Below are 54506 nucleotides of genomic sequence, written 5' to 3' on the forward strand. Positions count from 1 at the left end.
CATCGGTACCGGCAGGAGATGCGCCTTGGTGCCACCGACATAACGGTACAGCGGCAGGCCGGCAGCATCGGCGGCCGCCTTGGCCACCGCCAGCGACACGCCGAGAATGGCGTTGGCGCCAAGCCGGCTCTTGTTGGGCGTGCCGTCAAGCTCGATCATGGTCTGGTCGATATGGATCTGGTTTTCGGCTTCCATGCCGCCAATCGCCTCGAACAGTTCGCCGTTCACCGCTTCGACGGCCCTGAGCACACCCTTGCCGAGATAGCGGGCACCGCCGTCGCGCAGTTCGACGGCCTCGTGGGCGCCGGTCGAAGCACCCGATGGCACCGCCGCGCGGCCCATTGAGCCATCTTCGAGAATGACATCGACCTCGACGGTCGGATTTCCACGGCTGTCCAGGATTTCACGCCCGACAATGTCGATGATGGCGGTCATTTGCGATGTCCTCGATTGATCTGAAGAATGCCGCACGTCTTAGCCAAAGTGCTGCAAAAGGCAATCGGCCGGCTGGCAATTATTGCCGCGGCATCAGCCTCCGAACGATTCACGAAGCGCAAATCGCTGTCATCATAAGTCATGTACGGCAGGCCGGCTTGTGGCTATGGTGCGGGGGCGCGGGGCGAAACAGGAGGAGTTTCGCCATGTCCCAGTTGAGTGGTATCGTGAGTCTGTTCCTGATCGCGGCGGCATTCCTGACGTCGTGCGACAATCAGCAGTCGCCGCCGAAGGCGATGGCCCCCTTATACGTCAGCGAATAAGCCAGAATCCAAAGCGGCCCCCCCACACGGGGGGGCCGCTTTGTGGTTGCTGTTAATGCCAGTAAGGCGTGACCTTGTAATAATTGTAGGATTCGTCGCGGGCCGCCTCACCATCCGCCCCGGTCAATTCGTTGATCGAATAGGCAGGTGCCGCCCTGAGTTGTTCCTTGGAAAACGGCACGACATACCCGCCTTTGTCCTCATCGTAGTCGAGGCTTGCCCACGGAATGGCGTGATATTTCTCGCCGATACCGAGGAAGCCGCCAAAACCGATGACCGCGAACATGATGCCGTTCGTCATCTTGTCAAGCATCACATCCTCGATGCTGCCGATGCTCGTGCCTTCGGTGTTGTAGACCGATGTGCCGATGACCCGCGAAGCGGCGATGGCTTGGGTGTGACCTGTCTGGGTTGCCATGATTGTGCTCCTCATTGTGGTTTCGAACCATACTTGGACAATGAGGGGCGCGGGCGAAGGTTCCCGACTTTTTCGGCGTCGACCGTTCACTCCGCGAGGATGAAGGTAACCTTCATATTGACGCGATAAGCAACAATCTTGCCGTCTTGGACGACGATCTTCTGGTCCTGGATCCAGGCGCCCTCGACGTTCTTCAGGGTTTTGGATGCGCGCGCAATTCCCTGTTCGATGGCGTCCTGAAAGCTCTTGTTCGACGAGGATGTGATTTCGGTGACGCGGGCGACGGACATGGCTTCCTCCTGCCAAAACGCTTATTTGCCAGCCAAGCGTATAGCCGGCTCGTGCCTTCCACAAGCGCCGGCAGTCGGCGGAGTATGCGTCCGCCCTTAGAGGCCCTTGGCGATGCGGTCGAATGCCATCAGCCGCTCGAGCAGGGCCGGCATGTCCTTCAACGGGAGCATGTTCGGGCCGTCGGAAGAGGTCGAGTTGTCGGGATCCTGATGGGTCTCGATGAACACGCCGGCAACGCCGACAGCGACTGCAGCGCGCGCCAGCGTCTCGACAAAGCGGCGCTCGCCGCCCGAGGAACCACCCTGCCCGCCCGGTTGCTGCACCGAATGCGTGGCATCGAAGATCACCGGCGCGCCGATCTCGGCCATGATGGGCAGAGCGCGCATGTCGGACACCAGCGTGTTGTAGCCGAAGGACGCGCCGCGCTCGGTGGTCAGCACATTGGCATTGCCGGATCCGGTGATCTTGGCGACGACGTTCTTCATGTCCCAGGGGGCGAGGAACTGCCCCTTCTTCACATTGATAACCTTGCCGGTCCTGGCGGCGGCGACCAGCATGTCCGTCTGGCGCGACAGGAAAGCCGGAATCTGCAGGACATCGACATGCGGCGCGACGATCGCGCACTGCTCCTCGGTATGGACATCGGTCAGCACGGGGAGCGAAAATTCCTTGCGCAACTCGTCGAAGACGGGAAGGGCTGCGTCCATACCGGCACCGCGCGTCGCCGACAGCGAGGTGCGGTTGGCCTTGTCGTAGCTGGTCTTGTAGACGAGCCCTATGCCGAGCCTGCCGGTCAGTTCCTTCAGCGCGCCGGCCATATCGAAGGCGTGCTGGCGTGATTCAAACTGACAAGGGCCGGCGATCAGCGACAGAGCCGCCTTGTTGTCGAAGACGACATTGCCGACGGTTACCGACGAATTGGGCGCCATTGAATTGGACGCTTGCGGCTTGCTCATGGGATCTCCCGGAAGATGAAGGCCGCGCCCTGTCCGGGTGCAGGCCGCACGACGATATCATTGCCCGCTATATCGTGTTGGACGGAATTGGCTGCAAGCAGCCTCGATGTCACATCGGCGTTCCCAACCGAAAAGACCACCGCTGCGAAGCGTAGATCTGTCGGCGCGCCGGCAGGCAGGCCGAAGCGCGCGGTGAAAGCCGGGCCGTCAAGCACGCTCAAATCTGCATTCGGCAAGGGAAACCTGCCGCCCTGCCTGTCGGCGGCCGGATCGTCCACCGCCACGGAAATAAGCCCATGCTGCTTTCCGGGCGCATCGCTGATCGCCAAGATCTCGACAATTCCGGTCGCGCCGTTGGCGTGGGCCTGCAAAGCCGTACGGTCAACATCAGGCGCGTTGACGCGCTCGCAGGCAAACAGGAAGGCGTCCGTGGCTTCGGCTCCGGCCGCGAAGGCGAGCTTGAACGATGCGATGTCGCTTTTGCCGGCCGGGTCGGTGAAGGCGCGCGAAAAACCCAGCATGTCTCCCGCCGAGATGCCGGCACCGACATAGCGTGCATGGTCGGCGTCGGCATTGCCCGTGCCTAGAACAATGGCGGAAAATCCCTCGTCGCCGTTGCTGTCGCGATAGGCGCGATCACGCGTGACGAAGACATTGCCGTCTGCGATAGCCTTTGTCGCCACCTGTTCGTCGCCGACCGCGAGCGGTTCGAGATACGTGCCGTCGGCCAGGAAAACACAGCAGTTTTCCGTTCCGAAGGGATGGATGCCGGTCGGGGCCACGACGAAGCCAAGCGCGGTGAGCCGGGCTCGCGCAACCTCAAGGCTCTGCGTCGGCAGCACCAGGTGATCGAGCGGATGAGTGCCTGCGGCTGCGGTTTGGGTCATGCAGGCGCGATGTGCATCATTCCGCAAATCGGTTCAAGACTTGATCGCAATCCCGGCCAGTTCGCCCACGTCAGTTCACCGGACTTCGAAAAAGGCACCACCTGGACAAGGCATCAGCTTCCGGCAACGACATCGGCGGAATAGCGCAGTTCGCGCATCGGTTTGACCTTGCTGGTGGTCTGCGCATAGAGCGGGTGCGCCTTGTAGGCGGCCAGCGCGGCGTCGTCGGCGAACTCCGCATAGACGACCACGTCGACCTCATCGGACAGTGGATCGACCTTGGTGTTCAAGGTGACCTCGAAAAGGCTGGAATGAGGAATGTCGCCGAGCGCCAGCAAGCCGGTGCGCACAGCCTCGACATCCTCTTTTCGCCGCGCGCTGAAGAAAACGATATGCCGGATCAACCCCGCCTCCTCGATCAAAGTGCTGGGGTCTTTTGTGACGGCAGGACGTTGGCGTCAATCGACAAGGATGTCGCGGCTGCAGCCGCCGGAGCTAAACCTTGCCGGTAGCATATCGCACAATGCGGCTAAGTTCTCTCACCGTGGTGTCGAGATACCGGCCCTGATTGTACATGCCGTCCCAGATCAGGAAAAACGCGATGGCGGCAATGACGATTACATAACGCATGGCTAAATCTATCGCACAAGGAATTCTGCGGCCATAGGCGTTTTTTAACGCGCTGCGCCTTGGCTGTGCAAAGGCACAGATGCCCGCCGGCGCGAGCAATCTGCTTGGCACAGCCCCGGTTGCAGCCTGCCCCTTGAAGTTTCCCCGCATGACGTGGAAGATTGTCGCACGGATTCACCGGGAAGCGCTGAAGCTCTGGTAGGGTGCGCGCACTTCATTCGAGCCCGCTCGCCGACGAACCGGTCGCGGCGGCGTTCGAAGCTGGCGAATGATCCAAGAGAACCGTGGCCCGGCAATTTGCGCCGACACCGCGGAAATCCAGGGGCATGAGATGGCGCAAAAGGAACATTTTGGCGTAGCATTGAGCGACGCGGTCAGGCTCGATGAATTCAATTTCGCGGAGATCGTGAAAGGTCTTCCAGCGAAAGCGCGCATGGTGCTGTCGGCGGCGATGAACCTGCCGCGCGGTTCGCTCAAGGTCAGGCTGCCGGACGGCCGTGCCGTCCTCGTCGGCGGCAAGGGACCTGGCCCAGATGCCGAACTGGTGCTGAAGAATTGGCGCTTGCCCGGCCGCGCCTTTTCCGGCGGCACGATCGGCGTTGCCGAATCCTATGTGGACGGCGATTGGGAAAGCCCCGACGTGACCAGCTTCCTGGAGCTGTTCGTGGTCAATTCGGTCATCGGCGAGCGTATCGCGGGCGGCACCAGTTGGCTGATCAACACCGTCCAGCGCGTCCGCCACTGGTTCAACCAGAACACGCGCACCGGTTCGAAACGCAATATCTCGGCGCATTACGACCTCGGCAACGCCTTCTACAAGGAATGGCTCGATCCGAGCATGACCTATTCTTCGGCGCTCTACACGACCGGTGCCAACGACCTGGAAGGCGCCCAGGCCGCCAAATATCGCGCTCTGGCGAAGGATACAGGGATCGGTCCGAAGGACCATGTGCTGGAAATCGGCTGCGGCTGGGGTGGCTTCGCCGAATTCGCGGCGCGCGAGATCGGCTGCCGGGTGACCGGGCTGACGATCAGCCGCGAGCAGCACGACTTCGCCACGGCGCGCATCGCCAAGGCCGGCCTTGCCGACAAGGTCGAAATCAAGCTGCAGGATTATCGCGACGAAACCGGCACCTACGACCGCATCGCCTCGATCGAGATGTTCGAGGCGGTCGGCGAGAAATACTGGCCGGTGTTCTTCAGCAAGATGAAGGCCTGCCTGAAGCCCGGCGGTACCGCCGGGCTTCAGATCATCACCATCAACGAAGCTTCTTACGACACCTATCGTGCAAGGCCGGATTTCATCCAGCGCTACGTTTTCCCCGGTGGCATGCTGCCGACGCCGTCTATCCTCAAGGCGCTCGGCAGGGATCATGGCCTTGCCCATCTGCGCGAGCGCGTATTTCCGGACGACTATGCTCGCACGCTCGCTGAATGGCGTCACCGGTTCTGGGCGTCATGGGAGAAGATCGTCCCGCTCGGCTTCGACGACCGCTTCAAGAAGCTCTGGGAGTTCTACCTGCACTATTGCGAGGCCGGGTTCCGGGCCAGCTACATCGACGTGCGCCAGGTAATCTACAAGGCGTAGTTCCACGCTGCGGTGACGGCGTGGAAAGAGCCCTTCGAACAGCGGTGATCACAGAAGGATGCGGTACTTCGCAAACCCTGCCTCGCCCTCGCCCGCCGGTTCGATCTTCAGCGATTTCACCTGCGCAATGAAATCTTTCGCCCTGGCGCCGGTTTCCAACACGGCGCTGGTTCCAGGCAATGGCGCGAATGACCAGTTGCCGTCCGCCGATGGGTTGATCGTGCCCTCGCTGACGATGTAGCGGACGATGACGTCGCGATTGGTGTCCGGCGCTTCGTAGATGATCTTCGAGGCATTGATGTCGGGGAAATTGCCGCCGCCGCCGGCCCGATAATTGTTGGTCGCAACGACGAATTTCTGTTTGGGATCAATTGGCTTCCCATCGAACATCAAGTCGGCAATACGATTGCCGCCAGCATTCGCCAGCCCGCCCTTGGCATCGTATTTCGGCGGCTGCGACAGGTCGATCTTGTAGGTGACGCCGTCGATGACGTCGAAATTGTAGGACGGAAAGTCGGTGTTGATGAGGGCCTGGTCGGCTTTGCCGGGCTCGATCCGGTTGAAGATGCCGGCCGACATTTCCAGCCATTCCTTGACTTCAGCACCGGTGATTTCAACCGCCCGCACGGTGTTCGGATAGAGGTAGAGGTCGGCAACGTTCTTGATGGCGATATCGCCGGCCGGCACGTCGGTATAGTAGTCGGCGCCATTGCGTCCACCCGCCTTGAAGGGTGCGGCGGCCGACAGCAGCGGCACATCCTTCCATTGCGTGTTCTTCAGAATATCCTTCAGGTACCAGGTCTGCGCCTGGCTGACGACCTGCACCGATGGATCGTCGGCGACCAGCGCGAAATAGGAATAGAGCGGCGCGGAGGTCTTGCCGACCGGACGCCGCACATAGGCCAAGGTCGCCTGATGGTCCTGCTCGAGGGCCGCAATGATCCGCTTGTCGTCCGGGACAGTCGGCTTGTTCTTGTTGTCGACGCGCTCGAAGATCGGCCGCGCCTCGGAGGTGGCTGAAACGACTTTCCATTTCGACCCGTCGCGCTCCAGCATCAGGTCGATCAGCCCCATATGCGAGCCCCAGAAGCCCCCCATGACGGCGGGTTTGCCCTGCAGCGTGCCTTTTTGCGTATCGACGCCGTCGAGCGACTGGAAATCCTTCTTGCCGGGGAACACCAGATGCTGGTGACCGGTGAACACCGCATCGATGCCGTCGACGCCGGCGACGAAGAACGAGGCGTTCTCCATCATGTCGCCCTGCTTCACGTCGATGCCGGAATGTGAGAGCGCAATGACGATGTCAGCGCCCTGCTCCTTCATCTGCGGCACCCAGGCCTTGGCCGCCTCGACGATGTCGCGCGTCTTGACGCTGCCCTCCAGATTTTTCAGATCCCAGACCATGATCTGTGGCGGCACGAAGCCGATGATGCCGATCCTGATCGGCTGCTCGGCGCCCGAACCGTCCTTGATCTTCTTGTCGAGGATGACATAGGGCTTGAGGTAGAGCTTGTCGTCGCGCGGGTTCGCGGCAAGCTCGGTGCCTCGAATCAAATTGGCGCAGACAAAGGGAAAATTGGCGCCGGCCAGCACCTTGTCCAGGAAAGACAGGCCGTAGTTGAACTCGTGGTTGCCCAGCGTCGAGCACTCATAGCCGAGCAGGTTCATGCCTTTCATGATCGGATGCAGGTCGCCGTCCTTCAGGCCCTTCTCGTAGGCGATGTAGTCGCCCATCGGATTGCCCTGCAGCAGGTCGCCATTGTCGATCAGCATCGAATTCACGGCTTCCTTGCGCACCGCGTCGATCAGGGAAGCCGTGCGCGACAGGCCCATCGTGTCGTTCGCTTTGTCGGCGTAGTAATCATAAGGCAGCACGTTCACATGGATATCGGTGGTCTCCATGATCCTCAGATGCGCCTGGTTACCTTGAGCGCGGGCGGAGAACGGATGCAGCATGATCAGCGCCCCTGTGGCGGCGGCACCCGCAAGCAGCGAGCGGCGGGAGACGGGATGGAGCAGTTGCGACATGTTTTCTCCTCAACGACGTGAAAGCCCAGCCCAGAACTGAACTTCGCGCTGAAACCCACCCGAGTCCATTCAACAAGTCGAGCGCATCAGCCCGCCACTCGATCAGCAACAGATGACGGGCGGATGAACGATCCGGGTGAAGAAATCAGCCCTTGTCGTCGTCGCCCTGGGTAATCAGTCGCGCGCTGCGCTGGCCCGTCGCGTAGATCCATAGCCAGCTCAACGAAACCGCAAGACGGTTGCGAAAGCCGATCAGGAAATAGATGTGGGCTACTCCCCACAGCCACCAGGCAGCCCAGCCGGTCAGCTTGATCCAGCCGAAGTCAATCACGGCGGCGCGCTTGCCGATTGTGGCGAGATCGCCGTCATGCCGGTAGCGGAACGGCCGCGGGCTGGTGTCGCCGGCAAGCCGCGCCTTCAACGTGGCGGCAACATGCCGGCCCTGCTGTTTGGCGGCAGGCGCCACGCCGGGAACGGGCCGTCCGTCCGGCCGCAGCACATGGGCGGCATCGCCGATGACGAAGATCTCGGGGCTGCCCGGCACGCTCAAGTCGGGCTCGACCAGCACCCTGCCCGCCCGATCCGCGGCCGCGCCGAGCCATTCGGCGGCCGGTGAAGCGGCAACGCCTGCCGCCCAAAGGATTGTCTTCGCCGCCAAATGCTTGTCGCCAAAGACGACGCCGTCAGCGTCGCAACGCGTAACGGCCCGGCCGAGTTCGATCGTCACGCCGAGCCGCTCGAGTGCCTTGCTGGCATAGTCGGAAAGCTTCGGTGCGAAATTGGCCAGAATACGGTCACCGGCCTCGATCAACACCACGCGTGTCTGCCGCGTGTCGATGTTACGGAACTCGCCGTGCAGCGTGTCATGCGCCAATTCGACGATGGTGCCGGCCAGCTCAACGCCGGTCGGGCCGCCACCGACGATCGCAATGGTCAGCAGTGCCTGGCGTTTGGCCGGATCGGTCTCCCGTTCGGCCTGTTCGAAGGCCAGGAGAATGCGGCGCCGAATGGTGGTGGCGTCCTCCAACGTCTTCAGGCCAGGTGCGAACGGTTCCCATTCGTCATGGCCGAAATAGGCGTGGCGGGCACCGGTGGCGAGCACCAGCGTGTCGTAGGCGACCGCGCTGCCGTCATCGAGCAGCACGCGCTTGCCGGCGCGGTCGACACCGGTGACATTGGCGAGCAGCGTCGTCACATCCTTGCGCTTGCGCAGGAGGTGGCGGATCGGCCAGGCAATCTCGGAAGTGGCCAGCGCCGTCGTCGCCACCTGGTAGAGCAGCGGCTGGAAGAGGTGATGGTTGCGCTTGTCGATCATGGTGATACGGACCGGCGCGCCAGCAAGTGCACGGGTGAACTCGAGGCCGCCGAAACCCGCGCCGACAACGACGACATGATGCCTAGCTTCGTTCATTTCGTTCACCCCGATAGCAAGATTGCCTGTCCTGGATGTAGGTATTTTTGTGCAATGCAACAACAGATGGACAGTGCCCGAGACTCGTCGTTGCATGTCGTGAATGCACATGTTGTATCGTATCGCGAGCTATAGCGTCATCGAACACGCGATGAGGTGAGGCATGGCCAACGATCGTGACGACGATGCTCCGGCGCAATATTCTTCGCCGCCCTGTTTCATGCACGAACTCGATCCGCAATTCCGTGCGCCTTCGAGCGACTGGACCGATGTGAGACGCTGGCGCAAAGCCGAGCGCGAACGCCTGATCGCCGCGCGTCTTGCTGTTTCGGCCGACGCCCGAACGGTAATGTCGCAAAGCATTGCGGAAAGCCTCGACGCGATGATCGGCGAGATCGCCGGGCGCATGGTCAGTCTCTATTGGCCGTTTCGTGGCGAGCCGGATTTGCGGCCTTGGATGGCGTCCATAAACGAACGCGGCGGCCGCACCGCCCTGCCCATCGTCATCGAGAAGGGGCAGCCGCTGATCTTCCGCGTCTACAAAGCGGGCGACCGGCTGGAGAAAGGTGTCTGGAACATCCCGATCCCGGCCGAGGGCGATCCGGTGCTGCCGGACATCGTCATCTCGCCGATCGTCGGCATCGATCCCCAGAACTACCGCCTGGGGTATGGCGGCGGTTTCTTCGACCGTACGCTGGCAGCGATGCCGTTCAAGCCGCTGGTCATCGGCGTCGGCTACGAATTGCAGCGCATCGCGACCATCTACCCGCAGCCGCACGATATCCCGATGGATCGGGTGGTAACGGCGGTCAGCTAGCCCAGGCCCCACAGGGTGGTTAGCGGCCTGTCAGCAGCCAGGTTGTCATGGTTCGTCTCGATGGATCGCAGAGGCATTCGGGATTGACCCAAGGCACCCACCTTCGTCATCCACGGGCGAAGCAGGAGCGAAGCTCCGTCGCGGAGACCCGAGGATACATGCCGTGACCTTGACCAAGGAATGCAGCCGAGCAGAACTCTGCACCGTAGTGACGCTTTGAAGTCGCGGCATGGATCCTCGGGTCTGCGCTGCGTCGCTACACTCCTTGCTCCGCCCGTGGATGACGAAGTGACGCCCGTTTCCGCAAATCGAAGGCAGGTGGTTTGTCTATGCAGCGACCCGTCAGAACTTCTGTGTCGAGGAACTAGGCCATCTCCGGCTTCATGCCCATGGCCGTACGGTCGACGATCTCACGCAAGGCGAACGACGAATTGATCTTGGTCACGTGCGGCATCGCCGACAGCCATTCCTTGTGGATGCGCTCATAGTCGACGAGATCCTTCGCCGCGATCCTCAGGATGTAGTCGTATTCGCCCGACATCAGATGGCAGGACAGCACGTTCGGGCAGCGCTTGATCGCCGCCTCGAAATCCGACAGCGTCTTCTCGAACTGTCCCGACAGCGATATGTGCACGATCGCCGTCATCTGGTGGCCAAGTGCTGCATTGGAAAGCCGGGCATGATAGCCACGGATGGTTCCGGATTTCTCCAGATTGTCGAGCCGGCGCGAACAGGCCGACTGCGATAGGCCGACCTTTTCGGCAAGTGCCGCGTTGGGTATCCTGCCATCCTTCTGCAATGCCTCGAGAATGGCGATATCAATCCTGTCGAGCGGCATTATTCGTGAATCCTGCGAATATCTTGTTATTTCGCGCAACGATTATCGAAACCGGCCGGTTGGCGCAAGCGCATTCGCAAACACCTGCGCAACGATTCGTGGTTCACTCCATCCATACAGGGAACGACCCCAAAGGGCCGGATCAGGAGAAGAAAATGCGCGTCGGCTGCCCCAAGGAAATCAAGAACCACGAATACCGCGTCGGCCTCACTCCCGGCTCGGTCCGCGAATATGTCGCCCATGGCCACGAAGTGCTGGTCGAGACCGGCGCCGGGGCCGGCATCGGCGCCGATGACAACGCCTATCGCGCCGCCGGCGCCACGATTGCCAAGACGGCCGCCGAGGTGTTCGCCAGGTCGGACATGATCGTCAAGGTCAAGGAACCGCAGCCCAGCGAATGGGCGCAGCTTCGCGAAGGCCAGATCCTGTACACCTACCTCCACCTGGCGCCGGATCCGGAGCAGACCAAGGGCCTGCTTGCGTCCGGCGTGACGGCAATCGCCTACGAGACTGTGACCGACGACCGTGGCGGCCTGCCGCTGCTGGCGCCGATGTCGGAAGTTGCCGGACGTCTGTCGATCCAGGCCGGTGCCACGGCGCTGCAGAAGGCCAATGGCGGCCGCGGTGTGCTGCTGGGTGGCGTGCCCGGCGTGCTGCCCGGCAAGGTCACCGTGCTCGGCGGTGGCGTCGTCGGCCTGCACGCGGCCAGGATGGCGGCCGGCCTTGGCGCCGACGTCACCATCATCGACCGCTCGATCCCGCGCCTGCGCCAGCTCGACGACCTCTTCGCCGGCCGCGTCCACACCCGTTACTCGACTGTCGAGGCGCTGGAGGAAGAATGCTTTTCGGCAGACATCGTCGTCGGCGCGGTGCTGATCCCGGGTGCCGCGGCGCCAAAACTGGTTTCGCGCGAAATGCTGTCGGGCATGAAGAAAGGCTCGGTGCTGGTCGACGTCGCCATCGACCAGGGCGGCTGCTTCGAGACTTCGCACGCCACCACTCATGCCGAGCCGACCTATGAGGTCGACGGCGTCATCCACTATTGCGTCGCCAACATGCCGGGTGCCGTGCCGGTCACTTCGGCCCACGCGCTCAACAACGCGACGCTGCACTATGGCCTGCAGCTTGCCGACAAGGGCCTCAAGGCGCTGGTCGACGATCATCATCTGCGCAACGGCCTCAATGTCCATAAAGGCAAGATCACCAACCGGGCAGTCGCGGAGGCGCTCGGCTACGAACTGGTCGAGCCGAAAGCCGTTCTCGCCGCCTGATTTTCGCGAAAACAGCCTCTTTCAATCCAACCCGCCGGTTCCATGCCGGCGGGTTTTTTCTTGCAAGCCTGTTTTTCAGGCAAAGCATGGCGTGGAAGGATGTGACGCAACGGCACTTTGCTCATCATTGTTGCATATTTGTCATTCCCGTACCGGCCGACTCCCTGCTAGAGACATTTCCGGGTTTATTCATTGGGGTACGGGCATATGTTCATTCGCACATCCGCGAAATCTTTTCTTCTTGGTGCTGTTTCTGCTGTAGCTTTGATGTCTGCTGCTCATGCAGCTGACGTCGTGCAACCGGTAGAAGAAGCTGCCGGCTTTAACTGGAGCGGCCTCTACGTTGGTTTTGGCGTCGGTGCCGGTGCCAACGTACACAAGCTCGGCAGCGATTTTATTCCAATCTCGCTGAACGGCATTGGTGGCGAAGGCGTCTATGGTGAGCTGACGGTTGGCTATGACTATATGGTCTCGCCCCGGTTCCTCATCGGAGGTCTGCTGGACGCTCACGTCGGCAACATCGGGACCACGCTGGACATTACGGGGTTCGACGCTTCGATCAAGGAAACCTACGGTTTCGACGCTGGCCTGCGTCTCGGCTACCTCTTGACGCCGAACACTCTGGGTTACGTGCTGGGTGGCTATTCCTGGCAGAAGTACAAGCTCGATACGAACGCCGGCTTCGACTTTGATTGGGATCAAAGCGGGTATTTTGTCGGAGGTGGCATCGAAACGGCCATCAACAGCAATTGGACGATCAAGACTGAGTATCGCTATACGCGCTTCGGGACCAAGGACGATCTTCTTTCCGACGCTGGCCTTGTCGGAGTTCCGGACGGTCTCCTCAATCTTGACACCTCGCGCCATACCTTCCAGATCGCAGCCAATTACCGTTTCGGTGCGCAGAACGGCGGCGGTGCTGCCTTCGAGACGCCAGCCTACAACTGGACCGGCTTCTACATCGGCGGCGCTGGTGGCGCCGGTGCATCCGTGCATCAGATCAACGTTCCGCCGCTCGGCGACCTGGAATTCAATGGTCTCGGTGGCGAAGGTGCCTTTGGTGAACTGAACGTCGGCTACGATCATGACTTCGGCAGCTGGGTCGCAGGCGTCATGGTCGATGCACGCTACTCCGGCATGACTTCCGAACTGGAGCTCGGCGGCGGATCGATCAACGTCGATACCGACTATGGGTTCGATGTGTTGGGCCGCGTCGGCATGAAGATGAACGAATCGACCCTTGCCTATGCGCTTGCCGGCTATAGCTGGCAGCATTTCGATCTGAACGCTTCCGATCCGATCGGCGACATTCTCGACTGGGGTTCCAGCGGTTTCTCGGTTGGTGGCGGCCTTGAAACGGCTCTGTCCAGCAACGTTACCGTCGGTCTCGAATATCGCTATTCGCAGTTCGCCAAGAAGGACTTTTCTTCGGAATTCGGCGCACCTGACGACACCCTTACCGCGACTTCCTCTTTCCACACCGTGGGTCTCGGCGCGAAGTACAAGTTCAACTAAAAGGCCCTCCAGCCAAACAGTTGCAGCCCGTCGGCCATGCCGGCGGGCTTTTTTGTTGCGCGGAATACCCCCGCGCAACAAAAAAGCGGAGCCAAAGCCCCGCTTCCTCGATGTCGAGATTTACCGCCGGTTCATCCGTGGTCGGCAAATCGATCGACAATGGCTTTCTATCGCGAATATGCGACGGGAGTACGACAACTGTTTCCAGGGGCTAATCTCAGCCTCAAGCGCGCTCGATGCGGCACTGGTAGCAATTGTTGCGCGCCGAACGGACATGGACGTAGGCGATCTCGTCGCGTTCGAACAGCGTCTCGGCCCGTGCAGCAATTGCCGTGGTCGGGATGACGCCGCCGCTGCCATAGACGATACGATCATCCCTGCCATAGCCGCGCACGATGTAGTCAGGGCTATCGAGAACCTCGGGCAGCGCCCCGCTCTCAGCGGCACCATCGCATTCCTCGGCATGCAGGAAGATCGGCCCGGTTTCGGCATAGGGCTGAAGCCCCGGGAATGGCCTGTATGCCAGAACAAGGTAGGCGTCGCCGGCTCCTATGTTCTTCAAGCAATGACGGCAAGGCATGCCGTCACCGTCGGAGATCTTTCGCTCGGGCATTTGGCCATAAGCATCGATGCCACCGCGCTGCAACGTCCTGACATCTTCGGTCGGCAAAGCTTTGAACTGGATGGTCATGGAAAAATCTCCGGTGTCGTGACTGGAAATTATGTCCTTGAACCCTCGCCGCCCACCCGATTCCTGCCAAATGTCGAAGAGCCGGTCGCCCCTCGGCGATCGGCTCTCATCAAGTCCCGTCGGAGCTGCGGCTCAACGGATGAAATCGTCGAAGCGGCGCAGCGTCACCCGGCGATTCTGCCAGTTTTCGGTCTGCGTCTGCACCAGCAAAAACTCCTCGCCATAGCCGACTGTCTCGAGAGCATGACCCGGCACGCCGAATTCGCGCACCAGCGTGCGCTTCAGCGAAGCGGCGCGCTGTTCGGACAGGGCCTGGTTCGACTGGAAGGAGCCGACGGCGTCGGTATGGCCCTCGATCAGCACGCGGGCGCCGCGATCGCGGCGCAGGATGCGCCGCAGCGCGTCGGCAATGGTCTCGATCTTGTCGTATTGCGAACTGGAAATGGCCGCCGAACCGAAGGCGAAGTTGATCGACTGGATATCGATCGAGCGGGCCATGCGGCGCAAATCCGGGCGCCGCTTGAATTCGCGGATGGTGACGCGCTCGTTCGGCCGCAATTTCACACGCGGCGCCGCCTCGAGCTTCCGCTCGATCGTCGCGGCCGAAGGCGTTGTCGCCTGGGCTGCGGCCAGGCTTGGCATGGCAATTGCCGCGATCAGCGCGGCGGCAAGTGTACGGCGGGTCAGCATGTCTTCGTCTCCTTCGGCCTTGGCCGCATTGATGGTGCCGGCAACATGCCAAAAACAGCCTGAAGGGCCGATGAACGACGGGTTCAGATTCGAGCTGGTATTAGCTTCCGGCTAGGGCCGCATGACGCTGGCCGCGCGCTCGGTGAAAGGCAGCGGATGGACGATTTCCCTCTTTTGCGCCACCGGTGCGAAGCCGAGCTTCTGGTAGAGCGGCAGAGCCGCCGGATGATCGAGCGTGCAGGTCTGCACCGTCACCCGCTTCGGCCCATGCGACCATGCGGCGGCGATCGCGGAGCCCAGGAACCAGCGGCCGATGCCTTGCCCGGTCGCATGTTCCATCATGCCGAAATAGGCGAGCTCGACTTCTTCCGGCAGATGCGGCTTGAGGTCAAAGAAGCCGGCGGGGGCGCCATCGAGGTAGAGCACCCTGATGTCGCGGTCCTCGCGATGGATGCCGGCCGAAAGCTCGTCGTCATCCAGTCTCAGCACATTGACCCAGTGCCATTTGCGCCCCACCCGGTCCATCAGATAGCGGTAGAAATGCAGCGGAATGTCCTTGGTCTTCAGCAGCGCGACCTGACGGTTATACGGCACAGGCGGCGAATAGGCCGGCGGCACATGCATCTCGAGGAACGTCACCGTGACGTCAATGTCTTCCAGCGTGCCGTTTTCCATCGTCTTCATTCCTTGCCGGTCACCACAGGCGTGTCGGAAAGCCCGCCCCACTCCGTCCAGGAGCCGTCGTAAAGCCTGTTGTTCGTATGGCCAAGCGTTTCCAGCGCCAGCGTCACCACCGCCGCGGTAATACCGGAGCCGCATGAAGTGACGACAGGTTTCGACAGATCGATGCCGGCCTCCTCGATCACCTTGCGCAGGCGGTCCTTCGACAACAGCTCGCCATTTTCCGACAGCGCCGAATAGGGCAGATTGCGCGCGCCAGGCATATGGCCGGAGCGGATACCCGCGCGCGGCTCAGGTTCAGTGCCGGTGAACCGGCCCGGCCCCCGGGCGTCGGCGATCTGGCTTGCCCTGGTGTCGACGATCCGGCGCATGTCGGCGAGGCTGGCGACGCGCCCGGGGTCGAAATCGGCATGAAACACGCTTGGCGCGATCTTGGTCGGCTCAGCCGTCACCGGCCTGCCGGCGGCTTTCCAGCCATCGAAGCCGCCATCCAGAATATAGGTCTGGAAGACGCCCATCACCCGGAACATCCACCACGCCCGGGGCGCCGAGAAGAAACCCGGACCATCATAGACGACGATGGTGTCATCGGCCGAAACACCCATGGCGCCGACATACTGGGCAAAATGCTGCGGCGACGGCAAGGTATGCGGCAGGGGCGAATCCGGGTCCGAAACGGCATCCTGATCGAGAAATCGTGCGCCCGGGATGTGGGCCGACTCATACTCGCCGCGCGCATCGCGCTTCTGCGCCGGGAGATACCAGGATGCGTCGATGATCGTCAGGCCCGGCTCGCCGAGACGTTGCTGCAGCCAGTCTGCGTCGACGGTGAAGGGGCTGTCCTCGGCCATTTTGTTCTCCTGCTCGCTTTTTTGGCGATCACTGTCCTGTTCAGTTTGCCGACATCGGCCCAAAGCGGATGCGGAAGCGCCGGTTCTCGCGGCCCTTCTTCTCGATCTTGCCGATGTGGATTTCGCCGACTTCGCCGGTGCTCTTTACATGGGTGCCGCCGCAGGGCTGGCTGTCCACCGAGGCGTTGTCGCCGATACAGACCAGGCGGATCTTGCCGGTGCCGACCGGCGGCCGAACGTTCTTGGATTTCACTAGGCCGGGATTGGCAGCCAGATCCTCGTCACTGATCAGCCTGACAAAGATCGGATGATCGGCCCGCACCAGGTCCATCAGCCCGGCAGTGACGTCCTCCTTGGTGAAGCCGGCATCCGGAGCGTCGAAATCGACACGGCTGTCGTCCTCGGAAACCGAGGCACCGGTGATCGGGAACGGGCAGACGACGGTGAGCAGGTGGCAAGCCGCGTGCATGCGCATCAAGAGATGCCGCCGCTCCCAGTCGATGGCCAGCCTCACCGCCTCGCCGGGCTGCGGAACCGCCTGCTCCGGCGCCGGCACATGGATGATCTCGTCCTTGGTCTCACCGGTGAGGGTGGCGGCAATGGCGATGCGGCTACCATCGCCGCGTTCGAGATATCCGGTGTCACCCGGCTGGCCACCCGAAGTGGCGTAGAAGATCGTCCGGTCGAGGATGATACCGCCGCGATCGTTCACAGCAACGACTGTCGCGTCCGCCGTCCGCAGATAGGCATCGTCGCGAAACAGGGCGTCCGTCCTGTTTGCCATCACGCGACCTTTTCGAACGGCACCGGAATTGTGCTCTTCAGCTCCATCCAGCCTGGCACCGGCAGCTGCTTCTCGCGCAGGAATTCCGGGTTGAACAGTTTTGATTGATAGCGCGTGCCATAATCACAAAGAATGGTCACGATGGTGTGGCCGGGACCCAATTCCCTGGCCAGACGGATCGCGCCGGCTATGTTGATGCCGGTCGAGCCGCCGACGCAAAGGCCCTCTTCCTGGATCAGGTCGAAGACGATCGGCAGCGCATCCTCATCGGGGATCTGGAATGAAAAATCCGGCGTGAACCCTTCGAGGTTGGCGGTGATGCGCCCCTGCCCGATGCCTTCGGTGATCGAGCTGCCTTCGGACTTCAGCTCGCCGCTGGTGTAGAAAGAATAGAGCGCGGCCCCCAGCGGATCGGCGAGCGCGATCTTCACATCCCGGCGTTTGGCTTTCAGTCCGGAGGCGACGCCGGCCAGCGTGCCGCCGGAGCCGACCGCCGACACGAAACCGTCGACTTGGCCGCCGGTCTGGCTCCAGATCTCCTCCGCCGTGGTGCGGATATGGCCGTCACGGTTGGCGACATTATCGAACTGGTTGGCCCAGATGGCGCCGTTGGGCTCGGTCCTTGCCAGTTGCTCGGCCAGCCGCCCCGACAGTTTCACGTAATTGTTGGGATTCCTGTAGGGCACGGCCGGCACTTCGATCAGTTCGGCGCCGAGCAGTTTGATCGTGTCCTTCTTCTCCTGGCTCTGTGTGTCCGGGATGACGATGACGGTGCGATAGCCGAGCGCCTTGGCGACCAACGTCAGCCCGATGCCGGTATTGCCCGCCGTTCCCTCGACGATCACGCCGCCGGGCTTCAGCAGCCCGCGCTTCTCGGCGTCGCGGATGATGAACAGGCCCGCGCGATCCTTGACCGACTGGCCTGGATTCATGAATTCGGCCTTGCCCAGGATCTCGCAACCGGTTTGTTCCGAAGCTTTGTTGAGGCGGATCAGAGGCGTGTTGCCGATCGCGTCGATCACAGAACGGGGCATTCAGGATTCCTTGTGTAGGTGCGCCGAAACCCTAGAAACCCGAAGCTGCGGTTTCAAGGCAAGAATTTGTCTGGTCCAGTCGCATTTGCGGCACTGTTATCGCGCCAACGCTTCTCAACATCGCCTTCATGCCCCACAGTTCATTTCCGCACGGCGATGAAAAGCACCCTTTTCATTCGATTTCTTCACCGCTAGAGCAAAGCACCAACAAGTCGACAGGGCGCAGCATGACACTCTACCGGGCTAACCCGAAGCACGGCGTCGCCTGGATCACCGGCGGCTCAAGCGGCATCGGCCGTGCCCTGGCCAGGGATCTTGCTTCCCAGGGCTATGCCGTCGCGGTGACGGCGCTTGACGACGATCCGATCGACACGCTTGTCGTCGAGACCGCGCAGATGCCGGGCAGCGTCACGGCCTTTCCCTGCGATGTCACCGACGAGCCGCGCATGGCAAGAACCGTCGCCGCGATCGAGAAGGAGCTCGGTCCCATCGTGCTCGCCATCTTCAATGCCGGGAACTACATTTCGACGCCGGGGGAGAATCTTGTCGTCAACGACTTTCGCCGGTCCTTCGAGGTCAATTATTTCGGCATCATCAACGGCCTCGTGCCCGCGGTCGAACGCATGCGTGTGCGGGCGCGCGGCCATGTCGTGCTGGTCGGCTCCGTGACATCCTATTTCGGCTGGCCGACAACGGCCGCCTATGGCGGCACCAAGGCGGCCATCAACATCCTGGCCGAGTCGCTGAAGTATGATTTCGACAAGATGAACGTACGCATTCAGGTGTTCAATCCCGGCTTCATCGACACCCCGCTGACCGAGAAGAACATGCTGCCGATGCCGGGACTGATGCCGGTCAGCCGCGCGTCGCGACGCATGGCGCGGGGCATCAAGTCCGGCGGCTTCGAAGTCCATTTCCCGCGCCGGACAAGCTGGCCCCTGAAACTGCTCGGCCTGCTGCCGAGGCCGCTGTGCAGAGGGTTTATCAGCCTGATGACCAGTTGGAAGGCGCGGCCGCTACACTACGACCGCAAGCCGCCGATCGAATAGGACGCCTGCGAAATTGGCAGGCTCCCCGTTTCGGGCCGCCGTCGCCATGGTTGAGACAAATGCTGCGTGGAGTCTGCGATGGGGCGACGGATCGTGCTTGCTGTGCTGGGCCTTGTCGCCATTCTCGCACTGGCCTTCGTGCTCGGCCCGCGCGTTCGCGTCGACACCACGATCCGTTTCGATCCCTCGCTCATTGCTGACGATCCGCAGGCCTATGTGGCAAAGGCGGAAGCCGCCATCCCCGGAATCCGTGACGGGCTGGAAAAAGAGATCGTCTGGGCCGATCCGTTGGTGCATGCTAGGACCCCGCTGTCGATCGTCTACATCCACGGCTTTTCCGCATCGAAGGGCGAAATCCGCCCGCTGCCGGACGAAGTGGCGGAACAGCTTGACGCCAATCTCTTCTACACACGCCTTACCGGTCACGGGCAGGATGGCGCGGCGATGACGCAAGGCAGCATCAACGCCTGGATCAACGACTATGAGGAAGCACTCGCCATTGGCCGGGCGATCGGCGACAAGGTGATCGTCATCTCGACTTCGACCGGCGGCTCGCTGGCGGTCTGGGCGGCAACGCAGTCCGGTGCATCGGACGGGGTGGCGGCGATCGCGTTCATCTCGCCGAATTTCGGCGTCAAGGCTTCGGGCGCCGAGATCCTGACCATGCCGTGGGGCAAACAGATCGCCAGGCTGGTCGCCGGCAAGGAACACAGCTTCGTGCCGCGGAACGCGCTGCATGAAAAATTCTGGACCACCCGCTATCCGATCGAAGCAACCTTGCCGATGCAGGCGCTGACCGAGCTTGCCTATGGCGCGCCGGTGGAGAAGGCGACCATCCCTGCTTTGTTCATCTTTTCTGATTCGGACAAAGTGGTGTGGGCCGACCGCACCCGCGAGATTGCCGGGCGCTGGGGTGCGCCGCATGAACTGGTTTCGGTCGACGACACCGGCGACCCGGACAATCACGTCATTGCCGGCGACGCGCTGTCGCCATCGACCACGGCGTTTCTGGCGCAAAGGATCGCCGTCTGGATCGAAGCGGTGGTGAAGTAGGCGGACGAAAAAGGCGACCGAAGCATCGCTTCAGCCGCCCTTTCCTTGGTCTGTCCCGGCAATCAGCCAGCCTGAGCTTGACTGACTACAACGCTGGCTACTTACGCAGCCCGCGCCGCCGGGCGCTTGCCGCCGAAGCGGCGCTTGTTGTTGCCCTTGAAGGCCGGCTTGGCGCCATCCGGCTTGCGCTCGCCGGCGAAGGCCGGCTTGTCGCCGAAGCGCTTCTTGCCAAAGCCGTTGCCCTTGTTCTCGCCACCGGGCCGCCTGCCGTCGCGACGCCCATTGCGGTCGTTGCGGTCATTGGCCGGCTCGAAGCGCTCGTTCTTTTCAGCCGGATTGCGCAGCGGATCGGGGCTGCCGAGATGGTCGGCAACGATCGGCAGCTTGGTGCGGATGATGCGCTCGACCTGGCGCAGCTTGCTGTTCTCGGAAGGATCGCAAAGCGTTATCGCGATGCCGTCCATGCCGTTGCGGCCGGTACGGCCGATGCGGTGGACGTAGCTCTCGGCTTCATCAGGCAGGTCGAAATTCACGACATGGCTGATGCCGGGCACGTCGATGCCGCGCGCCGCGATGTCGGTCGCCACCAGAATGCGCACCGAGCCGTCGCGGAAATCGTTCAGCGCTTTCTGGCGGGCGTTCTGCGACTTGTTGCCGTGGATGACGGCGGCCTTGAAGCCATCGCGCTCGAGGTCCTTGGTCACCCTGTCGGCACCATGCTTGGTGCGCGAAAAGATGATGACGGACTTCATCGCCTCGTCGGCGAGCATCGTCGACAACACCTGGCGCTTCTGCTTGGTGCGGGCAAAGACGACGCCCTGCACGATCTCGGCCGCCGCCGTGCTTTGCGGCGCGACTTCGACACGAATCGGGTTCTTCAGCAGGCCCTTGGCCAGTTCGGCGATTTCATTGGGCATGGTCGCCGAGAACAGCACCGTCTGACGGTCGGGCGCGGTCGCCTTGGCGATGCGCTTGACGTCGTTGATGAAGCCCATGTCGAGCATGCGGTCGCCTTCGTCCAGCACCAGCCATTTGGTGTCGGCAAGCACGAGGTCGCCCTCACGCACCAGGTCGGTCAACCGGCCGGGCGTGGCGATCAGGATGTCGACGCCGGGAGCAACCTTCTTCACCTGGCTGAAGCGGGACACGCCGCCGAGCACGAGCGCGGTCGAGACATGCGCGCCCTTGGCGAGGATCTTGATCGTGTCTTCGATCTGCACGGCGAGTTCGCGCGTCGGCGCCAGAATCAGCGCACGTGCCGTCTTCGGCCGGCGCTTGGTGCCAAGCGCAATGATCTTCGACAGAATCGGCAGCGCGAAGGCCGCAGTCTTGCCGGAGCCGGTCTGGGCGATGCCGAAAATGTCACGGCCTTCCATCTGCGGCGGGATCGCCTGTGCCTGGATCGGCTTCGGCTCGGCGAAGCCGGCGTTGTGGGTGGCCTTGAGCAGCGCGCCCGTAATACCCAGTGCCGCGAAACCCGTGAGTTCCGCAGCGCTACCGGGCAAAGTGTTTTCGTTGGTCAAAATAATCTTCTTTCACGCGGCTTCTGGCCGCAAACATCGATGGCGGCAGGGCGCAACCTGCCGTCGAAAAATCTGTGATGAACGACAAGGCGGGCGGACGGGTTCGTCCACTCGGCTGCGCTGTCGTGCCCGCAGGCATCATGCCACGGGGCTTTTTCGCCGCTTTGTGATTTACCGGAAAAAGGGCCGATATACCGGAAAGAGGGAAAACAGACGCAACCAGTCTCATTCGTCGAGAAGGCCGGATTCGTTCCCGGCCCAAGCGCCTATGGGCTGCATATGGCTGAGTTCGCCCTCAATTGCAAGGGGCTTCATGTTGCAGCGCAGCAAAGCCCGTGGCGCAAGCGCCGCTTGCGCTCGCTTGCCGGCACGATTACGACGAAATGCCGCTGGCTTGGGAGGTAATCGATGAAAGACGTTCTCAAGGAACTCGAGCGCCGCCGCGAGATCGCCCGCATGGGCGGCGGCCAGGTCCGCATCGATGCCCAGCACAAGAAGGGCAAGCTCACCGCGCGCGAACGCATCGAGGTGTTTCTCGACGAGGGCTCGTTCGAGGAATTCGACATGTATGTCGAGCACCGCTCGACCGACTTCGGCATGGAGAACACCAAGATCGCCGGCGACGGCGTCGTCACCGGCTGGGGCACCGTCAACGGCCGCCCGGTCTACCTCTTCGCCAAGGACTTTACCGTATTCGGCGGCTCGCTGTCGGAAGCGCATGCCGAGAAGGTCATCAAGGTGCAGGAGATGGCGCTCCGCAACCGGGCGCCGATCATCGGCCTCTACGATGCTGGCGGCGCGCGCATCCAGGAAGGCGTGGCAGCACTCGGCGGCTATGCCGAGATTTTTCAGCGCAACGTGCTGGCCTCAGGCGTCATTCCGCAGATTTCCGTCATCATGGGACCGTGCGCCGGCGGCGACGTCTATTCGCCTGCCATGACCGACTTCATCTTCATGGTGCGCGACACTTCCTACATGTTCGTTACTGGGCCGGATGTGGTGAAGACCGTGACCAACGAGACGGTGACCGCCGAGAGCCTCGGCGGCGCCTCCGTCCACACGACGAAATCCTCGATCGCCGACGGCGCCTATGACAATGACGTCGAGGCGCTGTTGCAGATGCGCCGGCTGGTCGACCTGTTGCCGGCCTCCAACACGTCGGAGCTTCCCGAGATCGAATGCTACCAGTCGGTCACCGACCATGATTTGTCGCTCGACCGGCTGATTCCCGACAACGCCAACAAGCCCTACGACATCAAGGAACTGATCCTGAAGGTCGCCGATGAAGGCGACTTCTTCGAGATCCAGCAGAACTTCGCCAAGAACATCGTCACCGGGTTCGGGCGCGTCGAGGGCCGCACCGTCGGCTTCGTCGCCAACCAGCCGATGGTATTGGCCGGCGTGCTCGATTCCGACGCCAGCCGCAAGGCGGCCCGTTTCGTGCGCTTCTGCGATTGTTTTTCGATCCCGATCGTCACCTTCGTCGATGTCCCCGGCTTCCTGCCCGGCACCGCGCAGGAATATGGCGGGCTGATCAAGCATGGCGCGAAACTCCTGTTCGCCTATGCCGAGGCCACCGTGCCGAAGATCACCGTCATCACCCGCAAAGCCTATGGCGGCGCCTATGACGTGATGGCGTCAAAGCATCTGCGCGGCGACATGAATTATGCCTGGCCGACGGCGCAGATCGCGGTGATGGGCGCCAGGGGCGCGGTCGAGATCATCTACCGCAAGGACATCGGTGACGCCGAAAAGATCGCAGCCCACACAAAGGCTTACGAGGATCGCTTCCTGTCGCCCTTCGTCGCCGCCGAGCGCGGCTATGTCGACGAGGTGATCATGCCGCACTCGACCCGCCGCCGCATCGCGCGCGCGCTACGCATGCTGCGCAACAAGGACATGCAGAACCCCTGGAAGAAGCACGACAACATCCCGCTGTGAGGTGTGGCTGGGCATCTATCCGAGGTAACTGTCGGGCAGCTCACTCCTCTTCCGCCGCACCAAACCCCGCTCCCACCGTGGCACGGACAGGGCTGCCCCATGGCGTTGCGTGGTTGTCGATGCGCATCTGGAAGATGAAGTAAGTCGGCGAGCAGAAGCCGATGCCTTTCACCTTGCCGATGCCCGGCGTGTCCGGCGGCAGCGACTGGCACATATAGTCCTCGCGGCAGAAATGATCGGCCGAACACGCCGGCCGGTTGCCGCGATTGACAGCGCCGCCAAGACATTGGTCGAAATTGTTGGTGGCCACGCAGATGTCGAATTTCTTGCCGCCGACCAGCCCGCAGATTTCATTCGGCGTCGGCTTGCCGGCTTTGAAGGCCGCGAAAGCACGGTCCTTGTCGTCGCAGCCGCGATAGGCGATGCCTCCAGGCACGCCGATCTTCGGCGGACGACAGGTATAGGCGGTGCGCGAGACATCCTGGGCGAAGGCCGCGAACTGGCCCGATCTGCTGTAGCGGTCGTTGAAGGGCTGCGCCGCGTTGCTGGCGATCGAGCCGGTCAGGCAGGGATGGCCGGAAAACATTTTTTCGCTGTCCTTGGGCAGCAGGCATTGCGCCAGTTTCGTGTGCACGCCCGAAGCGGTGGCCAGCGGCGTGCAGATGGTATCACTGCTGCACTGCCAGGTCGCGCCGAAGCGAGCCGCATCGTCCGGCATCAAGCACGGCATGGCCATCTCCGCCGGCGCGTAATCGACCGCGCCGGCGTTCGTCCAGACCGCCGGCGGCGCAAAGGAGAGCGGACGGAAGCGGTTCGGCTGCTTGCCTTCGGCCGTGGCGGCCAGCCACGCCTGGCGCCGCGGGATCTCGGCATGAAGATGCGGCGAAACCCCGACCTCGATGCGGTTCAACGGCGATGTCGTCTTGTCGTCTAGCCCGATGAAATGGAAACCGGCGGTCGAACCAGCCTGATGGCAACCCTGGCAGGCGCCATTGTCCAGCCGCTCGACCAGCGCTTCCGGCGTGCGCACCAGTTTCAGCGCGGAATAATCGAGCGGTGCGAATTCCTTGGGCTGGAATAATTGCGTAAACGGGTGATTGGCCTGCCGCGCACTGCCGAAGGTCGACCATGAAATGATCTTTCTGGCCAGGAACTCGTCGGGAATTTCATAAACGCCTTCATCGACCGCCGGCAGATTGGCGCCGACATAGGCGGCAAGCCGTGCTTTCAGCGCCGCGTCCTGCGAGAGCCGTGCGGTGTCGGGCGTGTTCTCCAGCGGCTTCTCGCTGATAGCAGCGCCATCGATGCCGAATACCCGCATGAGATAGGCCGCCTGCCCGCCGAACTCGGTTTCCTGTCCGGAGGGAAAGCGCACCACCTGCGCGTTGAGCTCCAGCTGCTTGAAGGTCAGCCCGGCCTTCTCCAGCGGCCCGCCGGTCAGCCAGCCGGCATCGACGCTCTCGTCAAGCTGTGGCGTCCAGCGTCCGGCAGTGCCGACGCAGCCGCCGTCGGCATCGGGCACCGCGCTGTAGACGGCATTGAAATTGAACGGCAGGCGCGATGCCAGCAGCTTGCCGTTCTTGCGAAAACTGTAGGCCAGGCGGTAGATGAAGCGCACCTCGCCGCAGTTCCTGTCGCCTTGCAGCAGCGTGAAATCGCGACGGTCGAGCCGGTTGACGACGCCGACCAGCCGGAAGCGCGCGGCATCGGTCTTCAGCCAGCGCATGTCCATGATGCGGCCGACATTGCCGTCTGTCACCTCGTAGAGCGGCCGCCCGCCGGCCTTTATCTCGGCCCGCAGCGCCGCAACATCGGAGGCAACGATGTCGACGATGGCGTGATAGGCGGGTGCCTCGTCGTAAAGCGTCTTTAGACCGTCCTCGCCGTCGACCCCCAAAACATCGGCGAAACCGAAACCCTTGGCATCGAGTGCGGCGAGCACCGCCGGATCGTCGACGATGATCACAGGGCCCTCGGCGCGCGCCGTCGACGCCACGAAGACGGCAAAGACTGTGGCAAGCAGCAGAGCCAGGGCGCGGTTCATGGAACGGCCATGCGCGCGTCGAAGAGTTCACGCAACACCGGCAGCAGCGCCAGCGGCAGATCCTCGGCGATCAAGCCGGGTCCGAACCGGCTGCCGGCTTCGGCATGCAGCCACACCGCCGCGCAGGTGCCCTCGAAGGGCGGCATGCCTTGTGCGAGCAAACCGGCAATGATGCCCGACAGCACGTCGCCTGACCCGGCTGTGGCCAGCCACGGTGCACCGTTGGAGTTGATCGCCGCTTTGCCATCGGGCGCTGCTATGACCGTGTCGGCGCCCTTGTAGACGATGACGGCATTGGCCCGCGCTGCGGCCGCCCGCGCCTTGTCCAATTTCGACATGGTTTTGTCCCCGGCGATATCTGGGAACAAGCGGCCGAATTCACCCTCATGCGGCGTGATCACCAACGCTGGCGCGTTCAGGTGACGGGCGGCTTCGAACAGCGACTGCGGCTGATGGGCCATAGATGTAATGGCGTCAGCATCAAGCACGATCGCTCCTCCGTGGTTTGCGGTTTGCGATGCGCGTGCACCCTCCGCCAAGGTCTTGATCAGTTGCAGGGCGAAATCGCCGACCTTGGGCTTTGGCCCGAGCCCCGGTCCAAACACCAGCGCCTCGGGATGGCGCGCCGTCAGAAATTCCTGCACCTCCTCGAGTGACCCCGCCTCTCGCAGCATGATCGAGGTGAGGTGTGTCGCGTTCACCTGCAGGGCATTGCCAGGCGACAGCACGGTGACCGCCCCTGCCCCGCTTCTCGCGGCGGCCATCGCCGACAGCCGCGCCGCGCCGGTAGCACTCGGGCCGCCGGAAAAGACGCCGACATGGCCGCGCTTGTATTTATGCGCGTCCACCGCCGGCACCGGAAATTCCTGCAACCACAGGTCCGGCACATTTTCGAAGGTCGAGACAGCGAGTTGGGCGATGATGCCGTCATCGATGCCGATATCGGCGAGCACGATTTCACCGCATTGCCCGCGCCCCGGCAGCAGCAGGTGGCCGGGCTTTTTCCGGGCGAAGGTAACGGTGAGTTCGGCGCGAAACGCCCTGCTCAATATTTCGCCGCTGGCACCTGAGACGCCCGACGGCAGGTCGATCGCGACCACAGGCAGGCGCAGGGCTGTCACGGTATCGACAGCTTTCGCGGCATCGCCGGAAAGCGGCTTGGACAGCCCTGCCCCATAGAGCGCGTCGATCACGATCGAGCCGAACTCGGCGTCGAAATCAGACAGCGGCCGGGACTTGATCAGTGATTCCGCGGCGGCGAGCGCCGCATCGCTTTCCGGCCTCGGCGCTCCGGATGACCAGATCGTTGTGCCGACGCCGCTGCCGGCCAGGAGGCGTGCGACGACATAGCCATCGCCGCCATTGTTGCCGGGCCCGCACAGCACATGGATGTGCTTTGCCGACGGATAGCGCTTGAGAACCTCGGCCGCGACCGCTGCGCCCGCGCGCCGCATCAGGCTGATTCCATCGGCGGGCCCGGCGGCAATCGTCAGCCGATCCGCCTCGCTCATTTCGGCGGGGACAAGAAGTTCGTTGCTCATGGATTGCCGATCCGCATTCGATCAAGCATTGTCCAATTTTCGATCCGAAGCAAACAAGGGGGAGTTGCCGAGATCTGCGGCCATATCGTTGGCATGTTGGCATCGCAGACACCAAATTGCCTGAGGGATAGGCGATATGCCTAATTTTTGTGCGGACGCAGGTGGCGGCGCTGTGTAGGCTCCGGCAGCCCATGCCGCTTCCGGTACAGCGAATGACGTGAATTTGCATCCCGGCGCGGCGCGGCTTTGAAATCGTATGAGACCGCTTCAGATCCGTCCAATTGGCACAGTTCGTGCTTGATGGAGGCGCAAGCGGGGGCTCACAACCCGTTTTTTTTGGCAGTGGAGGCCACTTTTTACATGAAAAAGATCGAAGCGATCATCAAGCCATTCAAGCTGGACGAAGTGAAGGAAGCGCTTCAGGAGGCCGGACTGCAAGGCATCACTGTCACCGAGGCAAAAGGCTTCGGTCGTCAGAAGGGCCATACCGAACTCTACCGCGGCGCCGAATATGTCGTCGACTTCCTGCCCAAGGTGAAGATCGAAGTCGTCCTTGGCGACGACGCGGTCGAAGGTGCGATCGAGGCCATCCGCAAGGCGGCCCAGACGGGCCGCATCGGTGACGGCAAGATCTTCGTTTCCAATATCGAGGAAGTTGTGCGAATCCGCACCGGCGAAACGGGCATGGACGCGGTCTGACCTGACCCGGCCATCCTCCTGAAAACGTCATCAACAAAAAACGTCATCAAACAGGGATACATGACATGACGACAGCCAAGGACATCATGAAGCAGATCAAGGACAACGACGTGAAATTCGTCGACCTGCGCTTCACAGACCCGAAGGGCAAGCTGCAACACGTGACGATGGATGTCATCGAGGTCGAGGAAGACATGTTCGCCGATGGCGTGATGTTCGACGGCTCGTCGATTGCCGGCTGGAAGGCCATCAACGAGTCTGACATGGTGCTGATGCCCGATCCGGACACTGTCCACATGGACCCGTTCTTCGCGCAGTCGACCATGGTCATCCTGTGCGACATCCTCGATCCGGTTTCGGGTGAATCCTACAACCGCGATCCGCGCGGTACGGCCAAGAAGGCCGAGGCCTACATGAAGGCCGAAGGTATCGGCGACACCATCTATGTCGGCCCGGAAGCCGAGTTCTTCGTGTTCGACGACGTGAAATACAAGGCCGATCCCTACAACACCGGATTCAAGCTCGACTCCACCGAGCTGCCGTCGAACGACGACACCGACTACGAGACCGGCAATCTCGGCCACCGTCCGCGCGTCAAGGGCGGCTACTTCCCGGTGCCGCCGATCGACAGCGCGCAGGACATGCGCTCGGAAATGCTGACCGTGCTCGCCGAGATGGGCGTGCGCGTCGAAAAGCATCACCATGAGGTGGCGGCGGCCCAGCACGAACTCGGCATCAAGTTCGACGCACTGGTGCGCAACGCCGACAAGATGCTGATCTACAAATATGTCGTCCACCAGGTCGCCAACGCCTATGGCAAGACGGCCACCTTCATGCCGAAGCCGATCTTCGGCGACAACGGCTCGGGCATGCACGTCCACATGTCGATCTGGAAGAACGGCAAGCCGACCTTCGCCGGCAATGAATATGCAGGTCTGTCGGAAAACTGCCTCTTCTTCATTGGCGGCGTCATCAAGCATGCCAAGGCGATCAACGCTTTCACAAACCCGCTGACCAACTCCTACAAGCGCCTGGTGCCAGGCTATGAAGCGCCGGTGCTGCTTGCCTATTCGGCACGCAACCGCTCGGCGTCCTGCCGCATCCCGTTCGGCTCGTCGCCGAAGGCCAAGCGCGTCGAGGTCCGCTTTCCCGATCCGGGCGCGAATCCCTACCTCGCCTTCTCCGCCCTGCTGATGGCCGGCCTCGACGGCATCAAGAACAAGATCCATCCCGGCCAGCCGATGGACAAGGATCTCTACGACCTGCCGCCGAAGGAGTTGAAAAAGATCCCGACCGTCTGCGGTTCGCTGCGAGAAGCCCTGCAGAGCCTCGACAAGGACCGTGGCTTCCTGAAGGCTGGCGGCGTCTTCGACGACGACCAGATCGACAGCTACATCGAGCTGAAGATGGCCGAAGTGATGCGCTTCGAAATGACCCCGCATCCGGTCGAATACGACATGTACTACTCCGTCTGAGGCTTCAATCTCAGCCTAAGATTCGCCATAACCAAGCCCTTGAAAGACTTCCCTCTTTCAAGGGCTTTTTGCTGCGCTCCAATAGGAATTGCCAGCCGACCGGCATGTCTCGCCTGCGCGGCAGCCGCATGCGCGCCCGTATCCGCCTTTCGTCTTCGGCGATCGCACGATGCCCGGATTCTTGGACCTACGGTCCATCGGAGCGGCCGGCTTGAGCGTCGGTCCGGTGACTTCAATCACTACTCGGCGATGTCCAGTGAAGATCAAGGCGGCCGCTCGGTCGCCAACGTTGGAGCCAGGAGCGAGCGGAGCACTGTCTCAGGCTACAGTGACCGCTCGTCCGGCGCCCACGCCAATGCCGCCGTTCAGAAAACCCCGCCCGTCCGAACAGCATTGCGTGACGTAACCCCAAGGCCTGCGAATACGCATGCCGTAGCGTGATCTGTCAACGTCGCAAGCTGGGCCGCGAATGGCCGATTCTGCTGTATGAACAGATGCTTATGGAAGGCCCTTTGCCCCGGATAAGGGCTGGAAAAGGCGCTTTTCCGGGCTTTATAGCGAGTGATCGCCGGAGGCTCACATGGCTGCGGCAAGAACTCCCGGGCGATTTGCGATCGCGTGAATTCCCTGACTTTTTCTGGGTATGTTTTCCCAGGAATGCCGTCAGCCGGGTAACGGCCAAAAAAGAACCCCGGCGCGAAACGCCGGGGTCTTCTTGTCATGCAGTCCGAAACGCTTACGCGGCGGCCGAAACCTGGGCGCTTGCCGGAACCGAGGCGATCGTCTTCAGGATCTGCGAGGCGATCTGGTAGGGGTCGCCCTGCGAGTTCGGACGGCGGTCTTCCAGATAACCCTTGTAGTCGCTTTTGATGAAGGAATGCGGCACGCGGATCGAGGCGCCACGGTCGGCAATGCCATAGCTGAACCGGTTCCACGGCGCGGTCTCGTGCTTGCCGGTCAAACGCTTGTCGTTGTCCGGGCCGTAGACGGCGATGTGATCCATCAGGTTCTTGTCGAAGGCCGCCATCAGCGCTTCGAAATAGGCCTTGCCGCCGACTTCGCGCATATAGGCGGTCGAGAAGTTGGCGTGCATGCCAGAGCCGTTCCAGTCGGTGTCGCCAAGCGGCTTGCAGTGGTATTCGATGTCGATGCCGTACTTCTCGGTCAGGCGCTGCATGAGGTAGCGGGCCATCCACATCTGGTCGGCGGCTTTCTTGGAGCCCTTGCCGAAAATCTGGAATTCCCACTGGCCCTTGGCAACTTCGGCGTTGATGCCTTCGTGGTTGATGCCGGCGGCGAGGCAGAGGTCGAGATGCTCCTCGACGATCTGGCGCGCAATGGAGCCGACATTGGAATAGCCGACGCCGGTGTAGTACGGGCCCTGGGGTGCGGGATAGCCGCTCTCGGGGAAGCCGAGCGGCCGGCCGTCCTTGTAGAAGAAATATTCCTGCTCGAAGCCGAACCAGGCGCCCTCGTCATCGAGGATGGTGGCGCGCTTGTTGGATGCGTGCGGCGTCACGCCATCGGGCATCATGACTTCGCACATGACCAGCACGCCGTTGGTGCGGGCGGGATCCGGATAGACCGCAACCGGCTTCAGCACGCAATCGGAGCTGTGCCCTTCGGCCTGCTGGGTCGAGGAACCATCGAAGCCCCACAGCGGCAGCTGCTCAAGATCAGGGAATTCGGCGAATTCCTTGATCTGCGTCTTGCCGCGAAGGTTGGGGACCGGGGTATATCCATCGAGCCAGATATACTCGAGCTTGTATTTCGTCATTCTAGCCTCTCGTTGCTTGATCACCGAACACTGAACGGCGTCGACATGCGTCTGCCGTCAGCAGACGGCCTGCCGCACACTTAAAATGCAATTCGTGTGCCATTCTTGGTCCGGAGGGTGCGGCAAAATTGACGCGGCATCCGCTCGAAAGTCGGTGAGCGCCTAAGCAATGCGCCCGGATCCATCACAATCGTTATTTGCACAAATAGTGTGCAAATACTGATCTTTTCATAGGCATATTGCCTAACTTGATTGCAGACCTTATCTTTGGACCAAGTTGAATCGAAAAGGTTCGGCGGAAGAAAGGAATCCGGCATGGAAATCATTTCCACACGACCGTCGGCCAAAATTCTGATGTTCCCGGCGGCAGCGCGCCTCTCTGCCTCAAATTTGAGCGGAAGGGCTAAGTTTGCGGCAGAGCTTGCCTCGCTGCGTGGTGCCCGCGCAGACTTCGGCGACGGCTGGTACCATGAGGCAGCCGTCGAGGATGAGGCCCGGGGCCGCAAGAGCTGACACAGAGGGGCAGCAGCCCTCGTCAACGGATAATTGGCCTGAAAAGAGGAAGCCCGGCGCGATTGCTCGCGCCGGGCTTTATCTTTGTATGCTGGAGCTGTCAGCTACTGCTTGTCGTGCAGGTTGGTTCCCAGCGTATCCCTGACGAAGATCATGCCGATGATCAGCGACATCGCCGCGATCACCACCGGATACCAGAGGCCGTAGTAGATATCGCCCTTGGAGGCGCTGAGCGCGAACACGATCGCCGGCAGCAGGCCGCCGAACCAGCCATTGCCGATGTGATAGGGCAGCGACATGCCGGTATAGCGGATGCGGGTCGGGAACATCTCGACCAGGATCGCCGCGATCGGCCCGTAGACCATGGTCACGTAGAGGACCAGGATGAACAGGATGCCGATGACCTTTGCCCAGTTGACCGCCGCCGGGTCGGCAAACATCGCGAACGCACCGGCCGCCGGAACACTGTAGACGGTCACGTCCGTGGCGCCGGCAGCCTCATCGGCCGTCAGCAGCTTGTCCTTGACCGCCTGGGCGAGCGGGACAGTTGCCTTTTCACCGGCGCGAATGGCTGCCGCGTCGAGCTTCAGTTCGGGATTGGCCGCGACAAAAGCGTCGAGCTTTTGGTCAGCAACCTTGGCGGCAGCACGCTTCAGCGGATAACCGCCGTCCTGAAGCGCCAGGTTGATCGCCTTCTTGAAAGCCGCATCGCTTGGAGCAGCCTTATCAGCGGCCGCCACGGCGTCGTAAGACGTCACGGTCTCGGCGCCGATCTTGACGCTGGCCGCTGTTCCCGCTGCCGCTGTCGTGACGATATCATAGGGCACCGAGCTTTTGGCCAGGAAGTCCGTCGCAATATCGCACGAGGTGAGAGGCTTGCGTGTTCCGGTTGGATTGAACTGGAACTTGCAGTCCCCCGGAGCAGCGGTCACCGTCGCACGCGTGTTCTGCTGGGCGGTGGCGAGCGCCGGGTTGGCGGCCCATGTCAGCGCCTTGAACAGCGGGAAGGTGGTGACGATCGCCAGCGCGAGACCGGCCATGATGATCGGCTTGCGGCCGATCTTGTCGGATAGCCAGCCGAACACGACGAAGAAGACCGCGCCGAGCGCCAGCGCAATCGCGATCATGATGTTGACCGACTGTGGGTCGACCTTGAGCACATTCGCCAGGAAGAACAGCGCGTAGAACTGGCCGTTGTACCAGACCACAGCCTGGCCGGCGGTGAGGCCGAACAACGCGAGCAACGCGATCTTGGCATTCTTCCACTGGCCGAAGGCTTCCGTCAGCGGCGCCTTGGAGCCCTTGCCCTCGTCCTTCATGCGCTGGAAAGTCGGCGATTCGGCAAGCGACAGGCGGATCCAGACCGATATGCCGAGCAGTATGGCCGAGAGCAGGAACGGAATACGCCAGCCCCAAGCCGCGAAATCCTCCTTGCTCAGCGAATTCTGCACGACCAGGATGACGATCAGCGACAGGAACAGGCCGAGCGTCGCCGTCGTCTGAATCCACGACGTATAGAAGCCGCGGCGATCGTCGGGAGCATGCTCGGCGACATAGGTCGCCGCACCACCATACTCACCGCCGAGCGCCAGGCCCTGCAGCATGCGCAGCCCGACCAGGATGATGGGCGCCGCAATGCCCCAGTTCGCCGAGCCGGGAAGCAGGCCGACCAGGAAGGTCGACAGGCCCATGATCAGGATGGTGACAAGAAATGTGTATTTGCGGCCGACGAGATCGCCAATGCGACCGAACACCAGCGCGCCGAACGGGCGCACCAGGAAGCCGGCGGCGAAAACCAGCAGCGTGAAGATGTTGCGAGTCGCCTCTGGATAGGAGGCGAAGAATGCCGCGCCGATCGCTCCGGCCAATGCGCCGTAGAGATAGAAATCATACCATTCGAAAACGGTGCCGAGCGAGGAAGCGAAGATGACTTTCTTCTCCTCCCGCGTCATGCCGCGGCTTGCTCCGCCGGCGGTCGATGCGATTGCCATTGCGTTATCCTCCCGTGAGACCCGTTCTCGATGCTGCGCGACACCGTCCGCGTTCTCCTCCGAGCACGGACTCAACGACAGCCATTCGGAAAAATGACAGAAAGCGCCTGCCAAAGGCAGCGCGTCTTTGGGATTATGACTTTGGTATTAGGTGCACTGCGGGATGAATCCGGGCGAGCTGGGAAAACTCCTTAGCGCTTGAGCGCTTCCAGCAGGCCGACAGCAGCCATCATGTCGCGCTTGCGAGCCGCGCGGCGGGCAACGGCCTCCGCATCCTGCCCCCAATGCTCGATCTGCCAGTCCTCGTCGACATGGGCAGCGGCCCAGGCAGGATCGGCATCGAGTTCGCCGAAATCGACAGCCAGCGCCAGCAGAGCCGAACCGGTCAGCGACGTCATCACATGGATGGCGGCGAGCCGCAGCGGCTCTGTTCGCTGGGCAAGATGGCTGCCCAGCACGGCGATGGTCTCGCGCGGCTGCTCGACATGGATGATGCCCTCGGCGAGATTGAAGCGGACCCCGAGTGTTCCCCTCACCCAGTTTATCACCGGGTCCCAATGCTGGCTCTGCCGCTCCACCAGCCCTTGCGGTGCGTCGGCGCGATAGCAGAGCAGATCGGATGAGGCAAAGCGCAGGATATCCTCCAGCACCGCCTGGGGGTCGCTGGCGACACCGTCGATGGCGGTGTTGACGAGACGCATCACCGGCATGGTCACCGGATCGATGGTCTCGCTTTGGGCGGCGAATTCGTCGGCGACAAGCACTGCTGCTGCCTCGGTAGGCAGCGCCAGCAGCGCCTTGCTCGGGGTGCGCACCGGCTTGCCGTCGAGATGCACGGCAAACCCATTGTCGACAGGTGCGACAGAGGCGGCCTTGTAGAAGCGCTTCGGCAGATGCGTCTTCATCTGGATCTGGGCGCGACGCACCGGATCGGGATGGGAAAGATATTTGCCCGCTTCGAGGTCGTTGAGGATATCACGCATGAAGGTCTCTCTTACACCGGCGTCAGCTTGCGCGCCGGCCGGTTGACGATGATCAGGCCGGCGGCAATTAGGCCAAGTGCCAGGAAAATGCGCATGGTCAGCGGCTCATTCAAGAACATGGCGCCGCACAGCACGCCGAAAACCGGCGACAGGAAGGTGAAACTGGACAGGCCTGATGCCGGATAGCGCCGCAGCAGCCAGAACCACAGCACATAGGTGAAGGCGACGATGTAGACAGCCTGGAAAAGCAGCGCCAAAGTCGGCAGCACGGTCGGATCGCGAACGGGCGGGCCGGCGAGAGGCAGCACCAAGACGCCTACGATCGCTGCCCCGGCGAGCTGGTAAAGCAGAAGCTTTTCGGCGCTCGCCTCGACCAGCTTCGACCGCTTGATGAGGATGTTGGTCAAAGCCCAGAAGAATCCGGAGCCGAGGCTCAGGAGATCGCCGAACAGCATGTCTCCGCCGCCGCCGAGCTTGTCGGAAAACACCGCGGCAAGACCGGCAAAGGCCAGCAGCAGGCCAAGGAATTTTCTCAACGTGATCTGCTCGCCAAGCAGGAAATGGCCGCCGAGCAGCATCCAGAACGGCATCGTGTTGACCAGCAGCGTGTTGCGGGCAACGGTCGTATGCTCCAGGCCGACATAAAGGCAAAGGAACTCGATGCCGAAAAGCGCGCCAACCGCGATGCCGGCGAGCAAGGTCCCGTCGCGCGTGAAAAGCGCGATGCCGCGCCACCGGCACCAGGCAAAGACACACAGGCCGCCGATGATCGAGCGCGCGATCGATAGGAAAACCGGATCATAGCCAGCGTAGGAGATCTTGGCGGCGACGTAATTCAGCCCCCAGGAAAAGGTCAGCCCGACCATGATGGCGGCGGCGGCCATGTCGACCGTGTCGCGACGATCAAGCGTATCGGTGGCGAGCCCGTCGGTGGCGCCGCTCACGATCAGTCCTCCGCGCTGGCGTCGTCGAAGCCGATCAGGTTCCAGCTCTGTCGCATGTGCGGCGGCATTGGCGCGGTGACATCGATGACGCCCTTGTCGGGATGCGGAATGATGATGCGGCGCGCATGCAGATGCAGGCGGTTTTGAATGCCGCCGGGAAAGTCCCAGTTGGTGTCGGCCTCGAAATATTTCGGATCGCCCAGGATCGGACAGCCGATGTGGGCGGCATGAACGCGAAGCTGGTGGGTGCGGCCGGTATAAGGCTCCATCTCCAGCCAGGTCATCGTCTGCGCCGCCTGCTCGATGATGCGGTAGTAGGACACAGCGTGGTCGGCGCCCTTTTCACCATGCGCGGCGACCCGCACGCGGTCACCGTCCGGCGTCGGCTCCTTGATCAGCCAGGTCGAGATCTTGTCCTCGCGCTTGGGCGGCACGCCCTTAACCAGCGCCCAATAGGTCTTCTTGGTCTCGCGGGCGCGAAACGCTTCCGAGAGCTTCATGGCGGCCAGCCGGCTACGGGCGACGACCAGAACACCCGAAGTGTCGCGGTCGAGCCTGTGAACCAATCTGGGCTTCTCGCCCTTCTGGTTGCGCCAGGCTTCCAGCATGTCGTCGACATTGCGGGTGACGCCCGAGCCGCCCTGCACCGCAAGGCCCGCCGGCTTGTTGAAGACGAAAACCTTAGGGTCCTCATGGATCAGCATCTTGGCGAGAACATCGGCATCGCCCTGGTTGCGGATCGAGTGGCCGGTCAGCGCACTCTCGCCCTTCTTGTCGACCTCGAGCGGTGGGACGCGAACCATCTGGCCGGGCTCGACACGGGTGTCGGCCTTGACCCGGCCGCCGTCGACACGGATCTGGCCGGAGCGCAGAAGCTTCTGCAAATGGCCGAAACCAAGGCCCGGGAAATGGGTCTTGAACCAGCGGTCGAGCCGCATGCCCGCCTCGCCGGCCTCCACCGTGATCTGTTCAACGCCTGCCATGTTTTTTGTCGCTTATCCGTTTCCCGAGCGAAGCTCGGCCTGTTCTTGGCGCGGCAATAGCACTAAGGCAGGCTTCTTGCGAGCCAAAGTCCCAGAAACAGGGCGATAATGGCGCCAACGACGCTGGCAAGGGCATAAGCCAGTGCAGGCAGCGTGGCTCCCCGCTCCCACAGCGTCGCGAAATCGAGCGAAAAGGCGGAGAAGGTGGTGAAGCCGCCAAGAATGCCGGTAGCAACGAACAGCCTGACCTCGTTCGATCCGCCACGGCGCATCATGGAGGCGATGAACAGCCCCATGGCGAAGGAGCCGATGACGTTGATGGCCATCGTGCCCCAGGGATAGTTTGGGCCGACAAGGCGCAATGCGCCGATGTTGGTGAGGTGACGAATTCCGGCACCGATGCCGCCACCGACGACGACGAGAAGCAGATTGAACATGACCGTTTACTGCCCCCGCACGGCTGCCCGGTCAATCCCTTGTTGCGCGCGCAACCGCACGGATCGGCCGAGTTCGTCACCACTCAGGCGTTGCCCATCTCGGATATTTTTTCCTGAACTCGTTATAGAGGTCATCGATCTCCGCTTTGCCGATTGGGCGCACCTGTTCGTAGAGGTAGCCCTTGACGTCGCCGGACAGCTGGTACGCCGCGATGCGCCTGTATGCTGCGGCGATGCCTTTGCCCTCGACAATGTATTGGTCCGGTATCGAGACACAGAGCTGCGCGCCCGGCTGCAGATGGATAACGGGCGGGTCGGTCACGACAACGTATTTGGACTTCAACGTCGCCGGTCTGAATCGATCGCGACTATCGACCTGACAAGCCCACTCGATGCGAGGGTAAAGGTCCTTGTCCATTTCATACAGCAATGAATCGCTCATCATCCCGCTGGATGCAAACACCGACAACCGGTCCTCAGGTCCCATCTTTCCAAGAAGGTCATCGATAAGGCGCCTGTATTCTGGAAGATTGTCGAGGTGCAGCGGGAGCGTGGCTTCGCTGGCAAAGACGTAGCTGATCGGTGACAGCACCTGGCGGCCAGTCGGGAAAAAAGTACCGAAAAACGCCAGCCCGGCGGCAACGGCTATCGCGGCGTTCGACCATAGCGATCTCAGTGCCGGCATCGAAACGATCGCAACGATTGCCTGGGCGTAGGCAGGAAAGAGCCAAAGAAATACTGGCACCGAATGATGGCGATCCGGGTCCTGCATGCGGGTGAAGAGGACGAAGGTGAGTGCCGAAGCAACGGCACAGAACAGGGAAAATCTGTTTTTCGGCGTATGATGGAGATGTAAAGGCCAAATACGATCAACAGCCAGTTCACATAGCTGAGCCGCGATCCTACCTGGCCAAGCTGTGAACCGAAGTTTGTCTTGTATCCGCTGTAAAGGTCGCCATAGCTGGTTCCCAGTATCTTGAGGATCAGGGGTTGCTGGAAGGTCAGCGCGGCTCCGATACCACGAGGATCGCACACAGGCTCCCGACGGCGGCATTGCGGAGTGCCGGAAAGTCCCGGTCTTTCGCCTGCAGAAAACAGAAGAAGGCTGCGGAAATTCCGACCCCGATGACGGGATAGGCGTACCAGCGGCGCAGCACGAATGCCAACCACAGGCATACGCCGACACGTATTCCGCTGATCACCGGTTCATGGGTCAGGAACCTCGATTTCCAGAGAAAATAGGTTGCCGCGCAAAGCGCGAAACAGCCGGCAATGTCAGGCAACCCACGGAGCGTCGCCGCCCAGAAGGGCGTGTAGAGAAAGGCCGCAATCCATACGGTGAGCCAGCTTCGGCATGAAGATGTTCCGGTCGCCGCCTCCAGATAGCTTATTCTGCCGATGAGAAGAGCGGTCGGGACCAGATAAACAGCGACTGTTCCGGCGATGTAGGAAAACCTCGAATCGCCAAAAATGATGTGAAACGGCATCAGCGGCACCAGGATCGCCGCACTGTAGTCATCCGTGGCTATCGAGGTTCTCAGGTGGCTGAGCCATTCGAGAGGGCTCTGAACCAAGAGCGTGCCTTGCTGGCTGAACGTGTCGAAATAGGCAGCGAAGTCCCAGTAATAGACAGGCTGTTCAAGCCCTACATAGGTGAGAGCAAGAGCAACTCCCAGCAGAGCGGTGCACACATAGGTCGTTGCCCAAAATCCGAGAGATCTGTTCTTCGTCACTTGAAGCCGCCAGGAGGGGAGAGGCAGAACTGTCAAAGTCAGCCCGGGGCCGCCGTTCATGCAGCCAGGAGCCGTTCCGGCGCATGAGCGGCCACAAGGATGGGCCAAATCTCACATGCGGAGCACCCAAATGCCGCCGGCAGCGCCGGTTCTCTAAAGCTCAGGTCGTCCCGGCATTTTTCGGCTTGGTCGAGCCGATCATCTTCCAGTTCTTGTAGAACATGGAATTGATGCGCTCGACGCTGACCGAGACGATGGCGAGCATGCCCGCGATGAGACGGGGAACCGGAGACGGCCTGATAATGTCCATGAACACGCAGTAGCGGCGGCCGTCATACTCGTTGACCGAGCGATGCAGCAGCGTGTCGTCGAAGATGAACAGCGGATTGTCGTACCAGTAATTCTTGACGTTGCCGCACTCGACGAAAATCTCCGACTTCACCGGGATCAGATTGTAGAGGATGCGCAGGCTGAGCCGCAGCGGGCCGAAATGCCAGGACGTCGATTCGCGCTTGCTGAAGACGGAAACGGCTATGGTCTTGATATATTTGAAATCCTTGTTGAACTCGGCGACATTATCGATCCTGTGCTTGCCGTACCACTGGTAGACATACATGCCGCGCCGGCCGGCGCCGAAATTGGCGTCGATGTCGGCAATGATCTCGTCCTTGCGCGCTTTGAAGATGTCCAGGACCTCGTTGACCTCGCGCTGATAGTCGGCGGGAAACTGCTCCAGCTTCCAGACGCCCGGATTTCTGTAGCACAAGAGGTCGACCAGCAGATTGAACGGCGAAAGCAGCCAGGTGAACAGGCCGTTGCCGAGAAAATAGCCTGAGAACAGCGACAGATCCTTGCGGTCGTTGCGCAGCACGTCGATCAGGCCGCAGATGATGAAGATCGTCGTCAGGATGGGAATGAAATAGAAGCCAAGGGCGAGAAGCGGGATGGCAATGGCGAATTTGCGAAGAGACTTGCGAAGGGTTTTTGTCATTTTTCCACGCGCGAAGCGCGATCCTGTTGCGAATGAAGTGCCCAAATCACGGCAACGACCACCGCCCGGTCGTGCGCCTTGATAAGGTTTTTTGGGTTACCACACAACGGCCCTGCTATCGTGGCCGGCTGGCTGCCTGGTGAAAACCTTCCGGTATCAGGTCAATGCACCGCCGGCAGGCCAAGCTCGTCCCATTTTTCCCTGGGAACCAGATCGCCAACCAGGAATTCGAAGCCGACGACGCTTTCGCCGTCCCCAGCCAGTTGGCATCTGAACTTTAGACCATACCAGTTTCTGCGGCTGCGGAAAGCCGCGCCATTCGCGCCCGCAGCAAAAGACACGACCCGCGCCGGCTGAAAATCCGGATGCCATCGGCGGATCTGGTCACGGCCTCACGCAAACCCGCTATTCCCGCTCCTTGCGCAGCTTCGCCCAATAGTCGAGCCGCTTCCTGATGTCGCGCTCGAAGCCGCGCTCGGGCGGATCATAGAAGGTCTGGCGGCCCATCTTCTCCGGAAAATAATCCTGCCCGGAAAAGGCATCCGGCTCGTCATGGTCGTAACGATAGCCGGCGCCGTAATCCTCCGCTTTCATCAGCTTGGTCGGCGCGTTGAGGATGTGCTTGGGCGGCAGCAGCGAGCCGTGTTCCTTGGCGGCCCGTGTGGCGGCCTTGAAAGCGTTGTAGACGGCGTTGGATTTGGGCGCGGTGGCGAGATAGACGGTGGCCTCGGCAAAAGCCAGCTCGCCCTCGGGCGAGCCAAGATAGTCGTAGGCATCCTTGGCGGCATTGGCGACGACAAGCGCCTGCGGGTCGGCAAGGCCGATGTCTTCCATGGCCATGCGCACCAGCCGGCGGCCTAGATAGAGCGGATCCTCGCCCGCATCGAACATGCGTGCGAGATAGTAGAGAGCCGCGTCAGGGTCTGAACCGCGTACCGATTTGTGCAGCGCCGAGATCAGATTGTAATGGCCGTCCTGGCCCTTGTCGTAGATCGGCGCGCGGCGCTGGACGATGCGCTGCAGTCCCTCGGGATCGAAGACCTCGCCGAGTTTGGCTGCCCGCCAGACTTCTTCCGCGAGCGTCAGCGAGGCCCGGCCGTCGCCATCGCTCATGCGGATGAGCATGGTCCGCGCCTCGTCATCGAGCGGCAGCGCCCTGCCCTCGGTCTCCTCCGCCCGCACCATCAGCTTGGAGATGCTCTCCTCGCCAAGCGAATGGAAGACCAGAACGCGCGCGCGTGACAACAAAGCGGCATTCAGTTCGAAGGACGGGTTTTCGGTCGTAGCGCCAACCAGCACGACTGTCCCGTCCTCCATGACCGGGAGAAAGCTGTCTTGCTGGGCACGGTTGAAGCGATGTATCTCGTCGACGAACAGCAAGGTCTGGCGGCCATTGGTGCGGCGCAATTTGGCCGCTTCGAACACCTTTTTCAGGTCGGCGACGCCGGAAAAGACAGCCGATATCTGCTCGAATGCCAGGCTGGTTTCGCCGGCAAGCAGGCGCGCCACGGTGGTCTTGCCGGTGCCGGGCGGCCCCCAGAAGATCATCGAGCCGAGCGAGCCGGAACCGATCAACCGGGTCAGCGCGCCGTCAGGGCCGGTCAGATGCTCCTGGCCGACGACCTCGCCAAGGTTTCTCGGCCGCAGCCTGTCGGCCAGCGGCCGCCCAGGCGGGGTCTTTTCCGGTTCATCGACGCTGAACAGATCGGCCATGCACTTCTTTTTCGTTGGAGCATGAGCCCGAATGCACGGAACCAGCCCTAATAACGCAACACCTGACGCATTATCTGCCCGCCACGCTCGACGGTAAAGCGCCACCAGCGCGTATCCGTCTTGGCCGCCAGCTCCAGGGTCGCCGCGGTATCGATGGTGGTGCCGTTCACCTCACGCACGATGTCGCCCGGCTGGAAGCCGAAATCGGCGGCCGGAGAATCGCGGTTGATGTCGACCACGGTGACGCCCTTGATGTCCGTGCGCAGGCCAAGCCGCTGCGCGAGCCGGGGCGACAGCTCCGCGACCTTGGCGCCCGAAAACGGGCTGCGGCCATGCAGCGTCACCTCGGCAGCCTTCATGCCTTCCGGAGCACGCTCCAGCGCTATATCCATCGCCGCTTGCTGGCCCTTGGTCAAAACCGCGAAATTGGCGGTGGTGCCGATCGACAGCGTCGCCATCCGGTAGTCCAGCGCTTCGATGCTCTCGACCGGCCTGCCGTTGAGCTGCAGCACCACGTCGCCGGGCTTGAGCCCTGCCTTGGCGGCCGGACCGGTCGCTTCGACCGACGAGACCAGCGCACCGGTCGGCTTCTCCATGCCGAGCGATTCGGCGATCTGCGGCGTCACCGCTTCGAACTCGGCGCCGACATAGGGCCGCTCGAAGAAGTCGAGCCCGGCCTTGGCCGCGTCGGCAAAAGCGCGAACCATATTCGAGGGAATGGCAAAGCCAATGCCGATCGAACCACCGCTGCGGCTGTAGATGGCGGTGTTGATGCCCACCAGCTGGCCGCCCATGTTGATCAGCGCACCGCCGGAATTGCCCGGATTGATGGCGGCGTCGGTCTGGATGAAGAAGCTGGAATCGGAGACGCCGATATGGCTGCGGGCCAATGCCGAGACGATGCCGCTGGTGGTGGTTTGGCCGACGCCGAAGGGGTTGCCGATGGCCAGCAGCAGGTCGCCGACCTCAAGCGCGTCGGAATCGCCGATGGCGATAACCGGAAACGGCTTGTCCGAGGTGATCTTGAGCACGGCGAGGTCGAGTGTCTCGTCCTTGAGCAGCACCTTGCTGTCGAACTCGCGTCCGTCCGCCGTCGCCACCTTGACCCGGTCGGCATCCTTGATGACGTGGTAATTGGTGACCACGACGCCGGTCGGATCGACCAGCACGCCGGAGCCGAGCGAAGACTGCGCACGCGGCTGCGAGCGGCCGAAGAATTCCTCGAAGAACGGATCGCCGTCGAAAGGCGACGTCACCTTGGCGGTCTGCGAGGCATAGACGTTGACCACCGCCGGGGCTGTCTGCTTGACCAGCGGCGCAAAGGACAATTGCACCTCCTCGCGGCCGAAGGGTACGCGCTTGTCGGGCCCAGCCGTGGCGTTTTCGCCTTCCACGCCATGCAGCAGGTCGGTCAGCACATCGGACAGGCCGGGATCCGTCTTGGTATCCTCGGCCAATGCTTGCCTGACCACCGGTGCGGCCGCAAACGCCATGACGGCGAAAAGCAGAACAAAGGGCAGTCTTCTGGCGCGCATTCGCGAATCCTCCAAGGCAGGTTCGGGGGCATTGTCCCGACGATTGTGCAAAATGAAAGGCTAAGCCGCTGAAATCCGACTATTTTGGGCCAAAACCCCAGGGCCAAGCCAGGAAATCGGATTCCGCCGCGGTTTGCTGCTTTCAGAAAACAAAAAAGGGGCCCGCAGGCCCCTTTGAAGTCATTTGGGAAAACCGAGCCTTATGCGGCTGCGGCGTCCGCGTCAGCGCTTTCGGCTTCGATGCGAGCGCGGTCGCCTGCGCCCTTGGCCGAGACGTCGCGATCGACGAACTCGATGACAGCCATGGCGGCGTTGTCACCGTGACGGAAGCCCGCCTTCATGATGCGCAGATAGCCGCCATTGCGGTTGGCGTAGCGCGGCGCGATGGTATCGAACAGACGCTTGACGACGCCTTCATTGCCGATCTGCGCAATGACCTGGCGGCGGGCGTGCAGGTCGCCGCGCTTGCCGAGCGTCACCAGCTTCTCGACGATCGGACGCAGGTCCTTCGCCTTCGGCAAGGTCGTGACGATCTGCTCGTGCTCGAGCAGCGACACGGCGAGGTTGGCGAACATCGACTTGCGATGGCTAATGCTTCGGGCGAAGCGACGGCCTTTGAAACCGTGGCGCATGGCTCTTTTCCTTCTTCAGTTGTTCAAGAGGCCGTGGCCTCTGATGGTTTTCCGCATGACCGTCGGATCGAGCGGCCCACGCCGCCGATCCTTGGAATTCATGCTCAATATTGGTCTTCGTAACGCTTAGCGAGGTCTTCGATATTTTCCGGCGGCCAGTCCGGCACTTCCATGCCGAGGTGCAGGCCCATCGCCGCCAGGACTTCCTTGATCTCGTTCAGCGACTTGCGGCCGAAGTTCGGGGTGCGGAGCATCTCGGCTTCGGTCTTCTGGATCAGGTCGCCGATATAGACGATGTTGTCGTTCTTCAGGCAGTTGGCCGAACGCACCGAAAGCTCGAGTTCGTCGACCTTCTTGAGCAGCGCCGGGTTGAAGGCGAGCTCGGTGACGGCCTCGGCGGCGACTTCCTTTTGCGGCTCGTCGAAGTTGACGAACAGGCCGAGCTGGTCCTGCAGGATGCGGGCGGCGAAAGCCACCGCGTCCTCGCCGGTGATCGAACCGTCGGTGTCGATCGTCATGGTCAGCTTGTCATAGTCGAGAACCTGACCCTCGCGGGTGTTCTCGACCTTGTAGGAGACCTTCTTGACCGGCGAATAAAGGCTGTCGACCGGGATCAAGCCGATCGGCGCGTCTTCGGCGCGGTTGCGGTCGGCCGGCACGTAACCCTTGCCGGTGTCGACGGTGAATTCCATGCGGATTTCAGCGCCTTCGTCCAGCGTGCAGATGACGTGGTCGGGGTTGAGGATCTCGACGTCGCCAACCGTCTGGATGTCACCGGCAAGAACAGCACCCGGTCCCTGCTTGCGAACGACCATGCGCTTGGGACCATCGCCTTCCATGCGGATGGCGATTTCCTTGATATTCAAGACGATGTCGGTCACGTCCTCGCGCACACCGGCGATGGACGAGAATTCATGCAGAACGCCGTCGATCTGCACGGCGGTAACAGCCGCACCGCGCAGCGAAGACAGAAGCACGCGGCGCAGCGCGTTGCCCAGCGTCAGGCCAAAGCCACGCTCGAGAGGCTCGGCGACCAGCGTGGTCAGCGTCTTCTTCTTCGACGAGAACTCGATCTTGTTCGGCTTGATCAGTTCCTGCCAATTTTTCTGGATCATGATGCTTTCCTTCCGTTGACCCGCCACCATCCAATCGTGGCGGGCGACCTGGAATGCCGCGGAGGAGCGCCCAAGGGCGCTCGCGCGGCGTTCGATAAATGCTTAGACGCGACGCTTCTTGCGCGGGCGGCAGCCATTGTGCGGGATCGGCGTCACATCACGGATCGACGTGATGGTGAAGCCGGCGGCCTGCAGGGCGCGCAATGCCGATTCACGACCGGAGCCGGGCCCGCAGACCTCGACTTCGAGCATGCGCATGCCGTGTTCCTGGGCCTTCTTGGCAACATCCTCGGCAGCCATCTGGGCAGCGAACGGGGTCGACTTGCGCGAACCCTTGAAGCCCTGGGCACCGGCCGACGACCAGGCAATCGAATTGCCCTGCGCGTCGGTGATGGTGATCATCGTGTTGTTGAAGGTCGAATTGACGTGGGCAACGCCCGACGAGATATTCTTGCGTTCGCGACGGCGAACACGAGCGGCTTCCTTGGCCATGATAGTCCTTTCAGTTGATCTCTACACCGCCGTAATGCCAGCGGCTCCACCTTCGTAAGGGAGTAGGGGAATAGGGCAGTAAGGGAGTAGGGAAAAGTGCGGCCCGATTGATGGGCATTCCCTACTGCCTTACTCCCCTACTGCCTTACTCCCCTACTGCCTTACTCCCCTACTCCCTTATTCCCCTAACAAATTACTTCTTCTTGCCGGCGATCGACTTGGCCGGGCCCTTGCGGGTGCGCGCATTGGTATGCGTGCGCTGGCCGCGGACCGGCAGCGAGCGGCGGTGACGCAGGCCGCGGTAGCAGCCGAGGTCCATGAGCCGCTTGATGTTCATAGAGACTTCGCGGCGCAGGTCGCCTTCAACCTGGTAATCGCGGTCGATGGTTTCGCGGATCTGCAGCACTTCCGCGTCGGTCAGCTGGTTGACGCGGCGCTCGGCCGGGATGCCGACCTTGTCGACGATCTCCTGGGCGAACCGCTTGCCAATGCCGTGAATGTACTGAAGCGCAATGACAACGCGCTTGTTGGTCGGAATGTTGACGCCGGCTATACGAGCCATGTTCTTCCCTTCTCCATGTGGGCCGGCCAATCCTCAAAAACGAGGCGGGCACGGCGCTGTCTTAAGTTGCCCCGCGTCCGGTGGAGGCCGGCCCATGCGGGAGTTTCCAGTTCAATGCGGCTGCCTTGCCCTTGCGGACAAGCAAAGCTCATGCCTGATAGGAAGACGGGCCGCCATACCGCAGCGAACCGCTTCCGTCAAGTGCAATCGTTAATTTCCCCGCACTGCGTCCTTGAGCACCGCTTCGATCTGTTCCGTCACGGCGTCGATATCGGCCATGCCGTCGACACTGCGGAGCTTGCCCTTGGCATAGTAGTAGCCAATCAGCGGCGACGTCTTCTTGTAGTATTCCCTCAGGCGCTCTTCGAACACCGTCGGGTTGTCGTCCTTGCGAACGGGAAGGCCGGCTGCCTGCGCCTCGTCGGCGCGCTTGACGATCCGGCCAACCAGAGCCTTGTCGTCGACCACGAGCTCAATGACGGCGTCGAGGGCCTGGGAGCGATCCAACAGCATCTGCTCGACCGCATCCGCCTGCACCAGGGTCCGCGGATAGCCGTCGAGGATGAACCCCTTGGCGCAGTCGGGCTGATCGATACGCTCGGCGACGATCGCGTTGACGATCGCATCGGACACCAGTTCACCGGCATCCATCACCGCCTTGGCGCGCTTGCCGACTTCGGTGCCTGCCTGGACGGCAGCACGCAGCATGTCGCCCGTCGAGAGCTGGGGTATGCCGTGTTTTTCTACCAGTCTTTGTGCTTGCGTCCCCTTGCCCGCTCCTGGCGGCCCAAGCAATATCAACCTCATCTGGCTTTCTTCCCCCCGCGCAGCTTCGACTTCTTGATCAGGCCTTCATACTGGTGCGCAATCAGGTGGCCCTGAATCTGCGCAACCGTATCGAGCGTGACACTGACCACGATCAGAAGCGATGTGCCACCAAGGTAGAATGGTACGCCAGTCGCCGAGATCAGGAACTCCGGCAGCAGGCACACCAGCACCAGATAGATGGCGCCGACGACGGTGATGCGGGTGAGAACGTAATCGATGTAATCGGCGGTGCGCTCGCCCGGACGATAACCCGGGATGAAGCCTGAATGCTTCTTGAGCTGGTCGGCGGTGTCCTTCGGGTTGAAGACAATCGCAGTGTAGAAGAAAGCGAAGAACGCGATCATCGCCGCATAGAATGCCATGTAGAGCGGCTGGCCATGTCCGAGTGCAGCCAGAATGGTGCTTGCCCAGGCCGGCATGTTGGTCGTCTGCGAGAAACCCGCGACGGTGGCCGGCAGCAACAGCAGCGACGAGGCGAAGATCGGCGGAATGACACCCGACGTGTTGAGCTTCAGCGGCAGATGCGAGGTATCGCCCTGGAACATGCGGTTGCCGACCTGGCGCTTCGGATACTGGATCAGCAAGCGGCGCTGGGCGCGCTCGAAGAACACGATGAGTGCGATGACGACGACGGCCAGCACGATGATCGCCAGGATCAGGCCGGTCGACAGCGCGCCGGTGCGGCCAAGCTCCAGCGTGCCGGAGATGGCGTGCGGCAGGCCGGCGACGATGCCGGAGAAGATGATCAGGGAAATGCCGTTGCCGATGCCGCGCGCGGTTATCTGCTCGCCCAGCCACATCAGGAACATGGTGCCGCCGACCAGCGTGACAACGGTCGAGATGCGGAAGAACATGCCGGGATCGCTGACGATGCCGTTGCCGCCTTCCAGACCGACAGAAATGCCATAGGCCTGAACCAGCGCAAGCAGCACGGTGCCGTAGCGCGTGTATTGGTTGATGACCTTGCGGCCCTGTTCGCCTTCCTTCTTCAGCGCTTCCAGTGACGGGATGACCGAGGTCATCAGCTGCATGATGATGGACGCGGAGATGTAAGGCATGATGCCGAGCGCAAAGATCGCCATGCGCTGCACGGCGCCGCCGGCGAACATGTTGAACATGCCGAGCACGCCCTTGCTCTGCGAAGAGAATGCCTGGGCGAAGGCGTCGGGATTGATACCAGGAAGCGGGATGTAGGTGCCGAGGCGATAGACGAGCAGCGCGCCGATCGTGAACCAGATGCGCTTCTTCAAATCCTCCGCCTTGGCGAAGGCCGAGAAATTCAGATTCGAGGCTAATTGTTCAGCAGCCGAAGCCATGCCTGATTCTCCGCTTGGTAACGCTTGATGGCCCTGAGGTCAGGCGGCGCGTTTCACCGAAGCTCACGAGATAAGCTCCGGGCTCTAAACATGCAAGCGGCCGCGTTGACGCGGCCGCCTCGTTGAGCAGATCAAAGCGCAATCGTGAGCAAAAACGGATCCCACTCTTGCCGATCGCGCTTCAAATTGCCGTTACTCGGCAGCTGCCTTTTCCTGCGGCAGCTTGACCGAACCGCCGGCCTTTTCGATCTTCTCGATCGCGGCCTTGGAGGCGCCGGCGACGTCAAAGGCGAGCTTCGCCTTGATCTCGCCATCCGAGAGGATGCGCACGCCGTCCTTGACGCGGCGGATGACGCCGGCGGCAACCAGCGATTCAGCCGTCACGGTCGCCTTGGCATCGAGCTTCTTGGCGTCGATGGCCACCTGAATGCGGGCCAGCGACACGACAGTGAAGCTCTTGGCGAAGATGTTGTTAAAGCCACGCTTCGGCAGGCGCCGGTAGAGCGGCATCTGGCCACCCTCGAAACCGTTGATGGCGACGCCGGAGCGCGCCTTCTGGCCCTTGACGCCGCGACCGCCGGTCTTGCCCGAGCCGGAGCCGATACCACGGCCGAGACGCTTCTTGGAGTGCGTCGCGCCGTCCTTGTCACGCAGATCGTTGAGTTTCATCTGAGTTCTCCTGCGCTCTGGCTCAGCCCTCGTCCACGACGCGGACGAGATGCTGGACGGCAGCGATCATGCCGCGCACGGAGGGCGTATCTTCCAGCGTGCGCTGCTTGTGCATCTTGTTGAGGCCGAGGCCGACCAGCGTTGCGCGCTGTTCCTTCGGACGGCGGATCGGCGAACCGATCTGCTCAACGGTGATGGTCTTGGTTGCTTTCTTGGCCATGGTCAAAATCCCTGGTCAGATCGACTATTCTTCAGCCGCAACGGCGGTGCCGCGGCGGGCCTGAAGGGTCGAATACTTGATGCCGCGAGCAGCAGCCACATCCTTGGGATGCATCTGGCTCTTCAGCGCGTCGAAGGTGGCGCGAACCATGTTGTAGGGGTTCGACGAACCCATCGACTTGGCGACCACGTCATGCATGCCGAGCGTCTCGAAGACAGCGCGCATCGGGCCACCGGCGATGATGCCGGTACCTTGCTTGGCGGCGCGCAGCAGCACGCGTCCGGCGCCCCAGCGTCCTTCGACGTCATGGTGCAGCGTACGGCCCGAGCGCAGCGGCACGAAGATCATGTCGCGCTTGGCCGATTCAGTTGCCTTGCGGATGGCTTCCGGCACTTCGCGCGCCTTGCCGTGACCAAAGCCGACGCGGCCCTTCTGGTCGCCGACGACGACGAGTGCTGCAAAACCGAAGCGACGGCCGCCCTTGACGACCTTGGCGACGCGGTTGATGTGGACGAGCTTGTCCACCATGCCGTCATCGCGTTCTTCACGATCGCGGCCGCGGCCGCCATCCCTACGTTCCTGTGCCATATCCTGTTCCTTGTTTTTTTCCGGAAGCACGGTTGCTAATAAGATCCGGTGCCTCGCCCCGAATAAATCGGGAAACGGTCACCGGGGGCGAAATCAATTTCTTCGCATAATCCCTATCCGAAAAGTCTGCAACTTTTCGGGACTATGCTTAAAAGCTCAAGCCACCTTCGCGGGCAGCCTCGGCGAGCGCCTTGACGCGGCCGTGATAAATGTAGGCGCCGCGGTCGAAGACGACTTCCTTGACGCCGGCCTTGGTGGCGCGCTCGGCGATCAGCTTGCCGATCGCTGCGGCGGCGGCGGTGTCGGCGCCGGTCTTGAGCGAACCCTTGAGGTCCTTCTCGAGCGTCGAAGCGGCAGCGATGGTGTGGCCCTTGGCGTCGTCGATGACCTGCACGTAGATGTTCTTCGACGTGCGGTGGACCGACAGACGCGGGCGCTCGCCGGCGACCTTCTTGATCTGACGGCGGACGCGCTGCGCGCGGCGCTGCGTGGATTCCTTGGTACCCATGATGGTCTTCCTTGCCTTCAAAAAACGGGGGCCGCCATATGCGGCAGGCGAAAGCGCCTCCCGCGACCGCTCCCCGCGGCGTTACACTTCCCAGCTTGGCCTTTTCCGAAAAGTCTTGGACTTTTCGAGGCCAGGCCCACTACTTCTTCTTGCCTTCCTTGCGGACGATCTTCTCGCCAGCATAGCGGACGCCCTTGCCCTTGTAGGGCTCCGGACCACGATACTCGCGGATCTCGGCCGCAACCTGGCCGACCTGCTGCTTGTCGATGCCGGCCACGGTGATTTCGGTCGGCTTCGGCACCGTGATGGTGATGCCGGCCGGCGTCTCATAGACGACGTCATGGCTGAAGCCAAGCGCCAGCTGCAGGTTCTTGCCCTGAAGTGCCGCGCGATAACCGACGCCGGTGATCTCGAGCTTCTTCTCGAAACCGTCCTTGACGCCCTGCAGGATGTTGACGATCTGCGTGCGCGACATGCCCCACTTGGAGCGGGCGGTCTTGGTCTGGTCGCGCGGCTGGACAGCGATCTCGCTGCCTTCCATCTTGACCAGGACTTCGTCGTTCACCACGAACTTCAGCTCACCCTTGGGGCCCTTCGCCGTCACGGTCTGGCCGTTGACGGTCGCGGTCACGCCCTGCGGCAGCGAAACGGGTTTCTTTCCAATACGAGACATTTTGTTGTCCTCGTCACTTCTCTTGTTTCAGGTCTCTGTCTTCGGGAACGATCCGAAGACCGGATTCCACTTTGCGGTCAACTGCCAGATCAGAAGATCTGGCAGAGGATCTCACCGCCGACGTTCTGTTCACGTGCTTCGTGGTCGGCCATCACGCCCTTCGGTGTCGAAAGGATGGCGATGCCGAGGCCGTTGGCGACCTGCGGAATCGACTTGGCCGAAACATAGACGCGGCGGCCTGGCTTCGAGACGCGGGCGATTTCGCGCACGACCGGCGCGCCGTCGAAATACTTCAGCTCGATCTCGATTTCGGACTTGCCGTTGTCGAAGTCGGTCTGGCTGTAATCGCGGATATAGCCTTCAGCCTTCAGCACGTCGAGGACGCGGGTGCGCAGACGCGAAGCCGGCGTCGAAACGCTCGACTTCTTGCGGCCATACGCGTTGCGGATGCGGGTCAGCATATCGCCGAGAGGATCGCTCAATGACATGTTATGTCCTCCTTACCAGCTCGACTTGACCAGGCCCGGGATCTGGCCGTTATTGCCGAGATCACGAAGCGCGATGCGCGATACTTTGAGCTTGCGATAGTAGGCGCGCGGACGGCCGGTGACTTCGCAGCGGTTGCGGATGCGGATCTTGGCCGAGTTGCGCGGCATGGCGGCAAGCTTGAGCTGAGCGCGGAAGCGCTCTTCCATCGGCTTGGACTGATCCATGATGATCGCCTTGAGCGCAGCCCGCTTGGGACCGTACTGGTCGGCAAGCTTGCGGCGCCTGTTGTTCTTCTCGACTGAGCTGGTCTTTGCCATTTCAGATTTTTCCTTTTCTCGCTGCCGTTACTGGCGGAAGGGGAAGTTGAAGGCCTTGAGCAATGCCCTGGCTTCGTCGTCCGTCTTCGCAGTCGTACAAACGATGACGTCCATGCCCCAGATCTGATCAACCTTGTCGTAGTTGATCTCCGGGAACACGATGTGTTCCTTGATGCCCATGGCGTAGTTGCCACGGCCATCGAAGCTCTTCGGATTCAGTCCGCGAAAGTCGCGGACGCGCGGCAGTGCGATGTTCACGAGGCGGTCGAGGAACTCGTACATGCGTTCCTTGCGCAACGTGACCTTGGCACCGATCGGCATCTTCTCGCGGACCTTGAAGCCGGCGATCGAATTGCGGGCGCGGGTGACGACGGCCTTCTGGCCGGCGATCATCGCCAGGTCTTCGGCCGCGATCGAAGGCTTCTTCGAATCGGCGGTCGCTTCGCCAACGCCCATGTTCAGCACGATCTTGTCGATGCGCGGAACCTGCATCTCGTTGTCGTAGCCGAACTGTTCCTGCAGCGCCTTGCGGATGGTCTCGTTGTAGACCTGCTTGAGGCGCGGCGTGTTCTGAGCCTTGGACTGTTTGCTTTCAGCCTTGGGCTTCGTGGTTTGAGCCTTAGCCATTGATGACTTCTCCCGAGCGCTTGGCGACGCGCACCTTCTTGCCGTCCTTCTGGAAGATGAAGCCGACGCGGGTCGGCTTGCCATCCTTGGGGTCGGCCAGCGCGATGTTCGACAGCTGGATCGGCGCTTCCTTGGTGATGATCCCGCCCTCTTGGGACTGGGACTGCTTCTGGTGACGGCGGATCATGTTGACGCCGCGCACCAGCGCGGTGTCTTCCTTCGGCTGCACCGAGAGGACTTCGCCCGAACGGCCCTTGTCCTTGCCGGCCAGCACGACGACCTTGTCGCCTTTTCTAATCTTTTGCATTGGTCCGGCTCCTTACAGCACTTCAGGCGCGAGCGAGATGATCTTCATGTGGTTCTTGGCGCGGAGTTCGCGCGGAACCGGTCCGAAGATACGCGTGCCGATCGGCTCTTTCTTGTTGTCGACGAGAACGGCCGCGTTCTTGTCGAAACGGATCACGCTGCCGTCCGGGCGGCGGATGTCCTTGGCCGTGCGAACCACGACCGCCTTCATCACATCGCCCTTCTTCACGCGGCCGCGCGGAATGGCTTCCTTGATCGACACCACGATGATGTCGCCCACGGAAGCGTATTTCCGCTTCGAGCCGCCCAGCACCTTGATGCACATGACACGACGGGCGCCGGAATTATCCGCGACGTCGAGGTTTGTTTGCATCTGAATCATGACTGGCCGCCTTCTTCTCTTCTAACGGGATGGGCTCAAAGCCCCTCCCCGGTCTGTCCAAAATTCGTTGTTTACGCCCGAGGTCAGGCTTGGTCCGAAGACACGACGATCCAGCGCTTGTCCTTGGAAATCGGCTTCGATTCCTGGATGAACACCTGATCGCCTACCTTGTGGGCGTTGTTCTCGTCGTGCGCCTTGTACTTCTTGGTCATGCGCACGGTCTTCTTCATCACGGGATGCGTGAAGCGCCGTTCGACCTTGACGACAACCGTCTTCTCGTTCTTGTCGCTGACGACGGTGCCCTGCAGAATGCGCTTTGGCATGGTTTTCGTCCTTAAGCCTTCTTAGCCGCGGACTTTTCCGCAGCGATGGTCTTGATACGCGCAATATCCTTACGGACCTGTCTCACGCGCGCGGTCTTCTCGAGCTGGCCGGTGGCCTTCTGGAAGCGCAGGTTGAACTGCTCCTTCTTCAGGCTGGCCAGGTCGTCGGTCAGCTGGTCCTGGGTCTTGGTCCGGATGTCTTCGGCTTTCATGATCAGCCCGTCCTTATTCTGCGATGCGCTGCACGAAGCGCGTCTTGACCGAGAGCTTGGCCGCGCCGAGACGCAGTGCCTCACGGGCGGTTTCTTCATTGACGCCGTCGATCTCGAACATGATACGGCCCGGCTTGACGCGCGCCGCCCAGTAGTCGACCGCACCCTTGCCCTTACCCATGCGGACTTCGGTCGGCTTCGAAGTGACCGGCACGTCCGGGAAAATACGGATCCAGACGCGACCAGCGCGCTTCATTTCACGCGTGATCGCGCGGCGGGCCGCCTCGATCTCACGTGCGGTGACGCGGTTCGGCTCAAGCGCCTTCAGCCCGAAACCACCGAAATCCAGGTTGGTGCCGCCCTTTGCGGTACCATGGATACGGCCCTTGAACTGCTTGCGGAACTTTGTGCGCTTTGGCTGCAGCATCGTTCTAACTCCAAATTCCTAAATGTCTCAGGCGTTTTCGCGACGACGACCGCGTTCGCGATCACCACCACCGCCATGCGCTGCATCGCTTTCGCTGGCCCGACGCTCCGAAGCCATCGGGTCATGCTCAAGGATTTCGCCCTTGAACACCCAGACCTTGACGCCGCAGATGCCATAAGCCGTGTGCGCTTCGGCCGTACCGTAGTCGACGTCCGCACGCAGCGTATGCAGCGGCACGCGGCCTTCGCGATACCATTCCATGCGCGCGATCTCGGCGCCGCCGAGGCGGCCGGCGCAGTTGATGCGGATGCCTTCGGCACCGAGGCGCATCGCCGATTGAACGGCACGCTTCATGGCGCGGCGGAACGCGATACGACGCTCGAGCTGCTGGGCGATCGACTGGGCGACCAGGGTCGCGTCGATTTCCGGCTTGCGCACTTCAACGATGTTGAGGTGCGTCTCGGACTTCGTCATCTCCATCAGCTTCTTGCGAAGCTTCTCGATGTCGGCGCCCTTCTTGCCGATGATCAGACCCGGGCGCGCGGCGTGGATGGTGACGCGGCACTTCTTGTGCGGACGCTCGATCACGACCTTCGAGATGGCAGCCTGCTTGAGCTCCTTCTCGAGATACTTGCGGATCTTGATGTCCTCATGCAGCAGCTTGCCGTACTCGCCGGTGTTCGCGAACCAGCGCGAATCCCAGGTGCGGTTGATGCCGAGGCGAAGACCGATCGGATTGACTTTCTGGCCCATTAT

At 61.8% G+C, this 54506-nt stretch carries 62 protein-coding genes (2 of these 62 cut by a window edge); 10 read left to right on the forward strand and 52 right to left on the reverse strand.

All coding sequences use genetic code 11. The features are described 5' to 3' along the window. The 7 genes from eno to NKI66_RS04655 all read right to left on the reverse strand — a co-directional run. Positions 1-435 carry the start of a phosphopyruvate hydratase gene (gene eno / locus NKI66_RS04625; RefSeq protein ID WP_023812044.1) on the reverse strand. It extends 840 nt beyond the left edge of the window, so only the first 435 of its 1275 coding nucleotides appear in the window; its start codon is at positions 433-435; the stop codon falls past the left edge of the window. Between the two features lie 375 nt (positions 436-810). After that, positions 811-1176 carry a PRC-barrel domain-containing protein gene (locus tag NKI66_RS04630; protein ID WP_127294419.1) on the reverse strand — a complete coding sequence of 122 codons (366 nt, stop codon included), beginning with the start codon at positions 1174-1176 and terminating at the stop codon, positions 811-813. An 86-nt stretch (positions 1177-1262) separates the two neighbouring features. Next, positions 1263-1466: a dodecin family protein gene (locus NKI66_RS04635; RefSeq protein ID WP_127294417.1), complete on the reverse strand. Its 204-nt coding sequence runs from the start codon at positions 1464-1466 to the stop codon at positions 1263-1265. Between the two features lie 96 nt (positions 1467-1562). After that, positions 1563-2423: a 3-deoxy-8-phosphooctulonate synthase gene (gene kdsA, locus NKI66_RS04640; protein ID WP_031213495.1), complete on the reverse strand. Its 861-nt coding sequence runs from the start codon at positions 2421-2423 to the stop codon at positions 1563-1565. Next, the gene (locus NKI66_RS04645) at positions 2420-3310 is read right to left on the reverse strand and encodes a VOC family protein (protein WP_352751068.1); all 891 of its coding nucleotides are present in this window, start codon (positions 3308-3310) and stop codon (positions 2420-2422) included. The genes kdsA and NKI66_RS04645 overlap by 4 nt, the downstream gene beginning before the upstream one ends. A gap of 113 nt (positions 3311-3423) precedes the next feature. After that, positions 3424-3714: a Dabb family protein gene (locus tag NKI66_RS04650; RefSeq protein ID WP_023812050.1), complete on the reverse strand. Its 291-nt coding sequence runs from the start codon at positions 3712-3714 to the stop codon at positions 3424-3426. Between the two features lie 91 nt (positions 3715-3805). After that, positions 3806-3940, reverse strand: a complete 135-nt coding sequence (locus NKI66_RS04655) for a hypothetical protein (RefSeq protein WP_023812051.1) — start codon at positions 3938-3940, stop codon at positions 3806-3808. 331 nt (positions 3941-4271) lie between these two features. Between NKI66_RS04655 and NKI66_RS04660 the strand changes: the two genes are divergently transcribed. Then, positions 4272-5528: a class I SAM-dependent methyltransferase gene (locus NKI66_RS04660; protein ID WP_352751118.1), complete on the forward strand. Its 1257-nt coding sequence runs from the start codon at positions 4272-4274 to the stop codon at positions 5526-5528. Positions 5529-5576: 48 nt separating this feature from the next. Here the strand turns inward: NKI66_RS04660 and NKI66_RS04665 are convergent, their stop codons facing one another. Beyond that, positions 5577-7556: a bifunctional 2',3'-cyclic-nucleotide 2'-phosphodiesterase/3'-nucleotidase gene (locus tag NKI66_RS04665; RefSeq protein ID WP_352751070.1), complete on the reverse strand. Its 1980-nt coding sequence runs from the start codon at positions 7554-7556 to the stop codon at positions 5577-5579. A 145-nt stretch (positions 7557-7701) separates the two neighbouring features. Beyond that, the gene (locus NKI66_RS04670; protein ID WP_352751072.1) at positions 7702-8967 is read right to left on the reverse strand and encodes an NAD(P)/FAD-dependent oxidoreductase; all 1266 of its coding nucleotides are present in this window, start codon (positions 8965-8967) and stop codon (positions 7702-7704) included. 163 nt (positions 8968-9130) lie between these two features. Here NKI66_RS04670 and NKI66_RS04675 point away from each other — a divergent pair, with 163 nt between their 5' ends. Beyond that, a complete protein-coding gene (locus tag NKI66_RS04675) occupies positions 9131-9784 on the forward strand; it encodes a 5-formyltetrahydrofolate cyclo-ligase (RefSeq protein ID WP_128304443.1) in 654 nt (217 codons plus the stop codon). A 364-nt stretch (positions 9785-10148) separates the two neighbouring features. Here NKI66_RS04675 and NKI66_RS04680 read toward each other — a convergent pair whose 3' ends face one another. After that, positions 10149-10622: an Lrp/AsnC family transcriptional regulator gene (locus NKI66_RS04680; RefSeq protein ID WP_013531467.1), complete on the reverse strand. Its 474-nt coding sequence runs from the start codon at positions 10620-10622 to the stop codon at positions 10149-10151. Positions 10623-10777: 155 nt separating this feature from the next. On the opposite strand from NKI66_RS04680, the gene ald reads away from it, so the two are divergent. After that, positions 10778-11893: an alanine dehydrogenase gene (gene ald, locus NKI66_RS04685; protein ID WP_023812057.1), complete on the forward strand. Its 1116-nt coding sequence runs from the start codon at positions 10778-10780 to the stop codon at positions 11891-11893. A gap of 207 nt (positions 11894-12100) precedes the next feature. Continuing rightward, the gene (locus NKI66_RS04690) at positions 12101-13408 is read left to right on the forward strand and encodes an outer membrane protein (protein WP_031213496.1); all 1308 of its coding nucleotides are present in this window, start codon (positions 12101-12103) and stop codon (positions 13406-13408) included. Between the two features lie 223 nt (positions 13409-13631). Here NKI66_RS04690 and NKI66_RS04695 read toward each other — a convergent pair whose 3' ends face one another. The 6 genes from NKI66_RS04695 to NKI66_RS04720 form a co-directional block, all read right to left on the reverse strand. Beyond that, complete coding sequence (locus NKI66_RS04695; protein ID WP_023812059.1) at positions 13632-14099, reverse strand: DUF1203 domain-containing protein; 468 nt, start codon at positions 14097-14099, stop codon at positions 13632-13634. A 132-nt stretch (positions 14100-14231) separates the two neighbouring features. Continuing rightward, entirely contained in the window at positions 14232-14789 is a 558-nt protein-coding gene (locus NKI66_RS04700) for an OmpA family protein (RefSeq protein WP_023812060.1), read from the reverse strand. A gap of 111 nt (positions 14790-14900) precedes the next feature. Next, positions 14901-15464 (reverse strand): GNAT family N-acetyltransferase, encoded by a 564-nt coding sequence (locus tag NKI66_RS04705; RefSeq protein WP_023812061.1) that lies wholly within the window; start codon positions 15462-15464, stop codon positions 14901-14903. Between the two features lie 5 nt (positions 15465-15469). Next, on the reverse strand, positions 15470-16321 hold the full coding sequence (sseA, locus tag NKI66_RS04710) for a 3-mercaptopyruvate sulfurtransferase (protein WP_023812062.1): 852 nt from the start codon (positions 16319-16321) through the stop codon (positions 15470-15472). Positions 16322-16361: 40 nt separating this feature from the next. Then, positions 16362-17105: an alanyl-tRNA editing protein gene (locus tag NKI66_RS04715; protein WP_023812063.1), complete on the reverse strand. Its 744-nt coding sequence runs from the start codon at positions 17103-17105 to the stop codon at positions 16362-16364. Next, on the reverse strand, positions 17105-18139 hold the full coding sequence (locus NKI66_RS04720) for a cysteine synthase A (RefSeq protein WP_352751076.1): 1035 nt from the start codon (positions 18137-18139) through the stop codon (positions 17105-17107). The genes NKI66_RS04715 and NKI66_RS04720 overlap by 1 nt, the downstream gene beginning before the upstream one ends. A gap of 227 nt (positions 18140-18366) precedes the next feature. Between NKI66_RS04720 and NKI66_RS04725 the strand changes: the two genes are divergently transcribed. Continuing rightward, a complete protein-coding gene (locus NKI66_RS04725) occupies positions 18367-19188 on the forward strand; it encodes an SDR family oxidoreductase (RefSeq protein ID WP_023812065.1) in 822 nt (273 codons plus the stop codon). Positions 19189-19266: 78 nt separating this feature from the next. After that, positions 19267-20241, forward strand: coding sequence for an alpha/beta hydrolase (locus NKI66_RS04730; protein WP_352441546.1), 975 nt, complete (start codon positions 19267-19269; stop codon positions 20239-20241). Positions 20242-20342: 101 nt separating this feature from the next. Here the strand turns inward: NKI66_RS04730 and NKI66_RS04735 are convergent, their stop codons facing one another. Continuing rightward, positions 20343-21764 carry a DEAD/DEAH box helicase gene (locus tag NKI66_RS04735; RefSeq protein WP_352441547.1) on the reverse strand — a complete coding sequence of 474 codons (1422 nt, stop codon included), beginning with the start codon at positions 21762-21764 and terminating at the stop codon, positions 20343-20345. Positions 21765-22172: 408 nt separating this feature from the next. On the opposite strand from NKI66_RS04735, the gene NKI66_RS04740 reads away from it, so the two are divergent. Further along, positions 22173-23705 carry an acyl-CoA carboxylase subunit beta gene (locus tag NKI66_RS04740; RefSeq protein WP_023812067.1) on the forward strand — a complete coding sequence of 511 codons (1533 nt, stop codon included), beginning with the start codon at positions 22173-22175 and terminating at the stop codon, positions 23703-23705. A gap of 40 nt (positions 23706-23745) precedes the next feature. On the opposite strand, the gene NKI66_RS04745 is transcribed toward NKI66_RS04740, so the two are convergent. Next, positions 23746-25749 carry a hypothetical protein gene (locus NKI66_RS04745; protein ID WP_352751079.1) on the reverse strand — a complete coding sequence of 668 codons (2004 nt, stop codon included), beginning with the start codon at positions 25747-25749 and terminating at the stop codon, positions 23746-23748. After that, the gene (locus NKI66_RS04750; RefSeq protein ID WP_352751081.1) at positions 25746-27290 is read right to left on the reverse strand and encodes an NAD(P)H-hydrate dehydratase; all 1545 of its coding nucleotides are present in this window, start codon (positions 27288-27290) and stop codon (positions 25746-25748) included. Before NKI66_RS04750 ends, NKI66_RS04745 begins: the two co-directional genes overlap by 4 nt. Positions 27291-27650: 360 nt before the next feature. Between NKI66_RS04750 and NKI66_RS04755 the strand changes: the two genes are divergently transcribed. Both NKI66_RS04755 and glnA read left to right on the forward strand, forming a co-directional pair. Further along, positions 27651-27989 (forward strand): P-II family nitrogen regulator, encoded by a 339-nt coding sequence (locus NKI66_RS04755; protein WP_006205430.1) that lies wholly within the window; start codon positions 27651-27653, stop codon positions 27987-27989. A 65-nt stretch (positions 27990-28054) separates the two neighbouring features. Then, positions 28055-29464 carry a type I glutamate--ammonia ligase gene (glnA, locus tag NKI66_RS04760; protein ID WP_128306005.1) on the forward strand — a complete coding sequence of 470 codons (1410 nt, stop codon included), beginning with the start codon at positions 28055-28057 and terminating at the stop codon, positions 29462-29464. 736 nt (positions 29465-30200) lie between these two features. On the opposite strand, the gene NKI66_RS04765 is transcribed toward glnA, so the two are convergent. Further along, the gene (locus NKI66_RS04765; RefSeq protein ID WP_023812071.1) at positions 30201-31241 is read right to left on the reverse strand and encodes a glutamine synthetase beta-grasp domain-containing protein; all 1041 of its coding nucleotides are present in this window, start codon (positions 31239-31241) and stop codon (positions 30201-30203) included. A 315-nt stretch (positions 31242-31556) separates the two neighbouring features. On the opposite strand from NKI66_RS04765, the gene NKI66_RS04770 reads away from it, so the two are divergent. Continuing rightward, positions 31557-31754 (forward strand): DUF2735 domain-containing protein, encoded by a 198-nt coding sequence (locus NKI66_RS04770; RefSeq protein ID WP_352751082.1) that lies wholly within the window; start codon positions 31557-31559, stop codon positions 31752-31754. Positions 31755-31858: 104 nt separating this feature from the next. Here NKI66_RS04770 and NKI66_RS04775 read toward each other — a convergent pair whose 3' ends face one another. From NKI66_RS04775 to rplV, 32 genes are all read right to left on the reverse strand, one after another. Then, positions 31859-33745 (reverse strand): MFS transporter, encoded by a 1887-nt coding sequence (locus NKI66_RS04775; RefSeq protein ID WP_023812073.1) that lies wholly within the window; start codon positions 33743-33745, stop codon positions 31859-31861. Between the two features lie 191 nt (positions 33746-33936). Further along, positions 33937-34728 carry an ATP12 family chaperone protein gene (locus tag NKI66_RS04780; RefSeq protein ID WP_352751084.1) on the reverse strand — a complete coding sequence of 264 codons (792 nt, stop codon included), beginning with the start codon at positions 34726-34728 and terminating at the stop codon, positions 33937-33939. An 11-nt stretch (positions 34729-34739) separates the two neighbouring features. Next, positions 34740-35612 (reverse strand): DMT family transporter, encoded by an 873-nt coding sequence (locus NKI66_RS04785; RefSeq protein WP_050592714.1) that lies wholly within the window; start codon positions 35610-35612, stop codon positions 34740-34742. A 62-nt stretch (positions 35613-35674) separates the two neighbouring features. Next, positions 35675-36655 (reverse strand): RluA family pseudouridine synthase, encoded by a 981-nt coding sequence (locus NKI66_RS04790; RefSeq protein ID WP_023812076.1) that lies wholly within the window; start codon positions 36653-36655, stop codon positions 35675-35677. A gap of 62 nt (positions 36656-36717) precedes the next feature. Continuing rightward, a complete protein-coding gene (gene crcB / locus NKI66_RS04795; RefSeq protein WP_023812077.1) occupies positions 36718-37092 on the reverse strand; it encodes a fluoride efflux transporter CrcB in 375 nt (124 codons plus the stop codon). A gap of 76 nt (positions 37093-37168) precedes the next feature. Next, on the reverse strand, positions 37169-37837 hold the full coding sequence (locus NKI66_RS04800; protein ID WP_245273248.1) for a hypothetical protein: 669 nt from the start codon (positions 37835-37837) through the stop codon (positions 37169-37171). 256 nt (positions 37838-38093) lie between these two features. Next, positions 38094-38885 carry a hypothetical protein gene (locus NKI66_RS04805; RefSeq protein ID WP_245273249.1) on the reverse strand — a complete coding sequence of 264 codons (792 nt, stop codon included), beginning with the start codon at positions 38883-38885 and terminating at the stop codon, positions 38094-38096. Between the two features lie 100 nt (positions 38886-38985). Beyond that, positions 38986-39816, reverse strand: coding sequence for an aspartyl/asparaginyl beta-hydroxylase domain-containing protein (locus tag NKI66_RS04810; RefSeq protein ID WP_127295791.1), 831 nt, complete (start codon positions 39814-39816; stop codon positions 38986-38988). A 161-nt stretch (positions 39817-39977) separates the two neighbouring features. Further along, positions 39978-40157 (reverse strand): DUF930 domain-containing protein, encoded by a 180-nt coding sequence (locus NKI66_RS04815; RefSeq protein WP_502900203.1) that lies wholly within the window; start codon positions 40155-40157, stop codon positions 39978-39980. A gap of 64 nt (positions 40158-40221) precedes the next feature. After that, entirely contained in the window at positions 40222-41529 is a 1308-nt protein-coding gene (locus tag NKI66_RS04820) for a replication-associated recombination protein A (RefSeq protein WP_352751086.1), read from the reverse strand. Positions 41530-41576: 47 nt separating this feature from the next. Beyond that, the gene (locus NKI66_RS04825; RefSeq protein ID WP_128305868.1) at positions 41577-43064 is read right to left on the reverse strand and encodes a DegQ family serine endoprotease; all 1488 of its coding nucleotides are present in this window, start codon (positions 43062-43064) and stop codon (positions 41577-41579) included. A 200-nt stretch (positions 43065-43264) separates the two neighbouring features. Then, entirely contained in the window at positions 43265-43696 is a 432-nt protein-coding gene (gene rplQ, locus NKI66_RS04830; RefSeq protein ID WP_013531439.1) for a 50S ribosomal protein L17, read from the reverse strand. Between the two features lie 104 nt (positions 43697-43800). After that, the gene (locus NKI66_RS04835) at positions 43801-44811 is read right to left on the reverse strand and encodes a DNA-directed RNA polymerase subunit alpha (protein WP_023812081.1); all 1011 of its coding nucleotides are present in this window, start codon (positions 44809-44811) and stop codon (positions 43801-43803) included. A 102-nt stretch (positions 44812-44913) separates the two neighbouring features. After that, positions 44914-45303: a 30S ribosomal protein S11 gene (gene rpsK, locus NKI66_RS04840; RefSeq protein ID WP_006205444.1), complete on the reverse strand. Its 390-nt coding sequence runs from the start codon at positions 45301-45303 to the stop codon at positions 44914-44916. Between the two features lie 193 nt (positions 45304-45496). Continuing rightward, positions 45497-45865, reverse strand: coding sequence for a 30S ribosomal protein S13 (rpsM, locus tag NKI66_RS04845; protein WP_013531437.1), 369 nt, complete (start codon positions 45863-45865; stop codon positions 45497-45499). Between the two features lie 210 nt (positions 45866-46075). Beyond that, complete coding sequence (locus tag NKI66_RS04850; RefSeq protein WP_023812082.1) at positions 46076-46672, reverse strand: adenylate kinase; 597 nt, start codon at positions 46670-46672, stop codon at positions 46076-46078. After that, positions 46669-48009, reverse strand: coding sequence for a preprotein translocase subunit SecY (gene secY / locus NKI66_RS04855; protein ID WP_023812083.1), 1341 nt, complete (start codon positions 48007-48009; stop codon positions 46669-46671). The genes NKI66_RS04850 and secY overlap by 4 nt, the downstream gene beginning before the upstream one ends. A 192-nt stretch (positions 48010-48201) precedes the next feature. After that, on the reverse strand, positions 48202-48678 hold the full coding sequence (gene rplO / locus NKI66_RS04860) for a 50S ribosomal protein L15 (RefSeq protein ID WP_013531434.1): 477 nt from the start codon (positions 48676-48678) through the stop codon (positions 48202-48204). Positions 48679-48700: 22 nt separating this feature from the next. Then, entirely contained in the window at positions 48701-48898 is a 198-nt protein-coding gene (gene rpmD, locus NKI66_RS04865; RefSeq protein ID WP_006205449.1) for a 50S ribosomal protein L30, read from the reverse strand. A gap of 24 nt (positions 48899-48922) precedes the next feature. Beyond that, positions 48923-49486 carry a 30S ribosomal protein S5 gene (gene rpsE / locus NKI66_RS04870; protein ID WP_006333394.1) on the reverse strand — a complete coding sequence of 188 codons (564 nt, stop codon included), beginning with the start codon at positions 49484-49486 and terminating at the stop codon, positions 48923-48925. A gap of 148 nt (positions 49487-49634) precedes the next feature. Continuing rightward, positions 49635-49994 (reverse strand): 50S ribosomal protein L18, encoded by a 360-nt coding sequence (rplR, locus tag NKI66_RS04875; RefSeq protein ID WP_027038735.1) that lies wholly within the window; start codon positions 49992-49994, stop codon positions 49635-49637. Between the two features lie 139 nt (positions 49995-50133). Beyond that, positions 50134-50667, reverse strand: a complete 534-nt coding sequence (gene rplF / locus NKI66_RS04880) for a 50S ribosomal protein L6 (protein WP_013895694.1) — start codon at positions 50665-50667, stop codon at positions 50134-50136. Between the two features lie 89 nt (positions 50668-50756). Continuing rightward, positions 50757-51155 carry a 30S ribosomal protein S8 gene (rpsH, locus tag NKI66_RS04885; protein ID WP_013531431.1) on the reverse strand — a complete coding sequence of 133 codons (399 nt, stop codon included), beginning with the start codon at positions 51153-51155 and terminating at the stop codon, positions 50757-50759. Between the two features lie 12 nt (positions 51156-51167). Then, a complete protein-coding gene (rpsN, locus tag NKI66_RS04890; RefSeq protein ID WP_013895695.1) occupies positions 51168-51473 on the reverse strand; it encodes a 30S ribosomal protein S14 in 306 nt (101 codons plus the stop codon). Positions 51474-51500: 27 nt separating this feature from the next. Continuing rightward, on the reverse strand, positions 51501-52100 hold the full coding sequence (rplE, locus tag NKI66_RS04895; protein WP_013531429.1) for a 50S ribosomal protein L5: 600 nt from the start codon (positions 52098-52100) through the stop codon (positions 51501-51503). Next, entirely contained in the window at positions 52093-52407 is a 315-nt protein-coding gene (rplX, locus tag NKI66_RS04900; RefSeq protein WP_013531428.1) for a 50S ribosomal protein L24, read from the reverse strand. Before rplX ends, rplE begins: the two co-directional genes overlap by 8 nt. Positions 52408-52419: 12 nt before the next feature. Continuing rightward, on the reverse strand, positions 52420-52788 hold the full coding sequence (gene rplN / locus NKI66_RS04905) for a 50S ribosomal protein L14 (protein ID WP_006205457.1): 369 nt from the start codon (positions 52786-52788) through the stop codon (positions 52420-52422). 83 nt (positions 52789-52871) lie between these two features. Continuing rightward, positions 52872-53111: a 30S ribosomal protein S17 gene (rpsQ, locus tag NKI66_RS04910; protein ID WP_010909280.1), complete on the reverse strand. Its 240-nt coding sequence runs from the start codon at positions 53109-53111 to the stop codon at positions 52872-52874. A gap of 11 nt (positions 53112-53122) precedes the next feature. After that, entirely contained in the window at positions 53123-53323 is a 201-nt protein-coding gene (gene rpmC, locus NKI66_RS04915) for a 50S ribosomal protein L29 (RefSeq protein ID WP_006205459.1), read from the reverse strand. Between the two features lie 13 nt (positions 53324-53336). Beyond that, positions 53337-53750 (reverse strand): 50S ribosomal protein L16, encoded by a 414-nt coding sequence (gene rplP / locus NKI66_RS04920; protein WP_013531427.1) that lies wholly within the window; start codon positions 53748-53750, stop codon positions 53337-53339. A 27-nt stretch (positions 53751-53777) separates the two neighbouring features. Next, positions 53778-54503 (reverse strand): 30S ribosomal protein S3, encoded by a 726-nt coding sequence (gene rpsC, locus NKI66_RS04925; RefSeq protein ID WP_013531426.1) that lies wholly within the window; start codon positions 54501-54503, stop codon positions 53778-53780. Then, positions 54503-54506, reverse strand: partial view of a 50S ribosomal protein L22 gene (gene rplV / locus NKI66_RS04930; RefSeq protein ID WP_006205462.1) — the 3' portion only. 386 nt of this gene lie beyond the right edge of the window; only the last 4 of its 390 coding nucleotides appear in the window; its start codon lies beyond the right edge, outside the window — the gene reads right to left on this strand; the stop codon is at positions 54503-54505. The genes rpsC and rplV overlap by 1 nt, the downstream gene beginning before the upstream one ends.

It is taken from the genome of Mesorhizobium sp. M0518 (assembly GCF_040321125.1).
In the GTDB taxonomy this organism is placed as follows: Bacteria; Pseudomonadota; Alphaproteobacteria; order Rhizobiales; family Rhizobiaceae; genus Mesorhizobium.

What these genes read in the sequence shown, in the direction of transcription:
- NKI66_RS04630 (WP_127294419.1), bottom strand. Translation starts at nt 1,176, where the DNA reads ATGGCAACCCAGACAGGTCACACCCAAGCCATCGCCGCTTCGCGGGTC.
- NKI66_RS04635 (WP_127294417.1), bottom strand. Translation starts at nt 1,466, where the DNA reads ATGTCCGTCGCCCGCGTCACCGAAATCACATCCTCGTCGAACAAGAGC.
- kdsA (WP_031213495.1), bottom strand. Translation starts at nt 2,423, where the DNA reads ATGAGCAAGCCGCAAGCGTCCAATTCAATGGCGCCCAATTCGTCGGTA.
- NKI66_RS04645 (WP_352751068.1), bottom strand. Translation starts at nt 3,310, where the DNA reads ATGACCCAAACCGCAGCCGCAGGCACTCATCCGCTCGATCACCTGGTG.
- NKI66_RS04655 (WP_023812051.1), bottom strand. Translation starts at nt 3,940, where the DNA reads ATGCGTTATGTAATCGTCATTGCCGCCATCGCGTTTTTCCTGATCTGG.
- NKI66_RS04660 (WP_352751118.1), top strand. Translation starts at nt 4,272, where the DNA reads ATGGCGCAAAAGGAACATTTTGGCGTAGCATTGAGCGACGCGGTCAGG.
- NKI66_RS04665 (WP_352751070.1), bottom strand. Translation starts at nt 7,556, where the DNA reads ATGTCGCAACTGCTCCATCCCGTCTCCCGCCGCTCGCTGCTTGCGGGT.
- NKI66_RS04670 (WP_352751072.1), bottom strand. Translation starts at nt 8,967, where the DNA reads ATGAACGAAGCTAGGCATCATGTCGTCGTTGTCGGCGCGGGTTTCGGC.
- NKI66_RS04675 (WP_128304443.1), top strand. Translation starts at nt 9,131, where the DNA reads ATGGCCAACGATCGTGACGACGATGCTCCGGCGCAATATTCTTCGCCG.
- NKI66_RS04680 (WP_013531467.1), bottom strand. Translation starts at nt 10,622, where the DNA reads ATGCCGCTCGACAGGATTGATATCGCCATTCTCGAGGCATTGCAGAAG.
- ald (WP_023812057.1), top strand. Translation starts at nt 10,778, where the DNA reads ATGCGCGTCGGCTGCCCCAAGGAAATCAAGAACCACGAATACCGCGTC.
- NKI66_RS04690 (WP_031213496.1), top strand. Translation starts at nt 12,101, where the DNA reads ATGTTCATTCGCACATCCGCGAAATCTTTTCTTCTTGGTGCTGTTTCT.
- NKI66_RS04695 (WP_023812059.1), bottom strand. Translation starts at nt 14,099, where the DNA reads ATGACCATCCAGTTCAAAGCTTTGCCGACCGAAGATGTCAGGACGTTG.
- NKI66_RS04700 (WP_023812060.1), bottom strand. Translation starts at nt 14,789, where the DNA reads ATGCTGACCCGCCGTACACTTGCCGCCGCGCTGATCGCGGCAATTGCC.
- NKI66_RS04705 (WP_023812061.1), bottom strand. Translation starts at nt 15,464, where the DNA reads ATGGAAAACGGCACGCTGGAAGACATTGACGTCACGGTGACGTTCCTC.
- sseA (WP_023812062.1), bottom strand. Translation starts at nt 16,321, where the DNA reads ATGGCCGAGGACAGCCCCTTCACCGTCGACGCAGACTGGCTGCAGCAA.
- NKI66_RS04715 (WP_023812063.1), bottom strand. Translation starts at nt 17,105, where the DNA reads ATGGCAAACAGGACGGACGCCCTGTTTCGCGACGATGCCTATCTGCGG.
- NKI66_RS04720 (WP_352751076.1), bottom strand. Translation starts at nt 18,139, where the DNA reads ATGCCCCGTTCTGTGATCGACGCGATCGGCAACACGCCTCTGATCCGC.
- NKI66_RS04725 (WP_023812065.1), top strand. Translation starts at nt 18,367, where the DNA reads ATGACACTCTACCGGGCTAACCCGAAGCACGGCGTCGCCTGGATCACC.
- NKI66_RS04730 (WP_352441546.1), top strand. Translation starts at nt 19,267, where the DNA reads ATGGGGCGACGGATCGTGCTTGCTGTGCTGGGCCTTGTCGCCATTCTC.
- NKI66_RS04740 (WP_023812067.1), top strand. Translation starts at nt 22,173, where the DNA reads ATGAAAGACGTTCTCAAGGAACTCGAGCGCCGCCGCGAGATCGCCCGC.
- NKI66_RS04745 (WP_352751079.1), bottom strand. Translation starts at nt 25,749, where the DNA reads ATGAACCGCGCCCTGGCTCTGCTGCTTGCCACAGTCTTTGCCGTCTTC.
- NKI66_RS04750 (WP_352751081.1), bottom strand. Translation starts at nt 27,290, where the DNA reads ATGAGCAACGAACTTCTTGTCCCCGCCGAAATGAGCGAGGCGGATCGG.
- NKI66_RS04755 (WP_006205430.1), top strand. Translation starts at nt 27,651, where the DNA reads ATGAAAAAGATCGAAGCGATCATCAAGCCATTCAAGCTGGACGAAGTG.
- glnA (WP_128306005.1), top strand. Translation starts at nt 28,055, where the DNA reads ATGACGACAGCCAAGGACATCATGAAGCAGATCAAGGACAACGACGTG.
- NKI66_RS04765 (WP_023812071.1), bottom strand. Translation starts at nt 31,241, where the DNA reads ATGACGAAATACAAGCTCGAGTATATCTGGCTCGATGGATATACCCCG.
- NKI66_RS04770 (WP_352751082.1), top strand. Translation starts at nt 31,557, where the DNA reads ATGGAAATCATTTCCACACGACCGTCGGCCAAAATTCTGATGTTCCCG.
- NKI66_RS04775 (WP_023812073.1), bottom strand. Translation starts at nt 33,745, where the DNA reads ATGGCAATCGCATCGACCGCCGGCGGAGCAAGCCGCGGCATGACGCGG.
- NKI66_RS04780 (WP_352751084.1), bottom strand. Translation starts at nt 34,728, where the DNA reads ATGCGTGATATCCTCAACGACCTCGAAGCGGGCAAATATCTTTCCCAT.
- NKI66_RS04785 (WP_050592714.1), bottom strand. Translation starts at nt 35,612, where the DNA reads ATGGCCGCCGCCGCCATCATGGTCGGGCTGACCTTTTCCTGGGGGCTG.
- NKI66_RS04790 (WP_023812076.1), bottom strand. Translation starts at nt 36,655, where the DNA reads ATGGCAGGCGTTGAACAGATCACGGTGGAGGCCGGCGAGGCGGGCATG.
- crcB (WP_023812077.1), bottom strand. Translation starts at nt 37,092, where the DNA reads ATGTTCAATCTGCTTCTCGTCGTCGTCGGTGGCGGCATCGGTGCCGGA.
- NKI66_RS04805 (WP_245273249.1), bottom strand. Translation starts at nt 38,885, where the DNA reads ATGAACGGCGGCCCCGGGCTGACTTTGACAGTTCTGCCTCTCCCCTCC.
- NKI66_RS04810 (WP_127295791.1), bottom strand. Translation starts at nt 39,816, where the DNA reads ATGACAAAAACCCTTCGCAAGTCTCTTCGCAAATTCGCCATTGCCATC.
- NKI66_RS04820 (WP_352751086.1), bottom strand. Translation starts at nt 41,529, where the DNA reads ATGGCCGATCTGTTCAGCGTCGATGAACCGGAAAAGACCCCGCCTGGG.
- NKI66_RS04825 (WP_128305868.1), bottom strand. Translation starts at nt 43,064, where the DNA reads ATGCGCGCCAGAAGACTGCCCTTTGTTCTGCTTTTCGCCGTCATGGCG.
- rplQ (WP_013531439.1), bottom strand. Translation starts at nt 43,696, where the DNA reads ATGCGCCACGGTTTCAAAGGCCGTCGCTTCGCCCGAAGCATTAGCCAT.
- NKI66_RS04835 (WP_023812081.1), bottom strand. Translation starts at nt 44,811, where the DNA reads ATGATCCAGAAAAATTGGCAGGAACTGATCAAGCCGAACAAGATCGAG.
- rpsK (WP_006205444.1), bottom strand. Translation starts at nt 45,303, where the DNA reads ATGGCCAAGGAAGCCGCTCGTGTTCGCCGTCGCGAACGCAAGAATATC.
- rpsM (WP_013531437.1), bottom strand. Translation starts at nt 45,865, where the DNA reads ATGGCTCGTATAGCCGGCGTCAACATTCCGACCAACAAGCGCGTTGTC.
- NKI66_RS04850 (WP_023812082.1), bottom strand. Translation starts at nt 46,672, where the DNA reads ATGAGGTTGATATTGCTTGGGCCGCCAGGAGCGGGCAAGGGGACGCAA.
- secY (WP_023812083.1), bottom strand. Translation starts at nt 48,009, where the DNA reads ATGGCTTCGGCTGCTGAACAATTAGCCTCGAATCTGAATTTCTCGGCC.
- rplO (WP_013531434.1), bottom strand. Translation starts at nt 48,678, where the DNA reads ATGAAACTCAACGATCTGCGTGACAAGGACGGCGCGACGCACTCCAAG.
- rpmD (WP_006205449.1), bottom strand. Translation starts at nt 48,898, where the DNA reads ATGGCCAAGAAAGCAACCAAGACCATCACCGTTGAGCAGATCGGTTCG.
- rpsE (WP_006333394.1), bottom strand. Translation starts at nt 49,486, where the DNA reads ATGGCACAGGAACGTAGGGATGGCGGCCGCGGCCGCGATCGTGAAGAA.
- rplR (WP_027038735.1), bottom strand. Translation starts at nt 49,994, where the DNA reads ATGGGTACCAAGGAATCCACGCAGCGCCGCGCGCAGCGCGTCCGCCGT.
- rplF (WP_013895694.1), bottom strand. Translation starts at nt 50,667, where the DNA reads ATGTCTCGTATTGGAAAGAAACCCGTTTCGCTGCCGCAGGGCGTGACC.
- rpsH (WP_013531431.1), bottom strand. Translation starts at nt 51,155, where the DNA reads ATGTCATTGAGCGATCCTCTCGGCGATATGCTGACCCGCATCCGCAAC.
- rpsN (WP_013895695.1), bottom strand. Translation starts at nt 51,473, where the DNA reads ATGGCAAAGACCAGCTCAGTCGAGAAGAACAACAGGCGCCGCAAGCTT.
- rplE (WP_013531429.1), bottom strand. Translation starts at nt 52,100, where the DNA reads ATGGCTAAGGCTCAAACCACGAAGCCCAAGGCTGAAAGCAAACAGTCC.
- rplX (WP_013531428.1), bottom strand. Translation starts at nt 52,407, where the DNA reads ATGCAAAAGATTAGAAAAGGCGACAAGGTCGTCGTGCTGGCCGGCAAG.
- rplN (WP_006205457.1), bottom strand. Translation starts at nt 52,788, where the DNA reads ATGATTCAGATGCAAACAAACCTCGACGTCGCGGATAATTCCGGCGCC.
- rpsQ (WP_010909280.1), bottom strand. Translation starts at nt 53,111, where the DNA reads ATGCCAAAGCGCATTCTGCAGGGCACCGTCGTCAGCGACAAGAACGAG.
- rpmC (WP_006205459.1), bottom strand. Translation starts at nt 53,323, where the DNA reads ATGAAAGCCGAAGACATCCGGACCAAGACCCAGGACCAGCTGACCGAC.
- rplP (WP_013531427.1), bottom strand. Translation starts at nt 53,750, where the DNA reads ATGCTGCAGCCAAAGCGCACAAAGTTCCGCAAGCAGTTCAAGGGCCGT.
- rpsC (WP_013531426.1), bottom strand. Translation starts at nt 54,503, where the DNA reads ATGGGCCAGAAAGTCAATCCGATCGGTCTTCGCCTCGGCATCAACCGC.